The organism is Synechococcus sp. MIT2312 (assembly GCF_059772315.1).
The window spans coordinates 1,253,476-1,308,298 of sequence record NZ_CM186281.1 but is presented as its reverse complement, the minus strand read 5'-3'; the positions used below and the strand labels follow the sequence as shown (position 1 = coordinate 1,308,298).

Below are 54,823 nucleotides of genomic sequence, written 5' to 3'. Positions count from 1 at the left end.
CTGACTGCACAAAAGGATGGTCGTTCAAATGGTCGATCACTGTTTCGATTTTTTCATCGACTGACTTGTTCTCGAGCTCGCCGCGCCTGAGACACTCTTTCCAGGCGGGATCGAACACCATGGCGAATCCATCAGCGTTGTTGAACTGTCGATCGTCATTAACGGGGATTGGAATCAATGCGCGGTACTGCGAAGTGCCAGGACCAAATGCTGAGCTGTGGGTGATGCGACTATTCACCCGTTAGAACACTCAATTTGGTTGAGCAGTTTCAAAACAACGCTCTTTGGCTGATGCTTGTCTTGCTGCTCCCATACCGCTTCCTTACGCTTGGTTCGGCTTGGCGGTAGGTCCTTCGCCCTCCTGATCGTTGGCGTTGGTACGGGAACTCTATGTCTCGCGCTCTTCCCCAGAACTGGATCGACGGCACTCTGCACAGCCTGAATGTTTTGCGCGATCTGGGTTGGACAGGGGAGATTGTTCACCCCTCTCTATCGGTCTTCCGCCAGAAGCCAAGCGCCAAAAGCAGGAAGACCAAGAATCTTCAATGGCGGTTTCTTCCGGAAAAGGCTGATGATCCGCGTCCTTTCAAGGGAAGAACCAACCGAGGACAAGGCAAGCGTCTGTCGATCGAGGGGACCTGTGGAACCACTGACCCCTGGGAAGCCGCAACCATTGCTGTGGCTGCATCACAGGAGCGGTGGCAAACCCTGCATCAACAGCTGGAGCAGCACAAACGTGAGCAAAGCCAGGCTCTTTCGGTGTATTGGCAGCGCTGGTATTCCCGAGCAGAGCAGCAACGAAGGAACAGTCGTAATCGCTGGTTAAGTGATAAGCGGAACCTGTGGAATGGACCGATCGGTATTGGTCTCCAGCAGTGGGCAACAAGTCAGAGCATTGAGCGAATTTCCAGCAACGACTTTCTGGAGTTTTGGCTCATTGTTCGCAAGCACTGTGAAGCGAAAGGATTCTCTGTGGACGACACCAGGTGTCAATACAAAGTCCTGATCCGTCAACTCTTCAAAGAGGCAAGAGCAGATTTTCCTGCTCTCACTTGCCCGGAATTCCCTGTGATCAAGAAGCAGTCCAGGCAGAGTGGCACCTCTGATCACCTCTCAGCAGATACTTAGGGATTGAGCTAGCGGCCTTTGAAGGGATTGGCCGTCAGACGGCTTCAAGAAGTTTGTGCTGGTTGGGGTGCCGAAATCACACCTATTTTGATGCGTTCTTGGTGTTGTTCCTTTTAGAACCTATGTGCGGTTATTACGGCTGAAATGTACCTTCAGAGCATCGTCCCAGTCCATAACATTTTCATAGTTTTTCCTCGACCATGACTGAAGACAATGCTTCCCAAAACACGCCCACGAAGAAGAAGGGGAAGAAGGGGTGCGCTGGCAACAAGAAGGCGATGCTGGCCTACGGCGTGATTCAGATTTCTGCCACCGTCGTCTCTGCTATTTCACTGGCAGCAATCGCCTTGGGCCTCTGTGCTGTCAAGCAGGAAAGCAAGGCGTTCAATGGTTGTGTGGACGAGGTCATCGCTAATGGCGTGACCAACGCCGAAGCAGTTCGCTTCTGCAACGGCGGCTGATGACTTGGTTTTTGCCAAACGGCCCTCGACCCTGCACTGTGCCTTGACAATGTGATGTATCCCAGAGATACACAACTCTGTGTGCGTCCACGCAGGAGTCGCTGGCTGAATCGGGGTGACACCGAGAGTTGAGCCACGGGGTGGTGCGAGAACCACCTCATTTTTTTCTTCGATTCCCCTTAAAAGAACCGCGCATGGCTATCACCACGCTCGGACATGAAAGAGTTCCGAACGGTGCCACGCCAGGAACCATTCGGTGCTCTTTTGGCGCTTAAGAAAGGTGCCAGGACCCAGATTTGAACTGGGGACACGGCGATTTTCAGTCGCCTGCTCTACCAACTGAGCTATCCCGGCGCGTTGTCTACGCGACCTTTGAATCTTAAATCACGGGGTGGAACTCCCAAGGAGTTCTTGCCAGGCAAAGCACCCCTTGGATGGAGACTCCTGAAGCCTGAAGAGCCTGCTTCGCGGCCAGAACGGTTGCACCTGTTGTCACGATGTCATCCACAAGCCAGACCTGCTGCTGACGGCGCCTCTTCGTCCAGACATGGCTTGTCCACTGGGTGGATTCCTGGTTCAGCCTGAAGCTGCCGGACTGGTTGAGCACTCTCTGTCGACGGTTCAGCCGGTGCTGCCCCACCGTGGGGCGACAACGCTGCAGCAGCTGAAGTGTTGGTCGTTCCAGGCAGCTGCAGATCAGTTCCGGAAGCGGATTCAACCGGCTCTTCGCCTTCCAGCCAGGGATCGGTATCAGCAAACTGTCCTGTGGCAGCTCGCACTGAAGAATCGTGCAAATCGCTTGCAGAGAGCCAATCGTGTGATTCCTGCGCAACGACAGAATCAACTGGCGCATGGCGCCGCTGTACCAAGAGACTGCTCGCCAGGGCAGGGGGCTCTCGCCCTTCACCCCAGATTCTGCAAGCCCCAGGCGTTGTTGGCAGGTCCGGCAGAGACCTGACTGATCAGCTTCTGAAATGGACTGTCGCTTGCAGATCGCGCAACTGGATTCGATCAATAGCTGCGTCAAGCAGCTCTGGATGCAGGTCAGCAAGGCAATGATCTGCGATTGACTTCAGGATTCCCCTTTGTCAGCACCGGCAGGCATGGCTCTCAGCATGGCCACGAGCGTGCGATGTGCGTCCTCGCTGTCGGTGAGCATGTGATCGAAGGGAATGCTGACGGTCTCGCCATTCACCTCGAGAGTCATGGCTTCTGCGGATACTCCTGTCATTGAGGCTGCCGTTGCGGATGTCAGGCCTCCGTAGTGGTGGGCGTAGCGGAGCACAGCATCACTGTGGTCGTCATTCATATGACGACAGATGCGTTCGCTGATGGCTGGAGTAAGCGGTTCGGCGGCCATGGGAAAGATGCAAGGAGTGGAGGAACGAAGTCAGCTAATGCGCTGCCAGAGCAGCAGGGCCAGTCGAAAACCGCTGTACCCCACGTATCCGGCCAACACGACGAACAACCCGATGGCGAGCGCGTCACGGAGTTTGTTTGCCAAAGGCTCATGGAAGCTCAGTCGATTCTCTCCCGGAATGGCTGATTTAGTCATGCTGCTGTTGCAGAGCGCTGAGTGCGAGTCGCGCCACCCCCGCAGCAGGAGGGCTGTAACAACTGCGGATCGGAACACCGATCAATCGTTGCCTCAAACGCCGCCACTGGGGGTTTCTGGCGCCCCCCCCCAGGGTCACCAGGCGTTTGGGCGCGGGTGCTCCGAGTTCAGTGAGCTTGGTCCAGCCCTGGCGTTCAATCTGGCTCAGGCCTTCTAAAAGACCATGTAGATACAGCGCATCACTCACTGGTCGTGGAGTCAGGATTGGTGCAAGATCGGGATCATCCACAGGAAAACGCTCTCCTCGACCGATCAGGGGCAGCAGCTTCAGTCCACTCTCTTGATCAGGGTCGATCTGACGGCTCAGTTCATCGAGGTCGATCCCTGGAAAGCACTGGCGCAGCACTGCTCCTCCGCTGTTGGAGGCTCCCCCTGCAAGCCAGCGACCGCCCACGCGGTGGGTGGACGTCCCTGCACCATCTCGCAAAGGGATGGTGGTGAAGCGCTTGAGCACAAGAGTGCTTCCCAGCACGGTGATGCCTTCATCGTCGGCGGCATCGGCGGTGAGCACTGCCGCATTGGCATCGGTTGTGCCTGCGATCACGAGCATGTCCTTCGACAGCCCCAGCTGTCTGGCTCGGGCGGTGTTCATGATTCCGAGCCTTGAGCCGCTCGGCCGGATCTCCGGAAGTGCCTCTCGCCAGCCCTGTTGTTCAAAAGCATGCGGCCATCGCTGATCGCTGAGCGACCAGCCCAGGCGAAGGTTGTTGCCCTCTTCTCCAAACCTCCAGTCTCCGAGAAGCCAGCCGCTGATCCAGTCAGCCTGGTGACGAAGGATCAGCGGCTGCGAGTGCTGTTGCAGCAGCCTCAGTGCGCGGGCCAAGCTGCCACTGGCGCTCGCCGCTGGCTGGCCTGTCGGCACCAGCTCACGCACCTGATCCAGCTGTTCTGGACAGGCAACGTTGTAGGCCAAAGCCTTTCCCTGAGGTGAGCCTTGTGGATCGCAGGCCACCAAGGTCCCTGATGTTCCATCGACAGCCACAGCCCTCAGCTGGCTGCGCAGCTCGTGTGGAATGGCCTTGATCAGCAGGATGCAGCTTGTCAGCCAGTCATCTGGATTCGCCAGACCTCGGTCGTAGCCGCTGGAATTCGTGTAGAGCAGATCGCGGTGTTCATTCAGAACCGCAACCCGCGCTCCACTGGTGCCCAGATCAATTCCGAGCGCCAGTGCATCGTGCATCAACCGATCAGGCGTTGCGCAGTTCTGCCGCCTTGGCGTCAACGTTCTCCCAGGGAGCCTTCAGGTCATTGCGTCCGAAGTGTCCGTAGGCAGCAGTGTCCTGGTAGAAGCGTCCACCACGCTGCTGCGGCAGGCTGCGCAGTCCGAAGCTTTCAATGATGGCTCCCGGGCGCAGGTCAAAGTGCTCCTGAACCAGGCCTGTCAGCGCATCGTTGGCCAACTGGCTTGTTCCGAAGGATTCAACCAAAATCGACACCGGCTTGGCAACGCCGATGGCATAGCTCAGCTGTACCTCGGCCCTTTCGGCCAGACCAGCTGCAACAAGGCATTTCGCCACGTAACGAGCGGCATAGGCTGCCGAGCGATCCACTTTGGTGGGGTCCTTGCCTGAGAAGGCGCCGCCGCCATGACGGGCATAACCCCCGTAGGTATCCACGATGATCTTGCGACCGGTTAGCCCGGCATCGCCCTGGGGGCCACCGACAACAAACTTTCCGGTCGGGTTGACGAGATATTTGGTTGCTTCGCGACTGGGTTTCAGGGCCAGATCGGCAGTTGCCGGCTCCACGACGTGGGTCCAGAGATCCTCCGTGATGCGCTCTCGGATGCCCTGCTCCTCACTCATGCCTCCCACCTCAGCCGTGTGCTGGGTTGAGATCAGGATCGTGTCGATCGCAACCGGCTTGTCATTCTCATAAACCACACTCACCTGAGTTTTTCCGTCAGGCAAGAGGTAATCGAGAGTGCCGTTGTGACGCACTTCCGCCAGCCTTCTTGCCAGCCTGTGGGCAAGGCTGATGGGCAGCGGCATCAGCTCGGGTGTCTCATTGCACGCATAGCCGAACATGATCCCCTGATCGCCGGCGCCAACCAAATCCAGAGGATCACCAGCGTGGTCATCGGCTTCGTTCACACCCTGAGCGATGTCGGGCGACTGCTGGTCGAGGGCGACCAAGACAGCACAGCTGTTGGCATCAAAGCCACCGGCGCGGGCTCCGCTGTAACCGATCTCCTTGATGACGTTGCGAACAAGATGGATGAAGTCCACTTGTGCCTTGGATGTCACTTCGCCTGTGATCATGCAAAGGCCAGTGTTCACAACTGTTTCGCAGGCCACACGGCTGGTGGGATCCTGCGCGAGGAGGGCGTCGAGTACGGCATCACTGACCTGATCGCAGATTTTGTCGGGATGCCCCTCCGTCACGGATTCGGAGGTAAAAACGTATCGACTCATGGCCATCGGTAATTGCCGGCGACTTTACGAGGTCGACTCCTTAGGCCTTTGACATTGCGTCTGAGGTTGCGGTCAGTTCGCTCCAGTGACTGATCAGATGTTCATGGGCGGTGAGCGTTGGCTCGCGATGCCATCCGGCCACATACCCGATGGTCAGCCCGATCCCTGCCTGTCGTGCCATCAACAGATCGGTGTCGGCATCTCCGATGAGTGCGCAGTTCTCCACGCTCAGGTTCAGCTGTGAGCACAGTCCCTGAACAGCTCCAGGGTCTGGTTTGGCTGGGTGGTGATCAGCACTCCATAGCCCGCTGATGCAGTCGTTGAGTTGGTGCTGTTGGAGAAAGTTCTCAATGCCCTCTGTGGTGTCATTGCTGATCACGGCACAGGTGATTCCAGCTGCAGCCAGCTCTCTGAGAAGCCTTGCTGCATCGGGCAACAAGCCAATCGGGGATCCACCTGGATGCAGCGCTTGTCTGTGGTGATCCACCTGATCAAACACCTCCTGAGCCAGCACCAGTGATTGAGGCCAGCTCAGATTCATCTGACAGAACACCGTTGCGGTGCTCAGCAGGTTGTGATGTCGCGACGCTACGGCCAGCGTGCCGTCAGGGATGACCCCGGCACTGCAGCGTCCGTAGGTTCTCGCCAGCAGATCGCTCAGCTCCCGAAGCTCGCGAGCTGAGGAGCCCCGCGATCTGAATCGGTGCCCTGCTTCTTCAATCCTGGCGTCAGCCAGTTCGATTAAACGCGGCTCGCTATGGGAAAGGGTGCCGTCCTTATCGAACAGCACCCCCTGAACTGAACCGAGCTCGCGGTCCTTGAGTTTGAGATGAGCCATCGGCTCGGCTTCCTCAGATCATCATTGAACCCAGAGGCTCTTCGCCTTCCTCGGCTTGCTCAAGCAACATCTGCTTGTAGCGAGCGGCCATTTCTTCGGCCTTGTCAAACACCTTCTGCGGATCCGTGAGCATGTCACCAGGCTCCGGCTCAAGCGCCTTGGTGGAGAGTGAGATGCGGCCACGCTCGGCGTCGAGATCGATGATCATCACTTTCATCTGATCATTCACGTTGAGCACCGAGTGGGGCGTTTCGATGTGCTCGTGGCTGATTTCAGAGATGTGCAGCAGACCGCTGACACCGCCGATGTCGATGAAGGCGCCGTAAGGCTTGATTCCGCGCACGGTGCCCACAACAACCTCACCCACTTCGAGGCGATTCATCTTGCGTTCGACCAAAGCGCGCCTGTGACTCAGGACCAGACGATTGCGCTCTTCGTCAACCTCAAGGAACTTGAGGGGGAGGAAGTCGGCAACAAGTTCTTCCTTGGGTTTACGGGTGCTGATGTGGGATCCGGGGATGAATCCACGCAGACCTTCCACTCTCACCAGAGCTCCACCTCTGTTGGTGGCAAACACCTCTGAGTAGATGGTGGCGTCTTCCTTCTGCAGCTGGCGGACACGTTCCCAGGCTCGCTGGTATTCGATCCGGCGAATGGAGAGGGAGAGCTGTCCGTCTTCGTTCTCCTCGCTCATGATGAAGAACTCCCGGATTTCCCCGGGTTGCAGCACATCGCTGAGTCCTTCAACGCGATTGATCGACACCTCCTGAAGAGGCATGAATGCAGCGGTTTTTGCTCCGATATCGATCATTGCACCCTTGGATTCCAGGGCGAAAACCGTGCCGTTGACGATGTCTCCGGGCTTGAAGTTGTAGTCGTATTTACTCAGTAAGGCCGCGAATTCATCCAGGGTGAATCCAGCACTGTCCATGTCCCGACTGGTCGCCCGGCTGCTGGGATCGTCAGCAGTGGGGATGTCTTCGGGAATGCCGAGGTCTTCATCGGTCCCGAAGTCGGCTTGGTCAGCTGACCCTTCAGCCACGGCTTCGGTTTCGGATGCGACCGCTTCTGCGGTGTCCACTGCAGATTCCTGGGAAGGATCTGTGGGAGTGACAGTCATGGAACGTTGGCGGTCTGCCTCTAGGACAGAGCGATGGGATCTGAAACAGGCCCGCCGACCTGGCTCAGGCAATTGCCGAGTCTACAGATCGATGACCAAGCTCAGATCGCGGCTGTCAGCTCCGCCTTGGTTGCATTGATGCCTTCCAGGGTGGCTACAAAATCACTCACACCGCTGAACTGGCGATAAACGGATGCAAAGCGGATGTAGGCGACTTCGCTGAGATTTTTCAACTTTTCGAGCACCAGTTCACCGATGTCGCTGCTGGAAACTTCACGGCCGCTGCGCTGTTGAAGGCTGAGTTCCAGCTCTTCAACCATGGTTTCAAGGCGTTCTGGAGGAATTCCAGTTTTCTCGCAGGCTCGACTCAAGCCATGCAGCAATTTGCTCCGACTGAAAGTTTCACGATTGCCATTTCGCTTGATCACTGTGATCGGAACGGTTTCAACCCGTTCGTAGGTGGTGAAACGAAATTCGCAATTGAGGCACTCCCGGCGCCGACGCACACTTCTACCTCCGTCGGCGGCTCTTGATTCGAGCACCCGGCTATCGGTGTTCTGGCAGGAGGGGCACTGCACGCCCTGGTAATTACGTAGATGTATGAATTGTAAGGCTCGCGTCCACCCATGACATCTGTGGCGCGAATTCACGTTTTAGACATAAAAAAAGCCCCGCTCAAAGCGGGGCTGAAATGATCACTTGCCGATCTTCGGAGGATCGCGGAATGCGATCGCGAAGAACAGAGTTGCAATCGCGAGAGTGAGGATGAGGATGTAAGCAAAGCTTTCCATCGGTTAACTCCTAAGGGCTGATCAGCTGAGCGGTGTGCCTGCAGGGGGAACGTAACCCTCTGGCAGTCGGCGAGTGGAACGGTCTCCCAGTTTTTGGAAGAGGCCGAATTCAACTTGTTCGCCGAGGTCGGGATCGATTCCGGCGAACACATCGCGATACAACGTACGGGCTCCGTGCCAGATGTGGCCGAAGAAGAACAGCAGCGCGAATGTGGCATGCCCGAAGGTGAACCATCCACGCGGTGAGCTGCGGAAGGTGCCGTCGGAGCTGTAGGTCTCGCGGTCGAATTCGAATGCTTCTCCCAGCTGTGCTTTGCGGGCCAGTCTCTTCACGTCTGCGGGGTCAGTGAAGGTTTGACCGTCGAGTGCACCACCGAAGACGGATGCCGTAACGCCTTGCTGTTCGAAGGAGTACTTCGCCTCTGCACGACGGAAGGGAATATCAGCCCGGACAATGCCATCGGTGTCTTCAAGAATCACTGGGAAGTTCTCAAAGAAGTTCGGCAGGCGGCGAACTTGAAGTTCGCGCCCGTCCTTGTCGGTGAACGCGATATGGCCAAGCCAGCCTGTTGGCAGGCCATCGCCATTGACCATGGGGCCGACGCGGAACAGACCACCTTTGGCAGGGCTGTTGCCGACGTAGTCATAGAAGGCGAGCTTTTCGGGAATCGAGGCATAAGCCTCAGATTCAGATTGACCTTGATCCATCGCGGTTTGAACGCGACGGTTGATCTCGGTTTTGAAGTAGCTCTGGTCCCACTGATAACGCGTGGGTCCGAACAACTCAATCGGGGTTGCAGCAGCCCCGTACCACATGGTTCCTGCAACCACGAAGGCGGCAAAGAACACAGCAGCGATCGCGCTGGCCAAAACGGTTTCGATGTTGCCCATCCGGAGTGCCTTGTAGAGCCGTTCCGGCGGACGCGTTGTGATGTGGAAAATTCCAGCAATGATGCCGACGATTCCAGCTGCGATGTGGTGGGCAACGATTCCGCCAGGGTTGAATGGATTGAACCCTTCAGGGCCCCATGACGGTTGCACTGGCTCTAGGTGACCCGTGATGCCGTAAGCATCGGAGATCCACATCCCAGGACCGAAGACGCCTGTGAGGTGGAAAGCTCCGAATCCGAAGCAGCCGAGCCCTGCTAGGAGCAGGTGGATGCCGAAAATTTTGGGCAGATCCAGAGCTGGCTCCCCGGTGCGGGGGTCTTGCCAGATCTCAAGATCCCAGAAAGTCCAGTGCCAGATGGCGGCCAGCATGAGCAGGCCGCTGAACACGATGTGAGCAGCTGCGACACCTTCAAAGCTCCAGAAGCCAGGATCCACACCTGTGGCTCCGGTGATGCTCCAGCCACCCCAGCTGTCCGTCACGCCCAGGCGGGCCATGAAGGGCATCACGAACATGCCCTGACGCCACATCGGGTTCAGGACTGGATCGGAGGGGTCGAAGATGGCGAGTTCGTAAAGAGCCATCGAGCCGGCCCAGCCGGCGACGAGGGCAGTGTGCATGAGGTGCACGGCCAGAAGACGGCCTGGGTCGTTAATGACGACGGTGTGCACCCGATACCAGGGCAATCCCATGGGTCAGGTTCGGGGGAACGGAGCTGCCAATGCAGTCAGACTCAGTGATCGTAGGGCGTTCACTTCGATCTACGCGTCAGGCTGTCGTGAGCTGCAATGTGAATTGACAGCGTCGAGGTGATCGAAATTCACGATCCCGCCGCTTTCCTGGCTTCGCTTGTCGTTGCAGCAATCTCCAGCACGGGGTTACAAAACGCAACCTGGGGCTCGTAGTGTCTATGCCCTGGCGTGTCGCAGCGCCCTTCTTCTCAAGAGGTTCAATGCCTGTCATCCGTTTTGTGCGCGAGGGTCGGGATGTGGAGTGTTTCCCGGGTGAAAACCTGCGTGCTGTGGCCGTTCGTGAAGGGATTCAGCTTTACGGGCTGAAAGGGCAGCTCGGTAACTGTGGTGGCTGCGGACAGTGCAGTACCTGCTTTGTGAAGGTTGAAGGTGAGGTGTCCGCCGCCGCGATGAGTCCGAGAACAGCGGTGGAGGAGGCCAAGCTCAGGCGCAGGCCCGAGGAATGGCGACTGGCTTGTCAGTCTCTGGTTGAGCAGTCGGTGGTTGTGGTGACCAAGCCCCAGGCTTCGATGCCTGATCAGAACAAGCGGGTGGCTGCAGCCTTGGCGGCACCGCTGCCCCCCGGACCGTTGGAATGGCCTGGTGCATCCGCCGTTGATGAGGACACGGACGACGAGTTAGTCACTGACCTAACCACACAGACCTTGGAAGTCTCTGCTCAGGGTTCGCCTGCAACGCCCGGTGAAGAGCGCTGATCGGTTCGCGTCAAAGCTTTCCGGACGGTGATACGTTCCAGCAGGTTCTTTCACGTTCATGGAAACCAACGATCTCGGCTTCGTGGCCAGCCTGCTGTTTGTTCTGGTGCCGACCGTCTTCCTGATCATCCTGTTTATTCAGACCAACAGCCGCGAGGGCTGACTTCCCTCGAGGTTTTCAGTTCCCTGTGAATCACCGCTGTTCCGGTTCTCTCACGAGCAGTACCGGTGCAGGGGCATGAACTCGGATGTAGTCGCTCACTGAACCGCCAAGCAGTTTGTCGAGGTCGACCAGTCCTCTCGCCACCAGAGGACGGCGGTCCTGAGAGGCCAGCACGACCAAGTCAGCGTTGACCTTCTCGGCTGCCAGGCACACCCCTTTGCCGATGTCGGAATTGGTCACGTGCAAGGGCTTGAGTTCAACCCCCAGCTTGCGAGCTCTCTGTACGGCGTGGTCGAGGTACGTGTCGCTCTTGCTGGCTGCTCCTCGTGATGGTGTGGGGTCTTGGCGCGCCACATGAACGCCGGTCAGCTGTCCTCCTGGAATCTCGAGCACCATTTCGCAGGCCAGCTTGAGGGCGTCGTCGCCGACTCCCGTGCCATCGATGGTGACCAGAACCCTGTTGATATGGCGGATGTAAAGATCGTCGCGGACCAGCAACATCGGTCGCGTCGACAATTGAAAAACGTACTGACTCGCGCTGTTGGCCAGGATCGACCGGAGCCTGCCAAGACCTCGTGATCCCATCACGATCAGGTCCACATTCAGTTCATCCGCCACATTGAGAACGGTCTGCTTGGCGTCCCCCTGGCGGATGATCGAATTCACATCCTGTGGGTTGAGTCCCAGCCTCTCCACGGATTCAGCCAGAAGGCTGCCTGCGCTTTCCCAGTGCTGTTGCGTTGCTGCCATGGTCTGTTCCGGGACCACATGCAGCAGGTTGATCCTGGCTGCCTGGAAGGCCGGCAGGTCGCGCAGCATGCCGATCATTTCACCGACATGGCCTTTGCCTGAATCGGCGATCAGAAGGTTCTTGAACACGGCGAAGTCTCAGCCTATGCAGCAGCCTATGGCCGATTGGAGTTCCCAGTTCGGATGGTGAATGAGAGCGTTACCAGGCATCCCTGGCGGCTGGTCAAACGAGTGCTTCCGCAGCACACAGACCATGGCGGTGTGATGTGGCATGGCGCGTATGTGGGATGGCTTGAGGAGGCTCGGGTGGAGGCGCTATCCGCCACCGGCTACCCCTATGAAGCGATGGCCTCAGGTGGCCTGGAAATGCCCGTTGTTCAGCTTCAGATCCGCTATCGGGAGGCGCTGATGCTTGGGGATGAGGTGGAGCTGATCAGTGTCTCCTGTGCTCCCAGGGGTGTTCGCTGGCCCTGGTCAACACGTTTTATGAATGGTGGTCTCTGTGTGGCAGAAGCTTCGGTGGAGCTTGCTCTGGTGAGCGTGCATCCGGTCCGAAGGGTTTTGCGTCATCCCCCCGAGGCAGTCGCAGAAGCGTTCAAGGTTCTCGCTGACGGGCCGAAGCCAAGTCATTGATAGTATTTTTGTACTAGCAATAATGGCGTGTCAGAGCGCTCCTGGCGTTGGTTGTGGTTGCAGTGTCCTGGGATTGGTTCAGCTCGAATGCGCCAGCTCTGTTCTGCTGCCGCTAAGGCGCCTGGAGGTTTTCAGGAGCTCTGGAGTTGGTCTCTGCCGAAATTGCACAAGGAGTTCGCATGGCCGGCGTCAGTGCTTTCTTCGCTCGAGCGTTATCGAGCAAGCCTCGGGCTGCAGCCTTGCATCGAGGTCCCTGTCGAAGTTCTGTTGCCCTGTGATCCTGAGTGGCCCGCTGGCTTTGCGAGGCTGGAACGCCCGCCTTTGTCGATTCAGTGGCGTGGACGTCGAGGTCTTCTGTCCTCTCTCTCATTGCAGCAGGCGGTAGCGGTTGTCGGCACGAGAAGGCCTTCCAACCACGGCCTTCGGATGGCGGACAATCTGGGTCGAGCCCTTGCTCAGGCTCACTGGCCTGTGGTCAGCGGTCTTGCTGAGGGCATTGATGCAGCGGCTCACCGTGCTTGTCTTCAGGCTGGCGGCACTCCCATCGCGGTGCTCGGAACTCCGCTGCACCGTGTTTATCCGTCTGAGCATCGTGTTTTGCAGCTGGAGGTTGCGCAGGCTGGCTTGCTGATGACTGAGCTCCGTGATTCCGAAAGCGTCACGCGATCCGGTTTCGCTCTGCGCAACCGATTGCTCGTCGCAATGACCAAGGCTGTTGTGGTTGTGGAATGTCCAGAGACCAGTGGAGCGCTGCGGTCGGCAGCGGTGGCGCGTTCCTTGGGTATCCCCGTCTGGGTTGTTCCAGGTGATGCTCTGCGCGAATCGTCTCGGGGCAGTAATGCGTTGTTGCAATCGGGGGCTCTGCCGCTGATCAACGCTCAGGCTTTGATTGATCAACTTGGGGCAGGCCCTTGTGTCTCTTTGCTTGGGCAGAGTGACGACTCTGCACTGCAGTCAGAGAAGCCTCAACCTTCTGACCCTGTGCAAACCCATTTACTGAAGCTGGTGGATGACGATTCCAGCTTCGACGAGATGGTGCAAGCACTGCAATCCAATCCTGAACGTGTTGCTGCGGAGCTGCTGAAGCTTGAGCTGGAGGGGCTGGTGGTGGCGCAGCCAGGTCTGCGTTGGCGCTCGCTCTAGGTTGATTTCATGAAGTCCGCCTCGTGTTCAGGACAGGAGTTGCTGGCTTGGCGTCGCCGACAGTTGCTGCGTGGCGGGCGGGCTGTTGATCTCGATTGGCTTCTGGCCATGGAGGCCAACCTGAGCTGGGCTGAACTGCAGCGGCTGCGCATCCTGCCTGAGTCAACCGCTTCTCTGTCCAGGACTCTCCAGGACCTGGCGAAGCTCTGGGCAGTGCATCTTCAACATCATGTTCCGTTGCAGCATCTCGTCGGACGCTGTCCATGGCGCGATCTTGATCTTCAGATCAGCCCAGCCGCGCTGATCCCCCGTCAGGAGACCGAGCTCCTGATTGATTTTGCGCTTGATTGTCTGCAGGATCCACAAGCTGCAGGCTGTGCCTCTGCGGGTCGCTGGGCAGATCTGGGCACAGGCAGCGGAGCGCTGGCCGTTGCCCTCGCTCGTGCTCTGCCGGGATGGGACGGACATGCTGTGGATCTCAGCGCTGCTGCTCTCGAATTGGCACGGATCAACCTCAACGCCTTGACGACGTCTCTGACATGGCAGCTGCATCAAGGGTCTTGGTGGGATCCCCTGAATCGCTGGTGGGGGCAGTTCGATCTTGTTGTCGCCAATCCGCCCTATATCCCCTCTCAGGTTGTGGAGGCCCTCGATCCTCTCGTTCGCGACCATGAACCCAGGCAGGCTCTGTGCGGTGGTGAGGATGGTTTGGATTGCTGCAGAGCGATTCTGGAACGGGCTCCTAAGGCACTCTCTCCAGGCGGATGGCTACTGCTCGAGCATCATCACGATCAGAGTGATCAGGTGCTGGACCTGATGAGGTCTGCAGGACTGGTGTTGTCCAGAGCACGCTCAGATCTCAGCGGTGTCAAGCGTTTTGCCATCGCTAGACGCTCCCTTTGACTCGGATTCTGTTTCTCGGTCGTCCTCATGACCTACGACAAGTCTTCATTGATGTCCGCCAAGGAGTTGGCCCTACATCTCAGGGGCGGTGGAGCAGCTCTGCTGCCCACGGATACCTTGCCAGCGCTTGCCGCTGCTCCTGACCATGCGGCTCAGATCTGGACCCTCAAGCAGCGTCCGCAGGACAAACCTCTGATCCTGATGGCAGCTCAGGCTGATCAGTTACTGGCACTCACCTGTGAAGACGCCAGGGTTGACGCTGAACCTCTGGCCCGTCGCTTCTGGCCAGGCGCACTCACTCTGGTGCTTCCTGTGGAGGGGCGTCTGACGCAGAGCCTCAACCCTGGTCAAGCAACCCTGGGCATGCGCATTCCGGATTGTGATGTCACCCGAGCTCTGCTGATGCAGAGCGGTCCACTGGCCACAACAAGTGCCAATCCTTCCGGCGCACCGCCAACCCAGAGCGCGGAAGAAGCCGCTGTCGCTTTTCCAGATCTGCCGTTGCTGGCTCCTCTGCCCTGGCCCGATCCATCCGGGCTGGCGAGCACCGTGATTGCCTGGACGTCACCAGGATGCTGGCAACTCCTTCGCCAGGGCGCTGTGATGGTTGATGTGATTGAGAGATCTCCCCCATGCTCTGGCTGATCGCACTTGTGCTGGTGCTCCAGGCCCTCTTTCACTGGACGCTGGAGCCGGCGATCCGATGGTTCACCCCCTTGTTCGAACTGAGGGCGCTGCCTTTGCTTCTGGGCTTGGTGGGGATCTGGTTACTGGCTGGACGCACTGACTCAGATCGAGTGCCCTGAACAGGCGGGATGGAGTCCCGAGAAGCCGGCTGACGGATTTGAACCGACGACCTTCGCTTTACAAAAGCGCTGCTCTACCACTGAGCTAAGCCGGCAATCTCGGAACTCTACCGGCGCACATCCGCGGGTCCGAGCTGACCTGATGCATCCACCAGAGACTGAGCTGCAGTCGCGAACGACAGCCTGTTTTTCCGAGGCAACTGCTGATATGGCTTTCAACCGTGCGCACACTCAGAACCAGTGCTTCAGAGATGGCACGGTTGCTGCATCCCTGCAATAAGAAATTGAGCACCCCAATTTCGGCTGGTGTGAGCTGAAAGTTCGTCATGGATCGAGGGAAGTCCTGCTCCTGGGATTCCCCTCAATCGCAGTGTCGTCAATCTTGTGAGCTGGTCGCCATGGAACGGCGGATCGGCAGATTGGCCACAAGTGCTGTGACGCGATCTTCGGTCTCCAGACTCACATCGCCTTCCTCGAGATCAATGTCCACATATTTGGCCACGACTTCAAAGATTTCGCGGCGCATCTGATCGAGAGTTTCAGGGCTCAGGTCGCTGCGATCGTGAGCCAGAACCAGTTGCAAGCGTTCGCGTGCGGTGGTTGCACTGGCGGGTTGACGGCGCAGGATTTTGTCGATCAGGTCTTGCAAGGTCATGGCGTTCAGAAAATCTTGGTTTGCATCAGTTGGCGCACCCTGGCGCGAATTCCGCGTCGTCCGTCTTTCGCAGGGTCCATGAGAGGGATGTCCTCTCCTTGAAGTCGACGGGCGATGTTCCCGTAAGCCTTGGCAGCAGGAGACGCACTGCCATTGAGTGTCAGAGGTTCACCTCGGTTGGTGCTGACAATCACCTGCTCATCTTCAAGAACCAGGCCCAGCAGCGGTAGAGCCAGGATGTCGGTGACGTCATCGACCGCCAACATCTCCTGATTGGCCATCATCTTCGGTCTGACCCTATTCAGCACGAGCTGAACGGGTGAAACCCCATGGGTGTTGAGCAATCCGATCACTCGATCGGCATCTCTGACTGCGGACACTTCCGGGGTTGTGATCACGATCGCTTCCTTCGCGGCTGCCACGGCATTCTTGAATCCGTCTTCAATGCCTGCGGGGCAATCGATCAGCACATAGTCGAAACGTTCCGACAGCATTCCAGCAATGGTCTGCATGTCTTCAGGTTTCAACCACTCGAGCATGCGTGGATTCCCCGCAGGAAGCAGTGCAAGGTTCGGCTCCTGTTTGTGCTTCACAAGAGCCTGATCAAGGCGGCAGGTTTCTGCCAGCACTTCCTGAGCGGTGAAGACGATTCGATTCTCGAGTCCAAGCAACAGATCGAGATTTCTGAGGCCGAAGTCCGCATCGAGAACCACGGTCTTAGCCCCTTGCCCGGCTAGAGCAATGCCGAGGTTGGCAGTGAGGGTGGTCTTGCCGACGCCGCCCTTACCCGAGCAGATCAGGATCGTTCGCGAATTGGTCACGGGGTCCCGTTTTGATCGGGTCACCTTAATGGCATTAATCCGTCTCGTCCGCCGGAAATCGATCAGATTTGCTGAGGCGAGAAGGGCGGACTGGCTGGCTCGATCGCGATGGCACCATCGAGAATGCAAGCCTGCTCGGCGAGCCCAGGCTGGGGCCGATCCTCAGGGCCTCGCGCCACAAGCTCCGCGATCCGCAGCTGAAGCGGCCTCAGCTGCAAGGCCACGATCCTGGCGTTGCGGTTGCCCTTGCTGCCTGCGTGAGCTCGGCCTCGCAGTCGTCCCCAGACGTAGACATCCCCCTCGGCGGACGCTGACCCCCCTGGATTCACATCACCCACGATCAGCAAGTGACCCTGGGTTTCGATGTGATCACCGGACCGCAAGGTTCCCCGATGAACCATGAGGTCAACCTTGGTTTTGGTGGTATTCGGCTGATCATCACTGCTGGCCTCGCGAACAGGCAGACCCAGTGCTGCTGCGCTGATCAACGTGTCGCGGCAGCGCGTGATCAGCAGCTGAACGCCATGGCCAGCCTGATCTAAAGCAAGCAGCAGCTCGTCAAGATCGCGGCAGCTCAGGCTCCAGTCTCCGATGTCTAGATCGAGATCACCTGGAGGAAGAGATGGCAGCTGTGCCGGAAGCCATTGCTGCCAGGACACGGACCGGAACGCCGGTAGCCTGAGGCAGTGAGGCACCCGAGGTGTTGGTTCAGCGGTCATGGCGGGAGCGTAGGGAGATCATCCGCCTAGCGAATGCTGGCCATGGCCATATGCAATTCGGTTGCGATCTCTCCCGGGTGAATCAACCAGGCTGACGCCGCGGGAATCGCGAGGCTGTTGACCAGTGGCGAGCACTGTTCGAGAGCCTGAAGGCTTTGACCGTCCCAAAGGCGCAATCCACCTCGATAGGGGTGATATCCCCGGATCTGATGGTGTCGAAGTCCGCAACACATGTCAGGGTCGAGGCCTGCTGCAGCCGCATAAGTCTGCGCTTTAGCCAGCAGTTCCAGCTGCGTTGATGCATCCATCTGGCTGACGTCGAGAGCTTTGAACAGTCGGCGGTTGAGGAATCGATCGCAGAGATCGGCAAGCGGTTCCGGTGCTTCTTCTCTCCATCGCTGAAAGTGATAACCAGTGCGCAGGTCGTCATTGGCGAGATAACTGTGGAGGTCAAGCTCCTGGGACTGCCACAGCCAAGCCTGCATGGTTTGGTCAGCCCAGATGCGACCGGGGCCCAGCAGTCGCGCCTGGCGGATCAGCTGATCCAGTAACCAGTTGCAAACCACATTGAGGCGGTGGTTATAGACGCTGCGGTACATCAGGCTGCGGACCACCAGGTAATGCTCCACCGCCATCAGCCCCTTCGGATGGATGGCCAATTCTCCGTCGGGCGCCAGGGTGATCGCACCAAGGATGCGATCAAGATCCAGCTGGCCATATCGGGCCCCTGTGCTGTAACTGTCGCGCAAGAGGTAATCCAGACGATCGCAGTCAAGCTGGCTGCTCACCAGGGACTTGATCACGCCTCGTTCTGCACGTCCATGTTCGAGAAGATCGGCCACCGAGGCAGCGGTGCCTGGTGAAAACTGTTCGAGAGGGGCCTGAATGTCGGGGTGTTCCCGGATCACGCGTGCTGACCACTGCTCGTGGTGCGTGCCAAACATCTCCTCGCCTGAATGGCTGAGAGGTGCATGGCCAAGGTCATGGAGTAGAGCCGCGGCGTAAAGCACGCCCTTCTGTTTGTCCAGAGAGGGATCGAGCTCAATCAGGCGGCCCATCGCTCGTCGGGCAATGGCAAAGACACCCAGCGAGTGAGTGAATCGACTGGATTCCGCCCCGTGAAACGTGAGGAATGCCGGGCCGAGCTGGCGGATGCGCCTCAGTCGTTGAAAAGGAGCCGAGTCCACCAGCGCGAGCACCATGGCTTCGGCGGGTTGATCGGCGTCCAGGCTGATGCCGCGATGAAGTGGATCGTGATAGGTGCGGGAGCCCATTCAGCCTGTTGGCTCCGCTACGACTTCATCCGTGACCGGCATTGAATCTGGACTGGCCTGGCTGGCTTCCTGATCAATCATCGACTGGAGCACCAGTTCGGCGTCGCTGAGCCAGCGATCACCTTCTCCGCCGGGATTCAGTGGTTCCGGTCCGTCCAGGATCCTGTCCGGAGTGATCCCTTCGCCCTGGATGTCCCTTCCGCTGGGGGTGACATATCCCGCCACGGTCACGGCGAGTCCACTGCCATCACTGAGGTTGGTCAGAGTCTGAATCAGGCCTTTGCCGAAGGTGTTGCTGCCGAGCAGCAGCGATCGTTCATCGTCCTGAAGTGCGCCCGCAAGGATTTCGCTGGCGCTTGCCGTCCCTTCATTGACCAGCGTCACCATCGGACCGCTGTACAGCACTTCAGATCCTGCCTGGATTGGATCGGCGATGCCGCTGCGATTTCGGGTCTCCACGATCGGTTGCTGATCCAGAAATGCATCGGCTACCGCAAGCCCTGCGCTGACAAGTCCCCCCGAGTTGTTGCGTAGATCAAGCACCAGCCCCTCAACGCTCTTGTCGGATAGCTCATCAATGGCTGCACGAACCTGTTCGGGCACGCCCTCGCTGAACTGTGTGATCCGGATGTAACCGAGGGTGTGGGTGTCACTGCGCAGCCGCCTTGTCCGCACCGGCCGCAGATCGATGTTGCGTCGTTCCAGAGTGATTTCCTGCTGCTCGCCCTGCGGCGGCAGCAGGGTAAGCACCACCTGGGTACCCACTGCTCCTCGAAGACGTGCCGCGATCGTTTCGAGGCCGAGCATCTCGACAGCCTCTCCATTCACTGCCAACACCTCAGTTCCACTGACGATTCCGGCCTCAGCTGCTGGGGACCCCTCCAGTGGAGCAATCACCACGGTTGCGTTGCTGTCTTGGCGATGACCCAGCTGCAGACCAACGCCGCTGAGGTTGCCCTCGTTACTGGCCTTCATCACCTCATAGTCCGCAGGTCTCAGCAGGCGGGTGTAGGGGTCATTGAGCGGCAGCAGCATCGCCTCGATCGCGGCATAAGCCTCTTCGCTGCTTTCAATCGAGTTTTCAAGAGCCTTCTGGCGAAGGCGTTTCCAGCGGATCCGATCGAACTGTTCAGGGTCCAGATAACCCTGGTTCACAAGCCGCCAGCTTTCCACCACCAGCTGCTGCGCATCGTTCAGTGCCAGGGCCTGCGGGCTGGCAAGCAGAACGATGAGAATGGCACTTGCCAAACCAAAAGCCAGACGTCGCAGACGATCTGACCATCCGTTAACAGTCGACAACATTGGCTTCATCCATGCCCTCAACTGGGACGACATCGGTAGACTCTCGCAATCCAAGCCCACCTCTGCATGGCGAACTCCTCACCTGTCTACGACTGGTTCCAGGAACGTCTTGAAATTCAGGACATTGCTGATGACATCAGCAGCAAGTACGTGCCTCCACACGTCAACATTTTTTACTGCCTCGGTGGAATCACACTTGTGTGTTTCCTGATTCAGTTCGCGACAGGCTTCGCGATGACCTTCTACTACAAGCCCACGGTCGCTGAGGCTTACACATCCGTCCAGTATCTGATGACGGATGTGAGTTTTGGATGGTTGATCCGTTCGGTCCATCGCTGGAGCGCCTCGATGATGGTGCTGATGCTGATCCTCCACGTGTTCCGCGTCTATCTCACTGGCGGTTTCAAGCGCCCCCGTGAACTCACCTGGGTCACCGGCGTCACGATGGCTGTGATCACTGTCTCCTTCGGAGTGACGGGCTATTCCCTCCCTTGGGATCAGGTCGGCTACTGGGCTGTGAAGATCGTTTCAGGTGTTCCTGCTGCCATCCCAGTGGTTGGAGACTTCATGGTTGAACTGCTCCGTGGCGGTGAAAGTGTTGGCCAGTCCACACTGACGCGCTTCTACAGCCTTCACACCTTTGTGATGCCATGGCTTCTGGCGGTGTTCATGCTCATGCACTTCCTGATGATCCGGAAGCAAGGTATCTCTGGTCCCTTGTGATCCATTTCAGTCTCTGAGCGCTCTGTCGTTCAGCTCCCCTGGTCTGCTTAAGGTTCAAACATCACCCCCTGATCCATGCACATCCTCAAGAAGCCGGATCTGACTGATCCCAAAATGCGCGCCAAGCTCGCCAAAGGCATGGGCCATAACTATTACGGCGAACCTGCCTGGCCGAACGACCTGCTCTACATCTTCCCGGTCGTGATCCTGGGCACGATTGCCTGCATTGTCGGACTCGCCGTTCTGGATCCCGCCATGCTCGGAGATAAGGCTGACCCCTTCGCAACTCCTCTGGAAATTCTTCCTGAGTGGTATCTGTATCCCGTATTCCAGATCCTCAGAGTTGTTCCCAACAAGCTTCTTGGAATCGCTCTTCAGACTCTTGTTCCTCTCGGTCTGATGCTGGTTCCTTTCATCGAGAGCTTCAACAAGTTTCAGAACCCTTTCCGTCGCCCTGTCGCGATGGCCGTGTTCCTGTTCGGCACAGCAACCACCATCTACCTCGGTATCGGTGCAGCAATGCCCATCGACAAGTCTCTGACCCTGGGTCTTTTCTGAAGCTCCCTCTGATCGATGCCATAAGCCCAGCCCCATGGCTGGGCTTTTTTAATGGTGATCCCAGTCGTGATCATGCTCTTCAGAAAATTCATCCGCAGGGTCAGGAACAGCCCCTTCATCGAGGTCCAGAAGCAGGACATCATCTGGATTGACGCGCAGGAAGTGGTGGAGCAGCAGAAAACCAACAATCGTCCAGGTCTGGTAGGTCCTGGACTGTTGACCCACCCAGGTGCCTGTTGGGCCATCGAAGTACTCAGCCCACTGTTGCCTTGGTAACTGGTTGAGATGACTCCAGTAGCACTCCTCCAGCAATGCTTTCATCTGCCCCATCAGCAGAACATCGGCATGGGGATGGCGGCGCTCGTGCAGAAGGATGGAGCCACCGAAGAACCACAACAGGCTCGGCCAGTGCCCACCGTTGTGATAACTCCAGGGCCAGTTCTTCGGGTCCGACCCGGTCTTGTTCTGCCACTCAAGGCTTTCCATCGGAGGGTGGCAGATGCGCATGGGCATCTCGGCCATCAGGTGGTCGCGGTTGTGCAGCGTCAAGCGGAACAGCGCACGTTGCTGAGGGGCCGTCAGCAATCCGAACAGGCAGCCGAGTGAATTTCCGAGGCTGTAGAAACGGAAGTCAGGACGTCCCGTGCGCATGTTGCCGATCAGGTAGCCCCCACGGTTTTCGAGCCAGTCCTGCAGCCAGTCAGGAATGACCTGAGGCTGAACATTGAATTCGTTCTGGTGCTGGTTATCTCCGTACTGTTCGGTCGGTCTGCGACGCAGCACCTGCATGGTTTTGCTGGTGACCCAGTAGTGCTTGAGAAGAAATTGGCGAAGGTCGTGAACCCACTGCCGGGTCAGCACCAGTCGCTGGTCCAGCAGCCTGCTGTTGTGATGCTTGCGTCCCAGCTCCATAAGCTGAGTGCAGCATCGCAGAGATCCGTACAGCAGCACCTCCACTTCCAGTGGGGCTCCCCAGACGTCCATCGGACGATCAATCATGAAAGCGCAGTCCGGCACGAACAGCACCGGAGTTCCTTCAAAGGTGGGATGCAACACGAGGTCGAGCAGCAGCTGAACACCGCGCTGCACAGCCTGACTGGAGGCGAATTCCTCGTCTCCACTGGACTTCACATACATCCAGCACAGAACCGGCCACCAGAGACTTGCGTCGACTGACGTGATCCGTCCGATGGAGCGCTGGCCATAGTCCGCAATCAGATGTCCTTCCTCTTCCACGAAGCTGGTGGGGAAGACGCCTCGTGTCTGGTAAGTGGTGCTCTGCAGGTCAAGGCAGATGGTCAGAAACTGACGGACGATGTCGAATCGTTTCTGCGTCAGCAGGTAGACCATCACGGGAACGTTGTCCCTGAGAAAGATCTCGCCGTAGTTGAGAGCTTCGTCGTGACGGGGATGCTCCAGGGCGGCGACGCTGCCAGCCAGGTGTCCACGCAGGGGAATCAGCGTTCGTTCGAAGTGCTCGCGGGCCTTCTGGACTACCTGGTCTTCCTTCGAGCTCGGTCGGACACGCTGGTTCTGCTGGCTGAAGCGTCCTGCCATGATCCGTTGCGTGTAGCCAAAACGTAGTGCTGGCTTTCGTTTACGGCAGTGGAAGCAAGTCTTGAGATGCAATGAGTTGCGTAGAGGGGCATGAGTGAGTTATGTTTTTGGACTGCGCGGCAGGCGGAAGCCTGGAGTGCAGCCTTTGAGCATGAAGAGCGCGAGCTTGTAGTGTTTGGGGGTGCTTACAAGGCCAAGAGGGAGCGATCCCACGGTGTTGTAAATTTCACAAGCGGTCGCGAGACCGCACCGCCAACCGTTTCTGAGAAGGAACGCGACGGCAGAACCTGGACAATCGAAAAGTTTAGGAACTGACGCTTTCATCGCGTCGAGTTTCGATTGCTGAGCTGAAAGGTTTGGTGATTGAGCTTGATGGAAATGCGATGTAAGTGTGAGGTCCCGTCAACAATTTTTAGTTGCAAAGAAGCAACGTGCTTACAAGATTGAAAGTTTTCACGAGCTTTTGATGTTGTCGGTGTGCGCGTTGTGGAGCAACGACCGGATCTGAGATCCTGGAAAGTCACGAAGGAGAGATTCTAAGTGCACTCTTATGAACCCTTCTGTCAGAGGAAGGTGGTTTTAACTGCAATCAGTGCGCCAGTGCTGATGAGTGGGTAAAGCAAATCAAGTTGAAGAGGTGAAAGCCTTTAAGAGGACTTGATCTACAACGGAGAGTTTGATCCTGGCTCAGGATGAACGCTGGCGGCGTGCTTAACACATGCAAGTCGAACGAACCTTCGGGTTAGTGGCGGACGGGTGAGTAACGCGTGGGAATCTGCCCTCAGGAGGGGGATAACGGCTGGAAACGGCCGCTAATACCCCATATGCCGAGAGGTGAAATGAATTTCGCCTGAGGATGAGCCCGCGTCTGATTAGCTAGTTGGTGAGGTAAGAGCTCACCAAGGCATCGATCAGTAGCTGGTCTGAGAGGATGATCAGCCACACTGGGACTGAGACACGGCCCAGACTCCTACGGGAGGCAGCAGTGGGGAATTTTCCGCAATGGGCGAAAGCCTGACGGAGCAACGCCGCGTGAGGGATGAAGGCCTCTGGGCTGTAAACCTCTTTTCTCAAGGAAGAAGATCTGACGGTACTTGAGGAATAAGCCACGGCTAATTCCGTGCCAGCAGCCGCGGTAATACGGGAGTGGCAAGCGTTATCCGGAATTATTGGGCGTAAAGCGTCCGCAGGCGGCCTTTCAAGTCTGCTGTTAAAACGTGGAGCTTAACTCCATCATGGCAGTGGAAACTGTTGGGCTTGAGTGTGGTAGGGGCAGAGGGAATTCCCGGTGTAGCGGTGAAATGCGTAGATATCGGGAAGAACACCAGTGGCGAAGGCGCTCTGCTGGGCCATAACTGACGCTCATGGACGAAAGCCAGGGGAGCGAAAGGGATTAGATACCCCTGTAGTCCTGGCCGTAAACGATGAACACTAGGTGTCGGGGGAATCGACCCCCTCGGTGTCGTAGCCAACGCGTTAAGTGTTCCGCCTGGGGAGTACGCACGCAAGTGTGAAACTCAAAGGAATTGACGGGGGCCCGCACAAGCGGTGGAGTATGTGGTTTAATTCGATGCAACGCGAAGAACCTTACCAGGGTTTGACATCCTGCGAATCTCTTGGAAACGAGAGAGTGCCCTCGGGAACGCAGTGACAGGTGGTGCATGGCTGTCGTCAGCTCGTGTCGTGAGATGTTGGGTTAAGTCCCGCAACGAGCGCAACCCACGTCTTTAGTTGCCAGCATTTAGTTGGGCACTCTAGAGAGACCGCCGGTGATAAACCGGAGGAAGGTGTGGATGACGTCAAGTCATCATGCCCCTTACATCCTGGGCTACACACGTACTACAATGCTACGGACAAAGAGCAGCAAGTTCGCGAGGACAAGCAAATCTCATAAACCGTGGCTCAGTTCAGATCGTAGGCTGCAACTCGCCTACGTGAAGGAGGAATCGCTAGTAATCGCAGGTCAGCATACTGCGGTGAATACGTTCCCGGGCCTTGTACACACCGCCCGTCACACCATGGAAGTTGGCCACGCCCGAAGCCGTTACTCCAACCCTTGTGGAGGAGGACGTCGAAGGTGGGGCTGATGACTGGGGTGAAGTCGTAACAAGGTAGCCGTACCGGAAGGTGCGGCTGGATCACCTCCTAACAGGGAAGACAAACAACGATTTTGATGTCTGAGTATTTAATTCTTAGGCCGAAATCCTGTCACCTTAGGTCGATCGGTACCTCAATTTTGAAGTCAAGAATGCATAGCGATATGAATTGCTTGATGGAAATTTTCAGTTCCTAAACTTTGTCTAGGTCACATCCCACAAGGGTTGAGTCTTCCTGGGCCATTAGCTCAGGTGGTTAGAGCGCACCCCTGATAAGGGTGAGGTCCCTGGTTCAAGTCCAGGATGGCCCATTCGGTGTTGGGGGTTTAGCTCAGTTGGTAGAGCGCCTGCTTTGCAAGCAGGATGTCAGGAGTTCGAGTCTCCTAACCTCCACTGATCGAACTCAATCTCCATCTTCTGAATGATGGAAGGTGAACTCGAATGTGATGTGATTTAGATGTGTCCGCTGGCATGACCCCAGCTTCCTGTCATTCTGAAATGACGTGAATTATCACGATCTTTTAGTTGATAAGATGCTGGGCTCGAACTGTTTAAACAGTTTGATGTCTAGCAGAACCTTGACAACTGCATAGGAAAAAGTCTGTAAGAATAAGCATCTCTCATGGATGCATCATTCTTTTTTAGGATGATGTCAATTCTTGAGCAAGAGCCGAGACTCCATAACGTTCTTCTAATTGTGTCGAGCAATTGGGAGTTTGATGATTGATTCAGCAATGAATCGTTCAGAATCTGTTTCAACGACAGCAAGCGTTTTGGAGATTAATGGTCAAGCTACAAAGAGCTCACGGCGGATACCTTGGCACACAGAGGCGATGAAGGACGTGGTTACCTGCGATAAGTCTCGGGGAGCTGGAAACACGCTTTGATCCGGGAATTTCCGAATGGGGCAACCCTTAGAACGGCCAGCTGAATCCATAGGCTGGCACGAGCCAACCCAGCGAACTGAAACATCTTAGTAGCTGGAGGAAAGGAAAGTAAAAACGACTCCCTGAGTAGCGGCGAGCGAACGGGGAAGAGCCTAAACCGATGGTTTCGACCATCGGGGTTGTGGGACAGCAATGTGGAAAAGGGATGTTAGTGGAAGTGTTTGAAAGACACGCCAAAGAAGGTGAAAGCCCCGTACACGAAAACTGAACTGACCTAGCTGTATCCCGAGTAGCACGGAGCACGTGAAATTCCGTGTGAATCCGCGAGGACCACCTCGTAAGGCTAAGTACTACTGTGTGACCGATAGCGAAACAGTACCGCGAGGGAAAGGTGAAAAGAACCCCGGGAGGGGAGTGAAATAGAACATGAAACCGTGAGCTTACAAGCAATGGGAGCCCGACTTATCGGGTGACCGTGTGCCTGTTGAAGAATGAGCCGGCGACTTATAGGTACTGGCGGGTTAAACCGGAAATGGTGGAGCCATAGCGAAAGCGAGTCTGAATAGGGCGTTTGTCAGTATTTATAGACCCGAACCCGGGTGATCTAACCATGGCCAGGATGAAGCTTGGGTGATACCAAGTGGAGGTCCCAACCAACTGACGTTGAAAAGTCACTGGATGAGCTGTGGTTAGCGGTGAAATGCCAATCGAACCCGGAGCTAGCTGGTTCTCCCCGAAATACGTTGAGGCGTAGCGTCTCGTGCTCCAGCAGGGGGGTAAAGCCACCATTTCGGTGCGGGCTGCGAGAGCGGTACCAAATCGAGATGAACTCTGAATACCCTGTGTGTAGCGAGGCAGTCAGACTGTGGGGGATAAGCTCCATGGTCGAGAGGGAAACAGCCCAGACCGCCAGCTAAGGTCCCCAAATCAACGCTAAGTGATAAAGGAGGTGGGATTGCCCAGACAACCAGGAGGTTTGCCTAGAAGCAGCCATCCTCAAAGGAGTGCGTAATAGCTCACTGGTCGAGCGATCCTGCGCCGAAAATGAACGGGGCTAAGCGTTGTACCGAAGCTGCGGATTTATGGTAGGGGAGCGTTCTATGTGGGGCGAAGCGTTAGCGTGAGCGGGCGTGGACTGCATAGAAGTGAGAATGTCGGCTTGAGTAGCGAAAACATGGGTGAGAATCCCATGCACCGAAACCCTAAGGGTTCCTCCGGCAGGCTCGTCCGCGGAGGGTTAGTCTGGTCCTAAGGTCAGGCCGAAAGGCGTAGTCGATGGATAACAGGTCAACATTCCTGTACCGGTTATGTTTTGGGAAGAGGGACGGAGAAGGCTAGCCAAGCCAGATGTTGGTTACTGGTTCAAGCGTTCGAGGCTATGAGGAGCGGCGAAAACGTTCCGAGCTGAGGCGTGAGTACGAGCTGCTACGGCAGCGAAGTTGGTGATGTCATGCTTCCAAGAAAAGCTCTATACCCGTTAAGACATAACTGCCAGTACCCGAAACCGACACAGGTGGGGTGGTAGAGAATACCGAGGTGCGCGAGGTAACTCTCTCTAAGGAACTCGGCAAATTAGCCCCGTAACTTCGGGAGAAGGGGTGCCACCGCAAGGTGGTCGCAGTGAAAAGGCCCTGGCGACTGTTTACCAAAAACACAGGTCTCCGCTAAGTCGCAAGACGATGTATGGGGGCTGACGCCTGCCCAGTGCCGGAAGGTTAAGGAAGCCGGTCAGCGTAAGCGAAGCTGGCGACTGAAGCCCCGGTGAACGGCGGCCGTAACTATAACGGTCCTAAGGTAGCGAAATTCCTTGTCGGGTAAGTTCCGACCCGCACGAAAGGCGTAACGATCAGGGCGCTGTCTCGGAGAGAGGCTCGGCGAAATAGAATTGTCTGTGAAGATGCGGACTACATACACCCGGACAGAAAGACCCTATGAAGCTTTACTGTAGCTTGGTATTGTGCCCGGGCTCTGAATGCGCAGGATAGGTGGGAGACGTTGATCTAGTGCTCGTGGGTACTAGGGAGTCAATGGTGAGATACCACTCTTTCAGAGCTAGGGTTCTAACGTTCACCCGTTATCCGGGGAGCGGACAGTATCAGGTGGGCAGTTTGACTGGGGCGGTCGCCTCCTAAAAGGTAACGGAGGCGCACAAAGGTTTCCTCAGGCTGGTTGGAAATCAGCTGACGAGTGCAAAAGCAGAAGGAAGCTTGACTGTGAGACCTACAAGTCGAACAGGGACGAAAGTCGGTTTTAGTGATCCGACGGTTCTGAGTGGAAGGGCCGTCGCTCAACGGATAAAAGTTACTCTAGGGATAACAGGCTGATCTCCCCCAAGAGTTCACATCGACGGGGAGGTTTGGCACCTCGATGTCGGCTCATCGCAACCTGGGGCTGAAGTCGGTCCCAAGGGTTGGGCTGTTCGCCCATTAAAGCGGTACGCGAGCTGGGTTCAGAACGTCGTGAGACAGTTCGGTCCATATCCGGTGTATGCGTAGGAATATTGAGAGGATTTCTCCCTAGTACGAGAGGACCGGGAGGAACGCACCTCTGGTGTACCAGTTATCGTGCCAACGGTAAACGCTGGGTAGCCATGTGCGGAGTGGATAACCGCTGAAAGCATCTAAGTGGGAAGCCCACCTCAAGATGAGTATTCCCATGGGGTAACCCAGTAAGGTCACGGGAAGAACACCCGTTGATAGGCTCTACGTCGAAGTCCAGTAATGGATGCAGCGGAGGAGTACTAATAGACCGAGGGCTTGACCATGATTTGGTTCTTGCCTGAGGCGATGATTTATTCGATTCAGACGCATGATCAACAATGAAAGTTGTTGATCATGTCCTATGCAGTTCTCAGGGTTCAACCTTGGGAATGTTTTCTATCCTGGTGTCCATAGCGTTGTGGAACCACTCCGATCCATCTCGAACTCGGTTGTGAAACGCAGCAGCGGCGACGATATTTGGGGGGTAGCCCCCTGAGAAAATAGCTCGATGCCAGGTAAAACATTTCTATCACGCATGTGATGCGAAGAAAGCCACCCTTGATGGGGTGGCTTTTTTTGTACCTTGACGCGTATTGCTGTTGTCAGCTGTGATTCAGCGTTGATTGTGATTCGCTGTGTTGATCTTCTCGAGATCGATATCGCAAAGTTTTTGTACGACTGCATGGTCGCAGGGGTCTTGATGTGGATTGCCTTCGCGCAGGCAGAACCTCGTGTTCATGCCTGAGTGGCGGGCTGCATCGCATTCGCCTGGGTGATCGCTGATAAACAGCACCTCGTTAGACTGAATGCCCAGTTTTTTTGCGATGATTGTATAGCTTTGATGGGATAGTTTGGGGCCTGTACGTGTGTCAAACCAGTGGTTAAATCGATCGGTGATGTCTCCTTCATTGGTATGGGTGTAGAGGAGTTTCTGTGCCTGAATGCTGCCTGATGAGTACACCGCAAGCGTGATTCCCTTGTGTTTCCAGCTGTCGAGTTGTTTGCATACATCGCTGAACAGAGGTGATGTCAGTTCGCCCGATAGGTAGCCTTGCTTCCAGATCTTCCCCTGCAATTCCTTGAGGGCTGTCGACTTTCTGTCTGATTGAATCAGATGCTGTAGATAGTCTTCCACCTCCCTTGTTGATGGAGGTTGCTGAATGGTTCGGCTCAGCATTCTTTTGCTGATTGGATCCGAATCGTCCAGCCATTCACCGATGGCTTCTTGCACTAATGCATCGATCTCAGCATCGCTTGATCTGGTCATCAATGCTGCGTTCAGATTCTTCTGCGCGAATGGAAACAGCGTCTGGCTGACAAAGTCGACGGGACAGGTTGTTCCTTCGATGTCCAGAAGGATGGCCCGAATCATTGTTGGCTCCTGATGAGTGATTGTCTCCAGCTGAGTTCCAAGAGGAATTCGAGGATTTCGGTATGGCGACGAGCTTCGTTCAGGTTGTCGCCCCATGCATAAAGGCCATGACCCGAAACCAGCAGCCCATGGGGAGCTTCACTCAATCGTTCAGCTGCTGCTTCGCTCAGTGCCTGTAGATCCTGACTGTTGGCAATGATTGGCACGTTGATACGGGTGTCATGGGTGGTGACTCCCTTCAGGCCTTTCAGCATCTCCCAGCCCTCAAGAGTCACGCTGCCTTGCTTCAGCTCCGTTTTCGACAGCAGCGTTCCTGATAGGGAATGGGTATGCAGCACGGCCCCGGCTCCGCAACAGTGAATGATGCGCAGATGCAGCAGGGTTTCTGCACTCGCTTTGCCGGCTCCCCGGGTGACCTCGCCGTTGCTGTTCACCTCGATCAGTTCTTCGGGTTGGACGGATCCCTTGTCGACGCCGCTGGGGGCCATCAACAGTCGCAGTGGTTCATGCGCCACCACAACGCTGAAATTGCCTCCAGTGCCATCGCACCAACCCCGGCCATGCAGCAGTTTCATCGTGGCTGAGAGTTCTTCAGCAGCCTGAACCAACGCTTTCGCGCCTCCCGCGTTCCATCCTTCTCCGTCCTATCGCATCCGAGATTCAGGATTGACAGGTGGGGCACCAATGGGTGCTGCGACCGGCAAGTTTCACCCGTTCAATGGCAGTGCCACAGTTCAAGCACGGCTGCCCGGTGCGTCGATAAACCGCGGCTTGTCCTCCGTAATTGCCGTTGACGCCTTCAAGGTCTCGGAAATCGCTGAATGTTGTGCCACCAACGCCGATGCTGATCTCGAGCACATGCACAAGGCTGTCGCACACCTGCTCCAGTTGTCTGCGCTTGAGCCTGCCCGCTGGAGTTTGGGGCGCAATTCCTGCTGCAAACAAGCTCTCGTCGGCATAGATATTTCCGGCGCCTGCCACCAGTGATTGGTCCAGCAGGGCTGCTTTGATCGAGCGTGTTGATCCTTTCAGCTTCTTATGCAAGTAACCGGCATTGAACTCTTCACTGAAGGGTTCCGGTCCTAGTCGCTTCAATCCGGTGATGATGGAGTCGGTGGCTGTTCCCTGCGGAACCCACCACATCTCTCCAAAGCTGCGCACATCGACGAAACGCAGCTCCTGCTCCCTGGCATTCCAGAATCGCGCCCGTGTGTGCTGGCAAGGTTCTGTGGCTTCTTCATGCCACTGGAACTGGCCGGTCATGCGCAGATGCACACCCCAGCACCCACTGGGCTCGCCTGTGCTGGGATCCAAGAGCTGGGCAATCAAATATTTGCCGCGTCGCCGCCACTCCCCAACGGTACGGCCTGCAAGTCCACGACAAAACGCTGTTGCGCCCCCGGGGCTTGCCACAGCTCTCTCTCGGAGGATTTCGGCCTCTTGAATCACAAACGATTGAAGACGGTTCGCCAGTCCCCGACGAACCGTTTCAACTTCCGGAAGTTCCGGCAAGAGAGTTAGGCCGGCTCGAGTTCGTCGAGCGCGAAGTTGTTGGTGTTGATACCACCGTCCGAACCCTGCAGGCCGTTGTAGTTGACCTGTTCGAACCTGACCACGACCGGGTAGCGGATGCCAGAGGTGTCGATTGAGGCAACCTTGCCGACATCGTTGAACCAGAAGGATTCAGGGCGCTTGATCCGCACCATGTCACCGCGGGAGATCGCCATCGGTTCGTAGCAACTAAAAGCACATCGACCCTATCTCTGGGTCTTTCCCTGGCGTGCTGTTGCGTCACACAATGTCGCCCTGATCAGCTCTTTGCCGGTCCTGCGCCATGCCAGCATCCAGCCTCCGGACTGCTGCCTGCCTTGCTGCCAACGAACATGGAAACTCCAGTTCTGGAGCTGGATCTGCCAGATCCTGAGCAGGACGACATCAGCACGATGGAGTTTCTGGCTCGCTTGGAACAGGCCTGGGCTGTCTGTGACAAGTTCGATCTACAGACCGAAATCTGGCGTGGAAAGATCCTCAAGGCCGTTCGTGATCGCGAAAAGAGGGGTGGAGAAGGGCGTGGCGCCGGATTCCTGCAGTGGCTCAGGGAGCGGGAGATCAGCAAAACCCGGGCTTATGGATTGATCCAGCTCGCGGAGTCGGCGCAGGAGATGCTTGGCGAGGGGGTGCTCGAGGAGGCCAGCGTCAATCAGTTTTCCAAACGCGCCTTCATGGAAACCGCTCAGGCGGCTCCGGAGGTGCAGCTGATGATCTCTGAAGCTGCCAATGAAGGGCAGGAGATCACCCGCAAACAGGTCCGACGGCTCACGGATGAGTTCATGGCTGCCACCAGTCCTCTGCTGCCTGAGGAAATTCGGCAACGCACCCAGGAGAATCTGTTACCCCCCAAAGTGGTTGCCCCGCTGGTGCGAGAGCTGGCCAAGCTGCCGGAGCCACAGCAGGATGATCTGCGCAAGGTGCTGCGCGATGAGCCCGAGCTTGACCGCATCAAGGATGTGACTCACACCGCTCGCTGGATCACCAAGGCGACGGAATCCAGTGTCGCCGTCCGTGCCTTTCAGCAGGGTGAGCTTGATCTCGAGAAGGCCATGCAGGAAGCCCAGCGGCTGGATGCACTGGGATTGCTGGCGGATGCAGTCGGTCAGGCTCAGTCCCTGGAATCGGCAGTGCTCAAGCTGCATACGTCCTGGCGACGGCTGGGTGGTCTGCAGGAACGGCTTTGGGTGGAAAGTGGCAGCAGCACTCCGTATCTCCGGGATGTGCTCTCGGCGTTGCAGAGTCTCAGCGGAGCGACGCTTCGGGTGTCCTTGGGTGAGTTAGCCGGGGGCAAGCGGGTGCGACTCCAGTTGGTTGAAGAATCACCGGATCAGCTGGATCCTCCTCCTATCCCCTAGATCTGGGGCTCGGTATCCTGTGCACACCATCTGTGGAGTGCTTTGGACCTGCTGCTGGATGCGCTTCAGCGCCATTACGGCTGGTCCGAGTTCCGGCCAGGGCAGCGTGCCGTTGTGGAATGCCTGTTGCAAGGGCAGGACTGTCTGGCGGTGCTGCCGACTGGTGGTGGCAAGTCACTGTGTTTTCAGTTGCCTGCTCTGGTGAGATCAGGGCTAGTGGTGGTGATCTCGCCTCTGGTGGCTCTGATGGAGGATCAGGTCCTCCAGTTGAGACGTCGATGTATCGCAGCGGCCTGTCTTCATGGAGGAATTGATCCAGTTCAGCGGCGACAGACGCTTTCGCAGCTCAGCGACGGATCCTTGCGACTGTTGTATCTGGCACCGGAGCGTCTTCAGGGTGAAGCCACCCGTTCCGCTCTGCAGGAGCATGCCGCCACAGGACAGCTGGTGGCGCTCGCTGTCGATGAAGCCCACTGCATCAGCGCCTGGGGCCATGACTTCCGCCCTGATTACCGCCGGCTCGGAGAGCTGCGAGCGCTTTGTCCAGGTGTTCCTCTGGTGGCTCTGAGTGCCACTGCAGCTCCCCGGGTCAGGGCAGATATTCTTCGCTTACTGCATCTCAGGCGGCCGCTGATCCAGGTCGGATCGGCACGACGTCACAACCTCCACTACGCCATGCGCCGCCGGGTTGGGGATCCTTTGCAGGATGTGGTTGACGCGTTGGAGAGTGCCCGTGGCGCCTGTTTGATTTACGCACGCACCCGTGTTTCGGTGGAGCGCTGGACAGAGCGACTCTGTGCCAACGGGATTCAGGCCATCGCGTATCACGCCGGTCTTGAACCTGAAGTTCGACATCGAGCGCTGGAGCATTTCCTGGGAGCGCAGGATCCTGTGTTGGTGGCCACGGTCGCGTTCGGTATGGGAGTGGATCGGTCGGATGTCGGTCTGGTGTTGCATCTGGATCTCCCGAGCACTCCGGAGGGCTATCTGCAGGAATCAGGTCGTGCAGGGCGTGATGGCAAGCCAGCTCACTGCCTGGTGTTGTTCTCGCCGAGAGATCGAACCAGCCTGGGATGGGCGATGCAGAGCGCCCTGCGCCGGTCATCCGCCAGCGATGCCGTTGAAGAATCGCGTCGAATTGAACTGGCGCAGCAGCAGTTGCGCCGTATGGAGGCTGTGGCAGAGGGAGAAACCTGCAGAGAACAAGCTCTGCTGCTGTCCGTCGGTGAACTGGTTCCTCCCTGTGGCCGCTGTGACCGCTGTCTTTCCAGTGCCTCAAGGCAGGACTGGTCCGACCAGGCCACGGCTGTTCTGGAGTTACTGGCGGAGGTTCACGGCACTGATTCCCGCAGACTGAGTGAACGACTCAATGCTGAAGAAGGTCGTTCGGCGCACTGGGGATGGCTGACGCGGCGGCTGGTTCAGGAGGAGTTGATCCATGAAACCGATGACGGCAGCCAGCGTCTGTACCTGAAGGAGAGCGGCCGGCGTTTTTTGCGTCAGCCCTGGCCCCTGCATTACGCCGCTTAAACCGTGGTCAACTCTTTGCGGCCGTGCAGCGATCCTTCACGAGAGTTTTTTCGAATTCCGACTGGGGTGCAATCCAGTTTTTCCACTTCCCGTTGGCGCCAGTGGCATTGATTTTTTTGGCGGAGCAGTTCACCGCCACGTAGAGCGATTGTCCATCGCTGTTCAGTGTCGGAGCCACTTCGCTTCCACCCATCGACTGCCAGTTCCCCCAGTCGACCTGAAGGGGGCCGTAGTTCCGCCAGGAGGCTGGCTTCGGCTGCACGCTTGTCGTTGTTGTTTGGCTCGCTTTGGCCGTCGTCACAGGTTTGACAACTTTGGGCTTCACAGCCGTGGGCTTAACCGTCGCCGGTTTGGCAGCAGTCGGTTTGGCAGCAGACGGTTTGGCCGCAGACGATTTGATGCTGTCGGTTTTGGGTTGGACCTGTGCTGGCTCCTGCTTGTCGGGCTGGCTTTCGGTCAGCAAGGGTTGCCGTTCAACAGCTGATGTCGTCGAGGCTGTGGATGTGGCGCTGGTGCTTTCGGTGGAGCGCAGCATCAGCTGGGTGCCGATGTTGACCTGATTGGGGTTCTCAATGGCATTGATGCTGACTAATGACGTGAGCGGGATGTCATAGGCCTCAGCGATCTGGCTGAGGGTTTGGCCGCGGGCCACGGTGTGGGAGATGGCATTGGGCTTGGCCTGAATCGGCACCGGCTTGGCTGCGGGTTTGGGCTTGGCCTGAGGAAGCACCGCGTTGCTGGGCAGCTTCAGGGTCTGACCGATCTCAACATGGTCAGCACTCGAGAGTCCGTTCAGGGCCATTAACTGACGTTCACCGACTCTGTACTGCGCCGCAATGCCGCTGAGAGTGTCACCGGACTGCACGTTGTGACGCCCCTTGCCCGCTGAAACGCTTCCAGGCAGCCGTAGGGTCTGGCCGGCCTCCACATGGTCAGAGTTCCTGATTCCGTTGAGGCGCATCAGGCTGTTCATCGATACGCCGTAGCGCGCCGCAATATCCGAAAGGGTCTCCCCTGACTGAACCGTCACGTCGGCGGCATGACCAGCGAGTGGTGTCAGAGCCATCGCGGCGAGGACGGTCAGGAGAGTGTGGCGCATGCGTGAGCGTTGGCTGGGCGAAAGATAAGGTGCCTCCCGTTCAGCGCCAGTGCTGTTCTGAACTTGTTGTCGCGTCCTTCAGCTCAAGAGACGACGGAATGTTTCTGGCTTGAGGGTGTAAGGCGGATAGCGCTGAGGCAGATCCAGCCAAAATGGACGCTTCAGAACCGAGCGCTCGTGGGAAAAGGTTCTGAATCCGGCTTCGCCGTGATGGGCTCCCATCCCGCTGGCTCCTACGCCACCAAAGGGCAGATCAGGGACGCCACATTGCATCAACACGTCGTTGAAACACACACCACCGGAGTGGGTGCTGCGTAGGACAAGTCCCTGATCACGATCGTCACCGCCAAACAAATAAAGCGCGAGTGGTTTGTCCTGCTTTTGGATCCTCTGAATGGCTTCATCCAGGTTTTTGATCTCCAGCACGGGCAGCAGCGGTCCAAACAGCTCGTCAGCCATCAGTGGATCCTGTTCGTCTCGAACGGCGATCAACGTCGGTGCAATCCGGCGTCTGATGGGGTCGCACTCCCCACCGAGCAGCACGCGACCCTCATCTTTGGCTTGCTTCAACAAAGCCTCCAGTCGGCCGTAATGACGGTCGTGAATCAGACACGCCAGTGATTCGGATGCGAGTGGATCGCTGCCGTAGAGCTTCAGCCGTTCCTCGGCAATGGCTTGCAGCAGAGGCGTACGCAGATCTGATTGAACAAGCAGATGATCCGGCGCGATACAGGCCTGACCTGCATTGAATCCCTTTCCCCAGACCAGTCTGCGTGCCGTGATGGACAGATCGGCACCAGGCAGCACGATCGCAGGGTTTTTGCCGCCGAGCTCCAGAGTGACGGGCGTGAGATTGGCGGCGGCTCCCTCCAGCACCTTCGCTCCAATCCGCCCACCACCGGTGAAGAAGATGTGGTCGAAACGTTGCTGGACCAGTTGAGCGGCAACAGCTCCATCGCCATTGACGACCTGAACCACATGGTCTGGGAAGTGCTCGGGCACCAGCCTCTCGATGAGCTCGGCTGTTGCTGGGGCATGTTCGGAAGGTTTGATCACGGCGGTGTTGCCAGCTGCAAGAGCGCTGACAAGAGGCCACAGCGTGAGGCTGAAAGGCAGATTCCAGGGACCGATCAGCAGCACGCAACCGAGTGGTTCGCGGATCAGCTCGGCCCGGCCGGGCTGCTGCACAAGCGGCACACGGATTCGGCGTGGACGCATCCAGGTGCGAAGACGCCGATCAGCGAGTTTGAGTTCCTGCAGGAGGGTCACAACCTCGGCCATGGCCTCCAGGTCGGGTTTGGCAAGGTCTTGGCGAAGGGCCTCAAGAATCTCTGGCTCATGTTGTGTCACGAGCTCACGCAGGCGCTGAAGCTGTTCACGACGCCAAGCTTCCGGCCTGGTGGTTCCCTCCAGCACGGGTTGTCGCAGACGGTCCAGGTCGGATTCTGTAAAGGGGCATGCAGCGTTGGCCTGGACCATGACGAGTAGGAGCGTGCTGTCTGTACAGGTCATGCTCGCAGTTTCGTGAGCTCAACCGTTGGCGCAGGGATGACGCTGAGCACGATCGCCATTACACCGTGGTCAGAGGCAACGGCCTGATGAGTCAGCAGCAGCCGTGGTGGAACGGCGCCGTCATCTACCAGCTGATCGTGCGCAGTTACCGCGATGGCAACGGCGATGGGATCGGAGACCTGCAGGGCCTGTCCAGCCGTCTTCCTTACCTGCGTTGGCTGGGGGTGGAAGCCATCTGGCTCACGCCCATCTACCCCTCACCGTTGGATGACGGCGGGTATGACATCACCGACTTCAAGGCGATTCATCCCGATCTGGGCGATCTCGCAGCGTTCCATCGTTTCCTCACGGCCGCGCATGCGCAGGGGCTGAAGGTGGTGATGGATCTGGTGATGAATCACACCAGTACCCTCCATCCCTGGTTTCAGCGCGCTCGCTGGGCAGCCAAGGGCAGCCCTGAGCGTGAGATCTACGTGTGGAGTGATGATCCGCATCGTTATGCGGATGCCCCAGTGCTCTTCCGCCATTTCGAGTCGTCGAACTGGGAATGGGATGAGGTGGCTGGCCAGTACTTCCTCCACCGTTTCCTCCGCCATCAGCCCGATCTCAACTACGCCAATCCCTTTGTCCAGGAGGCGATGTTGGATGTGGTGGATTTCTGGATTGACCGTGGTGTCGATGGCTTCCGCCTGGATGCCGTGCCTTTCCTGTGTGAGGAGGAGGGATCGCGCTGTGAGGGTCTTCCGGAAACCCACGCTTTTCTCCAGCGACTGCGCCAGCGGGTGGATTCCCATGGCCGGGATGTTTTGTTGCTTGGAGAAGCGATCCAGCCCGTTGAAGAAATTGCTCCCTATTTATTAAACGATGAGCTCCACGGCGCCTACAACTTTGCGCTGACTGCTCACCTGTTTGCTGCGATCGCCAGCGGCAGTGTGGAAAATCTGCGCAATTGTCTGGAGGAGGCACAGCAAGTGGTCAGCGGCTGCCGCTGGGCATTGCCTCTGCGTAACCACGATGAGCTGTGGCTGGGTGATGGTCACCTGATCCCGGAGGAGGTGATCCAGACCATCCGTGCCGGCCTGCATCAAGGACAGGGCCATTGGCTCAACTGGGGCATCAACCGTCGCCTGGCGCCGTTGCTCAATGGCGATCCGGGCTCCAACCGCGTTCTTCACGCACTGCTTTACAGCCTGCCGGGGATGCCTTGCCTCTATTACGGCGATGAGCTCGGCATGGGCGATTGGCCCGGATTGCGTGACCGCGATCCCAACCGCACCCCGATGGCCTGGACTCCCGCGCGGAATGGGGGCTTCTCAACCGCACCTGATCCGCTGTTGGTGCTGCCGCCGATCACCGCTCCCGGCTACGACTACCGCGTGGTGAATGTTGAAGTGCAGAAGCAGCTGCCTGGTTCACTGCTGAACTGGCACCGTCGGATGCTCACCTGCAGGCGACTCCTGCCGGCGCTTCGACATGGCAACTTCGAGTTGTTGAAATGTGCTCACCCAGGTGTGATCAGCTACGTGCGCTGTGACGGCAGCATGACGGTGCTGGTGGCGGCCAACCTTTCAGCTGCAGGGGCTTCTCTGCACCTTGACCTCAGCCGTTGGAGCGGTGTGCGCACGCGTGAAGTGTTCTGGGGTTGTGAATATCCCCCTGCTTCAGAGGATTGGTTTGTCTACCTGCCGGCCCATGGATTCAGCTGGTGGCTGATCGGTGAAGTGGAGGACGTGAACGCTGATCAGTGAATTCTGATCAATGAATTCTGATCAATGAAATCTGATCAATGAATTCTGATCAGTGAAATCCGTTTAGTGATTCAGTTCCAGAGGTGCGCTGTTGCCATGGCCGCACTGCTCAAGCAGTTGATTCACCACAGGAGCCAACCGTTGCGCTTCGTCGCGGTCAACCATGGCCAGTCGCGTCCGCCGGGCCAGCACGTCCGTGACACTTCTGGCCTTTTCCGTCTCGATGGCATGCCGCATCTCTCCTGTGCAGATGGGCATCACCGGGCTGAGAGGTTCACGCTCTGCTGTTGACCAGCTGTTCACCAGGGCTTCCGCATTGAGGCCATGACTGCTTTCAAGATGTTCGATCTGTTCCGCTTGCTGCGTCGATTTCGGCAACAGATCCTGGAGGGTGGAGCGTTGTGCAATCAGACGGTTGGGGGTTTGCAGAGGATCGCTGTCTGAGCCGATGAGGGGCAGGTCCTTCGCCGGTGGCAGTGACTGTCCCAACTGCTTCGCAACGGCTGCGAGGGTGTCGAGAGCCATGGGACGGCAGGTGGTCCATTTGCCTCCCATCACGCTCACCAACCCGCTGGGCAGCGTCTCCACCTCGTGCTCGCGAACGACACGGCTGCTGTTCACGTCGGCATCGGCAGGCTTGAGCAGGGGTCTTCCTCCAGCCCAGCAACTGCCGATGTCAATGCTGTTGAGGTCTGGGAACCATCGCTTCACGTAGTCGAGGAGATAGCTCTGCTCCTCATCAGATGGCACAGCTGCCTGCGGCTGGCTGCAGGGCGTGTCGGTGGTCCCGACCAATGTGGCCCCGAAGAAGGGCAGCATGAACAGCACCCGGCCGTCATCGGTGGAGGGCAGCAGCAGGCCGATGCGTTGCGGACAGAGGCGCTGCTTCAGCACCAGATGCACTCCGCGACTGGTCAGCATGCGTTCCTGGCACTCGGGTTCGGCCATGCGCCTCAGCGCATCGGCATGAATGCCGGTGGCGTTGACCACCACGCGGGCTTGCCAGCGCTCTCTCTGGCCATTGGCGTTTTCGCTGATGGCTGCGCACAGCTTGCCGTGGCTGTCTTTCTCCAGCTCCACCACCGGTGTGCGCGTGCGCACGACCGCCCCGTGTTGCTCGGCGCTGAGCGCCATCAACAGGTTCAGCCTGGCGTCGTCAAACTGCCCATCGCTGTAGGCAACCCCACCGCTGACATCGCTGCGCAGCTCGGGCAACGCTTCGTGCAACAGCGCCCGAGACAGCAGCCGGCTGCTGCCGATCCCTGAACGGCCTGAGAGGGCGTCGTACATGCCGAGCCCGAGGCGGTAATAGAGCTGGCCGATCAGCCCCCCTGTGGGCAGAGCCAGTTCAAGGCGGTGGGCAAGAAACGGCGCCTGTTTCAGCCAGTGACCACGCTCCAGCAAAGCTTCTCTCACCAGTCGAAGCTGAGCGGTGTCCGCGGTTTTGAACGCCAGTTCGAGATAGCGAACACCTCCGTGCAAGAGCTTGGTGCTGCGTGAACTGGTGCCGCCACCAAGGTCATGGCCTTCGAGCAGGGCCACCTTGAAACCCCGGCAGACCGCTTCGTAGGCCACGCAGGCTCCACTGGCCCCGCCGCCAATCACCAGAAGGTCGAAGCAGTTGTCAGTCATGCCAGCGCAGGCTCCTTGAGATGGCGTCGCTCCACTGCTTCATCCAATGCTGGCGTTGTTCAGCACTGAGCGAGGGTTCAAACACGTCGGCCTGCTCACCCCGGAGGGATTCCAGATCCTGCAAATTGTTGATCAGTCCTGCCTGAACTCCTGCCAACAGTGCGACGCCACGGGCGGTGCTCTGCAGGTAAGCGGGACGTCTCACCTTCAGCCCCGTGCTGTCGGCCTGGGCCTGCAGCAGTGGATCCGATGCGGCAGCACCACCATCAACGGCCAGTTCGCCGAGTCCACGGCCGATGGACTGCTCCGCCAACTGCACCAGCCCTGCCACCGAGAGTGCAATGCCATCAAGGGCGGCACGGGCGATCTGGCCGCGACCGGTGTCGCGGGTCAATCCGATTAAAAGGCCCCTGGCGCCGGGATCCCAGTGCGGTGTTCCCCAGCCGGTAAAGGCGGGAACAAGCATGACGCCACCTGCATCGGCGACGCTGAGGGCCAGCTGGTTGATCTCTTCCGCTGTCTCGATGATTCCCAGTCCATCCCGCAGCCACTGCACCACTGTGCCGGCGTTGAACAAACTGCCCTCCAGGCAGTAGGTGGGCTGCCCCTGCTCGTCGGTCCAGCCGAGAGTGCTCAGCAAACCAGCATCACTGCGTTGAATGCTGCTGCCTGTATTCACCACCAGAAATGCACCTGTGCCGTAGGTGCATTTGGCTTCGCCTGGTTGAAGGCACAACTGGCCGAGTGTGGCGGCTTGCTGGTCGCCCAGCAGGGCATGGATCGGCACTCCTGCGAAGGGGAGTCCTGATGCGATTGCTCCGAAGTCGCCGCGACAGGGCACCAGCTCCGGCAATGCGCTCAACGGCAGCCCAGCCTGCTCGCAGAATGCGTCCACCCACTCGCGTTGTTTCAGGTCCATTAGCAAGGTGCGACTTGCATTGCTCATGTCGGAGCAGTGCCGCTTTTGTCCGCTGAGGTTCCACAGCAACCAGCTTTCGACGGTGCCGAAGCAGAGATCTTCAGCGGCGGCAGCGCTGGAAGCGCTTGCTTCATGCCGCATCAGCCAGCAAATCTTGCTGGCGCTGAAGTACGGATCGAGGAGCAGGCCGGTGCGAGCTCGCCATTCCTGCTCAAGGCCTTCTTCTTTCCACTGTTGACAGATGTCCGAGGTGCGGCCGTCCTGCCAGACCAAGGCGGGGCCGCAGGGTTGCCCATCGCTGCGTCGCCACAGGATCGTTGTTTCCCTCTGATTGGTGACTCCGCAGGCCACCACAGCGTCCCTCTGGTCTTGACTGATCGCCTTGTCCAAGCGCTCCATCGCCAGGCGCTGGCTATCCCAGATGTCCCTGGGGTTCTGTTCCACCCATCCGTCAGCTGGATAGCTGATGGCTAAGGGAGCGCTGGCGCTTGCAACAGGGAATCCACGCGGGTCAAACAGAGCGGCGCGTGAGCTGCTGGTGCCCTGATCCAGCGCAAGAAGGAGGGGCGTTGCTGCCATAGCCGAGACTTTTTTAAGTGCTAGCGGCACTTATCGGCTGTCGCCACTCGATGTTGAGGTCGCATCGCCAAGGCAGGTTGCTGCTTGGCACGTTTCGGCTATCGACCGCGCTCTTGCCGCCAGGACTGCGGAGCTGAGGCAACTCTGACCTCGAGGAGACGTCCAGAGAGGCAAGCCATCCTTAATTGCCTCTGGAATCAACACCCGGTGCCTGGGTGTTGACTGAAGCCCTTGTCGAGACTTGAACTCGAGACCTCTCCCTTACCAAGGGAGTGCTCTACCGCTGAGCTACAAGGGCTTGTGGTGGATGGGCCGGGTTGGATTTGAACCAACGTAGGCAGAGCCAGCGGATTTACAGTCCGCCCCCATTAACCACTCGGGCACCGACCCGAACCACCCGAAGAACTTACCAGTCGGCCTGGCGATCCCCGCAGCGATCTGTGCCTCTCGTTGGTTCTCGATACGATCGGCTTCTAGAGGAATTCTCGTGAGGCCATGCGCCTGCTGCTCCTGAATGGCCCCAATCTCAACCTGCTGGGGCAACGAGAGCCCGCTGTCTATGGACGGCAGACGCTCGAGCAGATTGAGCAAGACCTCCATCAGCGTGCAACGGCAGCAGGCGTGCAGCTGGACTGTTTTCAAAGCAATTTCGAAGGTGCGCTAGTGGAACGCGTCCATCAGTCCATGGGTGAGGTGGATGGAATTCTCGTGAATGCAGGCGCTTTCACCCACACCTCGATCGCTTTGCGTGACGCTTTGCTGGGAGTGGCCATTCCGTACGTGGAGCTTCATCTCAGCAACACGCATGCCCGCGAGCCCTTCCGGCATCACTCATTTCTGGCCGATCGTGCGGTTGGTGTGGTGAGTGGATTCGGCCCTTTCAGTTACGACCTGGCCTTCGATGGCCTGCTGAATCACCTGCGCAAGGCTGCCGTATGACCATCACCTCGTCGGTGACGAGCATCCGCTGGCTTGCAGCGCCCACCAGTCGTCGCTGGGTTGAACAGGCCATCGCCAGGCCCATGGAGGTGCTGATCGACCATGCCCATTGCGAACGCAAAGCGGCTGGGGCGGCGGTGCAGCTGATGTTCCGCTACCTGTGCGAACCGGGCCTGGGCGAGGCGCTCAGTCCGCTGGCACGGGAAGAGCTCGAACACTTTGAACGGGTGTTGAAGCTGCTCAAGGACCGGGGGCGCTATCTGGAGCCCCTGCGCTCTCCTGGTTACGGGGCATGGCTTGCCAAGCAGGTGCGCCGTGTAGAGCCCGAGCGCATGCTCGATTCTTTTCTGGTTGCAGGTCTGATCGAGGCCAGGAGCCATGAGCGCATGGCACTGCTGGCTGAGCACAGTCCGGATCCAGACCTGCGCTTGCTCTATGGCGATCTGCTGAAGAGCGAAGCCCGCCATTTCGGTCTCTACTGGGTGCTGTCTGCCGACCGCTATCCAAGAGATGAGATCGTGCTTCGACTGAAGGAGCTGGCCGCGGCTGAGGTGGACGCGCTGCGCGGAGAGCTGTCTGCACCGGAAGCTGTGCGCATGCATTCGGTCGGAGTTGACGCCTGATCAACGATTGCCTCGCGACCCCAGATTGAGACGAGGCTTCTCAGGTGGTCAGGAGTGGCGCCGGCACCAGGCGCAGGAAGTTCGTAACCGGAGTCCAAAAGAAGTCTGAAGAGACACGCCATGGAGTCTGGGTCACTTCTAGGATTGACCCAGTCACTTTGCGACGTCGATGCCCGACCCTGTGATCGCTGTTGCTGATTCGCTTCAGGCCCTGCGTAATGGCACCACTGACGAACAATGGGATGGTCTCAAATCCAACCCCCTGGTTCGTGATCTGATCGGACGTTGCGCCGACCTGGAGGCCGCGATGCTGCTGGACGATCAGACATTGGTGGCTGAAGTGCCCACCAGCCGGATCACATCGTTGAAATCTGCCGTCGACGCTCGGCTTTTGCTGGCAGCCTGAGTGTTTAAGGGGCACGGAGTCGGGGGTAGCGCTCGGCGATTGTGTCTCCAGTGAATTCAGCGACCCAGCCGTTGGGATTGTTGAAAAACCTCAGCGTGCAGAAATAAGGCGTTTCGCCCATGTCAAACCAGTGCGGTGTTCCGGCAGGAACGCTGATCCAGTCGTTTGTTTCACAGAGCACCTGCACAACTTCATCGCCGATGTGCAGGCAGAACAGACCGCAACCTTCCACAAAGAACCGCACTTCGTCCTCTGCGTGGACGTGCTCTTTCAGAAACTTGCGGCGCAGGGAGACGCGATCCGGATGATCAGGAAGCACCCTGATGGCATCAACGCTCGGGTAATGACCCCGAGCCTGTGTTCGTTCGATTTCGCTTTTGTAGCTCTCCAGGATCTGCGCGGGTGAGGCGTGGCGATCCGGCCGATGATGTGCTGCCCAGCGTTCGAAGCCAATGCCTCGTCGCTTAAGCACATCCTGGATCCGCCTGCCTTCCTGGGTCTTCAGCAGGATGGTATTGGACCGTGCTGAATACAGCGTCAGTTCGCTCATGGGTCAGAAGCAATCCTGAAGCAGTGCATCGAGGCTCCCGCCACCCTGTTCAGCATGCTGGATGGCTGGTTGGCTTGCATTGCCGTTGTCCATCACGTCCGAGTGTTCCCCAGATCAGCTGGTGCTGGTGGGCGTAGGTCCAGGGGATCCTGAGCTGCTCACCGTGGCTGCAGTTCGAGCTTTGGAGGCTGCTGATGTTGTTGCCCATCCCATCGCGAATGAGGGGGCTGAGGGCATGGCCCTGGCGATTGCATCCCGCTGGATTCGGCCTGATCAGCGTTGTCTGCCTTTGTTGTTCCCCATGGTGACTGAATCTCAGCCACGAATCGCAGCCTGGAGGCAGGCTGCTGATGTGTTGGCTGCAGAGGTCAGATCCGGCCACCGGGTGGTGCTGCTGTGCGAAGGGGACGTCTCACTGTTTGCAACCGGGAGTTACGTGCAACTGGCTCTGCGGCGTCATCACCCTGATGTGCCATTCGCCTTGATTCCAGGCATCACGTCGGTGAGTGCCGCAGCGGCGGCTGCGGCCAAAGACTCTCTCGATCTCCCTTTGGCGTTTCAGCAGGAGGGCTTGCTCATCCGCCCCTGTCCGGAAACGAATGCCGAGTTGATCGCCTTGCTGCAGAGTGCTCGCAAGACCTCCACGGTGCTGGGTTTGATCAAGCTGGGGCAGCGCTGGTCTTGGGTGCGAGCAGCTCTGGAGCAGGAACAGCTGCTTGATCGGGCCCTCTTTGCGCAACGGGTTGGTTGGCCGGATCAGTGGGTGGCATCGGCTCAGGCGGTGCCCGACGATGCGCGGCCTTACTTCTCAATGCTGCTGATCCGTCAGCAATGGCCTGAGGTGTTGCCTTGATCGCCGCTTTGCAACCGTTGACACCCCTGCAATGGCTTGCGCTGGTGCATCCGGTGTTGATCATTCTGTTTGTGTATCCGGTGATCGGCGCCACGATCCGCCTTGGAATTCTGGCCAGGGAGCGCCGTCTGGAGATCAACCCAATCGCTGCAACAGTGCCTGTTGAACATGTTGATCACGGCCGTTGGGCGACGGCTGGTCTGCTCCTGGCTGTGCTGTTTGCTTTGAGTCACGACCTGGCTACCGCCGGCGCAGGCTTCAGCAGCTGGGTCGTGGTCATCCTTCAGGCGTGCGGCGTTGTGCTGTCGTTCTTGGCTCTGCTGCGCACCCGACGACTGGCCCTGAGGCTGCTGTTCTCCTGGAGCTGTTGGCTGTTTCTGCTGCTGATCACGATTCAGCCCTCGCTGGTGAGTGAGCGTGCGCTGTTGGCTCCAGCCGTCTGGCAGTCGCACACCTGGGGCGGATTGTTGCTGCTTGCTTTTCTGCTGCTGACCATGGCCTGTCAGAGAGAGATCGCCGGGCGCCTGTGGATGCGGCGTCTGCATGTGTCTGTCAATCTTCTCGTGGCCCTTTTGCTGGCCACTCAGGCCATCACAGGGACACGTGATCTCTGGCTTGGCTGAGTGTCACTGCGGCGGGGTCTGTGGCATCAGGCAGCGGTGGAACGGGCGTCGTGACGGAACGATGAACAAACGGCTGATCAGGGCCATCAATGCTCGCCATTCCGGCGGTGCCTGACGGGCCGGCCAGCAGTCCGGCCGGCAGAACAGCCAGAGGATGAGCTGTTGTCGAGTCTGGTCGCTGAGATCCTGCCAGCGAAGCGCCAGTCGATTGCCTTGAGTGCGTTCCCTAGCCACTGGCAGTGGCGACAGGTCGTCTGTCCAGCGAAGCCGCTTGATCTTCAGCTCCGCTGGCGTTGACGTGGCCAGCTCCAGCTCAACGCCGCTTTCGCTGAGTGCCGTGATTCGACAGGCTCGCCGCTCCCCGTCGCTGTCTTCCAGCTCTGCTGGCAAGCAAGCGGCCTGCCATGGGGCGGGGTCGCGTGCGGGTGGATCCCAGCAGGCGCGCAGTGCAATCCAGAGGCTGAGCAGGTTGATCACCGCCCAGGTCAGGCCAAGCGGCCGCGAGTCGAGGATCTCGCTTTCCAGTGATGTTGCCGTCACCAGTCCAACCAGGTTGACGAGGTTCAGCAGCAGCAGTGCCAGCAGGGGGAGAACCAGAACGAGGCTGAAGCTGCCCCGATTGCGTTTCTGGTGTTTTGGCGTCACGCGAAACCCACCGATGTGTCCCATCAGATTGGTGAACACCGTCAGCGTCAGCGGCACCGTCAGCACCCAGCCGGTGAGTTCGCTCAACAAGGCTGTGCGGGAGCCGCGGTTGATCCAGCCGATGCTGAGCAGAAGTGTGGCCCAGAGCGGCAACAGCAGCCGGAGAGCTTCACTGCTGCTGATCAGTATGGGAACGGTGCCAAGCAGGCCGTAGCTGAGTGGCATCATCATCAGCACCAGCCGGGGCATGTTGTTGAACCAGTGCACAACGCCTTCGAGGTAGGCCATTCGCTCCCCGAAACGAAGCGTGCCTGGGCCCAGTGGTCCATCGGGCAGTCGCAGGCTTTGCAGCGTTCCATTGGCCCAGCGCTGGCGCTGACGCACAAAGTCGGCCATGGTTTCCGCTGCCAGGCCTGCACTGAGCTTCTGTTGGAGATACAGCAATTTCCAGCCCTTGCGCCGTAGCCGTAGCCCCGTCATGAAATCCTCGGAGATCGCCTGTTCCTTGAATCCTCCGACTGAATCAATGGCGCTGCGTCGAGCCAGAAAAGCGGTGCCGGCGCAAACCACTGCCCCCCAGCCATCGCGGACGGGTTCGATCCATCGATAGAAGCTCTCTTCGTCGGGCAATAACCAACGCTCCATGCCCAGGTTGCGCATCACTGGATCGGCATTGATGAAGGTTTGCGGGGTCTGAAGCAGCCCAACCGATGGGTCCTGGAGAAAGCCGATGCAGCACTCGAGAAAGTCTCTCTGCGGAATGAAATCAGCGTCGAACACGGCCAGCAGTTCTCCGCTGCAGTGCTGGAGGCCGTCATTGAGATTGCCGGCTTTGGCATGAGTTCGAATCGGTCGATGGCGGTAATGGCATCCGTGCTTCAGGGCCAGTTCTCTGACTTCGTCACGGCCGCTGTCATCCAGCACCCACACGCAACGGTTCGGATAATTCTGATGACAACAGGCAATCAGGCTGCGTTCCAGCACCTCAAGCGGTTCGCCGTAGGTGGGCACAAGAATGTCCACCACCGGTCGCCAGTCGCTGCTCTGCCATTCTTTTTTCAGTTGGTGCATCGTGCCTCGACGGTCGGGGAAGCGACGCCAGGCCAGCCATAGCGGCAACAAGCCCGACAGCAGCAGCCAGGCTTCCGCTGTCAACAACAACAGGCTCAGTGCTGTGCTCAGGTCCGTGCTCAGGTTGAGGCTGCTGCTGATTCGCCAGTGCAGATACCTGGCCGTCAGCAGGCTGATCAGCACAATCAGGCTGCGTCGCTTCCAGATGGGGCTCTGCTGCTCAGGCTGTTTTCTCAACCAAAGGGGCCACAGCAGCAGCATCAGTGGCAGCCAGTTCAAGCCAACTGCTCCTGCTGCTGTTGAAGCAGTGTCAGTGCCTGACCAGGGGTGGGCGCACGCATCAGTTTCTGGCGGAACTGCGATGCACCGGTGAATCCTGTGCAGGTCCAGCTCATGTGTTTCCGCGCGATCAGCAGGCCGTGATCTCCGCGCGAGTCAACGAGGGCCTGCAGTTGTTCAGATGCCAGCAGCAGGCGTTCCCGCGGACCTGGAGTGGGCGGAATGGCGCGACCGGTCAGCGCTGCATCGATCTGACCAACCAGCCAGGGCGCTCCCATGGTGCCTCTCCCCACCATCACCCCATCGGCACCGGTCTTGTCGAGGCAGCGCAAGGCGGCGTCAGGGCTGTTGACGTCGCCGTTGGCGATCACCGGAATGCTGAGTGACTGCTTGACCGATGCAATCGCTTCCCAATCCGCGGACCCGCTGAAGCGTTGTTCCCGCGTCCGACCGTGCACGGTCAGCAGTGTGGCGCCCGCATCCTCCAGCTGTCTGCACCAGGCCACTGCCGCGTGATGGGAGCCTTCGATTTGCTCTTGATTGCACCAACCCAGGCGCGTCTTCACCGTGACAGGCACGCCGACGGCTGAAGCCACGGATTCCACAATTCGGCAGGCCAGATCGGGATCGCGGATCAGACCGCTGCCGCCGCCTTTGCGGGCGATTTTGCGGACGGGACAGCCCATGTTGATGTCGATCAGGAAGGCACCGGCGTCCTCAGCTCGTCGGGCTGCATCGGCCATCGCCTCGGGTCTGTGATCGAACAGCTGAACGCCGATGGGGCCCGTTTCCTCGCTCAGCTCCTCGACTTTGCCTCTGCCGTGGCCGAGCTCAAGACTCGTGGCGTTCACCATTTCCGTGAACAGCAGCGCATCCGGCGCCCAGCGTCTCACCAGAGCCCGAAAAATTCTGTCGCTGACTCCTGCAAGCGGAGACTGCAACACGTTGCAGCTCAGAACGCGCTCAACGCTGTTTCCACTCAGCTGCAGACCCCTCACCATCGGGATTGGATTGAGTTCAGGCATCCTCGCGAACTGCTGGTTTCAAGCGGTTTCATGCCGCGGACTCATCCAGTCCGAGCCGGGTACGGGTCTCGCGAACCTGGGCTTCGATGGCGTTGCGTAGCCAGGCCTGGTTGGACCAGTCTTCGCACAGAGCCAGCCGCTCCACTTCCTGCATCAGATCCAGCGGCAGCTGAAGGTTCACGGTCTGAATGCTGTGGGGACTTGCCAGTCCCCCCTGATGGGGTGCGTCGAGATGCAGAACTTGCACTTTCAGGACCTGAAGCCGGGTGCCGGTCCGAGGCTGCCGGTGTCGCACCTGACGCACTGTCAAGCGCACCGGACAACCAGCACGAATCCTTTGCAGACCTCTGTTGCCGAGAGGAGCGTCACGACGGTCGGCGAACACCGGTGTGCTGATGCCGGTCTTGCCGCTGTAGCTGAAGCACACCCTGCCTTGCCCATCCCAGGGAGGGCGAGATGATTCGCCCCTTTCCGAGCTTTTGAGCAGACGTCGCCGATCGCGTCTGGCCGTTGCCATGACCTCGTGGGGAAGTCGAAAAATCAGACGCTGCAGGCGTGCATCACCAAGAAGCGACGTCTTCGGTTCCAGGACTGTGTCGAAGACGTACATGGCTCCGAAACTAATAGAGGTTCTGCAGGGGGTGTCGTGTCATCCCTTTCGCCTCAGCGGCTGTCGATGACAGCATGCGGCGATGTCCTCACACTCCTGGAGCCTGAGCCGGGCCCTACTCGTGGCGATCCTTGAAGATCGCCTCAGCGACCGATTTGTGGCGTCGCTGGTCTGGGAGCGATTGGGCTATCTCCCTAATAAGGATGGCGCAGGGCCATGGCTGGCAGGCCCCGCAACGCCCGCTGCCTGGGGAGAGGCCTTCCCGGAAGCTCCCCAGGTGATTGCTGTGCGGCCCGCCTCGGTGCGTCTGACCCGGTCGATTCCCAAGCAATCCAAACAGCTGCTGAAGCAACAGCTGCAGTTCGGCGGCTATCGAATCAATGAGCTCTATCCCAGGCGCACTCGCCGCGCCATGGCGGTGAACTGGTTGCTGGCCTGGTTGGTCTCAGCTGGTGAGCTGCTGCCAGAGGAAGGGGCACTGCCGCCCCTGCTCGATGCTCCGGCGGATCCGGTGCGGGGGCACCCCGGCGATCCGCCGGTGGAATGAGCCTCACACCTGAATGACCACCTTGGTGCCCTTGAGCGTGTTTTCAAACAGCCAGCGAGCCTGATGCGTCGGCATCCGTACACAGCCATGACTGCGGGGAACGCCGAAGGCCTGGCCGGCGTCTTCCTGCCAGGGAGCTCCGTGCATGCAGATCATCTCGTTGGCGGTGATGCACATCGCATAGGGCACGCCGGGTGCGACATAGCCACGGCCGCGCATGGTCACGGAGCGGTATTTGGTCAGCACCTTGGCTTCCCCGGTGGGGGTTGGCGTGGATGCCTTGCCGGTGCTTACGGGGATGACCCGCACAATCTCCTGGTTCTCGTCGTAGACGGTGAGCTGTTGATCCGAGAGGTCCACCACCAGGGTGGCGATCAGTTCGAGCATGATGGTGTGACAGCGGGTTCACTGATCCATCGCTAGCTGTCTCACCTGAGTCTTGTTGGTCTCACTCGGAAAGAATTCCCATTCCTGTTGGCGAAATGAAAAGTTGAGCGGCTTCCGTTTCGGGTCCTGATCTCGCAGGCAGGTGCCTCTGTACTGTCAAGACTGTTCTTGCTGTGGACCTTCTTGGCGCGTCCCGTCGTCGCGATCATCGGGCGCCCCAACGTTGGGAAATCCACGCTGGTCAATCGTCTCTGCCGGAGTCGAGAGGCGATCGTCCACGACCAGCCAGGTGTGACTCGTGATCGCACCTATCAGGATGGTTACTGGGGGGATCGCGAATTCAAGGTGGTCGACACCGGCGGACTGGTGTTCGATGACGACAGCGAGTTTCTGCCTGAAATCCGTGAGCAGGCTGCGCTGGCTCTCGAGGAGGCCAGTGTCGCTGTGGTGATTGTTGATGGTCAGCAGGGCCTCACGGCATCGGATGAGGCCATCGCGGAGTTCCTGCGCGGTCAGCGTTGTCCGACGCTGCTCGCGGTGAACAAGTGCGAGTCACCTGATCAAGGTCTGGCCATGGCTGCTGAGTTCTGGAGCCTTGGCCTGGGAGAGCCCTACCCCATTTCCGCAATCCACGGGGCTGGCACGGCAGAGGTTCTGGATCGGGTGCTCACATTCCTGCCTCCGAAAGATCAAGAGGGTGATCAGGAAGAGCCGATTCAGATGGCCATCATCGGTCGTCCCAACGTGGGTAAATCCAGCCTTCTGAATGCCATTTGCGGTGAACAGAGGGCCATCGTGAGTCCGATTCGGGGCACCACGCGCGACACGATCGACACCAGCATCGTGCGTGAAAACCGTCCCTGGCGCCTGGTGGACACCGCTGGGATTCGCCGGCGCCGCAGCGTCAATTACGGGCCTGAATTCTTCGGAATCAATCGCAGTTTCAAGGCGATTGAACGCAGTGATGTGTGCGTGCTGGTGATTGATGCACTGGACGGTGTGACCGAGCAGGATCAACGCCTTGCCGGTCGCATCGAAGAAGACGGTCGGGCCTGCGTGGTTGTTGTCAATAAATGGGATGCCGTGGAGAAGGACAGCCACACCATGACGGCCATGGAAAAAGAGCTGCGTTCCAAGCTGTATTTCCTCGACTGGGCCCCGATGCTGTTCACCTCGGCACTCACCGGCCAGCGTGTTGACAGCATTTTCGCTCTGGCTGTTCTGGCTGTGGAGCAGCACCGTCGTCGTGTCAGCACGTCTGTGGTCAACGAAGTGCTGAAGGAGGCCCTCAGCTGGAGAAGCCCGCCGACAACAAGAGGCGGACGTCAGGGCCGTTTGTACTACGGCACCCAGGTGGCGACCAGGCCACCGAGTTTCACTCTGTTTGTGAATGACCCCAAGCTGTTCGGTGACACCTATCGGCGCTATGTCGAACGTCAGATCCGGGAAGGACTTGGATTTGATGGCACTCCCTTGAAGTTGTTCTGGCGAGGGAAGCAGCAGCGTGATGCCGAAAAGGATCTGGCCAGGCAGCAGAACCATCAGGGCTGAGCAGCATGGATTGGCTGAGGCAGATTCCGATCGGGCAATACGTGGATGGTGCTGGTGGTTGGCTGCGCCAGCTGGATCCCCGCCTGAAGCTGTTGTGGGTTCTGGTGTTTCTGCTCACGCCAGTGCTGGCAGGCCCGTTGTGGCGCGTGGCGCTTGTGCTGGCCCTGCTGTTGATCACGTTGGTGAGTGGATTGCCGGCCCGGCTGTGGTGGCGCTCGCTGCTGCTGGTCAGTGTTCTTGGTTGCGCGGTCGGGTTGCTGGCCATGTTGCTGCCGACCGGTGATCCTGGAGCCAGTCTCAGCGTGCGGTCACCGGCGGAGATTCCAGGTCTCGCCTTGACGTCACCCTCCTGGGAGTTGATTCGCCTGGGGCCGCTGCAGTTGGGATCTCTAGAACTGGGCCCGCTTGTGGTCGATCGCCGCTCGGCTGAGCTGGGGTTGAACAGCGCCACCTTGATCGTGACCGTTGTCCACAGCGTCAATCTGATGTTGCTGTCCACCCCCAGTGAGGAGTTGATGTGGTCTCTGAGTTGGTGGCTGGCTCCCCTGGCTCGGCTTGGAGTGCCGATTGATCGACTGAGTTTTCAGTTGCTTCTGGCTCTTCGCTTTCTGCCGTTGGTCCAGGAAGAGCTCCAGAACCTGTTGCGCTCGCTCGCCAGTCGTGCCGTCAACCTGCGCCGGCTCGGCTTTAAAGCCTCCTTCGGGTTGGTGCTTTCAGTGGGAGAGCGCCTTCTGGCCAACATCCTGCTGCGTGCAGAACAGGGTGCTGAAGCGTTGCTTGCACGAGGTGGTACCTGGTTGCCTGCGGATGCGTTTCGTCCTGAGCAGGCTTCCAAGGGTGCTGCCCCCAGCATTCTGAATGGGGTTGCTGCAGTCGGGCTTGTCACCGTTCTTGTTCTGCGCGGAAGGTACGGTGCTCTCTGAATCCCCGTTTTCAGGTCTGTGAGCGCTGAGGGTTATCTCAACCACCCCACCTTTGGGATGCTCTACAGAGTGGCTCCTGCGGGGGAAGGTCGTGATGTGTACGCCACCCTGTACGCCCAGCGGATGTTCTTCCTTGTCACCCTGCAACCTCGAGGGGCTCAGTTCGAAGTGATTCCTTATCTGGATGCGCGCCACCACGCTGAATTGAATCTCGCCCGTCGTCGCCGTGATGCTTCAGAGGATTACGGCAGCTGGAAGCAGTTGTTCGATCAGACCTTCATCTGACCATGCAAGACGGACCGCTCGGGTGACGGACATTCAGGCCCGCTGGCAGCAACTCCAACAGCGTCTTCCGCAGGGAGTCAACCTGCTTGCTGTGAGCAAGACGCAGCCTGCGTCGGCAGTGCGAGAGCTTGCCGCTTGCGGTCAGATTGATTTCGGCGAAAGCCGCGTTCAGGAGGCATTGCCCAAGCAGGAGGCTCTCTCGGACCTCACCGATTTGCGCTGGCATTTCATTGGCCGCCTGCAGGCCAACAAGGTTCGCGCGGTGGTGAAGGCCTTCAGCTGGATTCATTCCATCGACTCGATGGCGCTGGCGGAGCGCTCATCCCGCATTGCCCTGGAGGAGGGGCGTTGCCCTTCCGTGTTGTTCCAGGTGAAGCTGAGGTCTGATCCCTCTAAGGGCGGCTGGGACCCTCAGTCACTCAAGGAGGCCTGGCCCGTGCTGCGCCAGTTGCCTGGTCTGAAGGCCTCCGGGCTGATGACCATGGCCCCGTTGGGACTGAACAGCATGGAGCGTCAGGGTCTTTTCAGGGATTGTCGTGATCTGGCGGATGAACTCGATCTGTCTCAATGTTCGATGGGGATGAGCGGCGACTGGCCGCAAGCGGCGGCAGCCGGTGCGACCTGGGTTCGTGTGGGATCAGCCCTGTTTGGTGCACGGCCGCCTGCCTCTGCTTGATCGGAATGATCAAATCAACGTTGCGAGATGGACATCAATTCATCTGGACACGCTTGCTCACAACTCCCTTGAGCGCTATTCAGGGTCAAGGTTCTGCAAATTTCCAGTGTCGTTGATTTCTCGTCTTCGTGCGGTCGTTGCTGGTGACGATTACCTGGATGGCGATTATGACGAGCTCGACTACGACACAGGCGAGCAAGACGACAACATGCAGGGCATGTCGTCGATGAACACCAGCGCCCTGGCGCCTCTGGATGCATCCAATCCGTTTGAGATGGATCAGAATTTCGCAGGCTCGAATGTGATCGGCATGCCTGGAATCAGTTCCGGCACGGCAGAGGTTTCTCTGATGGAGCCGCGCAGCTTTGATGAAATGCCAAGGGCGATTCAGGCTTTGCGCGAACGCAAGACCGTGATTCTCAACCTCACGATGATGGAGCCTGATCAGGCTCAAAGAGCGGTTGATTTCGTGGCCGGTGGAACGTTTGCCATCGATGGTCATCAAGAGCGCGTTGGCGAGAGCATCTTCCTGTTCGCTCCGAGTTGCGTCACGGTGACCAATGCCAGTCAGGACGAGAGCACCACTCCCACGGTTGTCACCAAGGACGTTGAGCAAGCTTCGGCTGAGAGCAGCGTTGCCCCCGCGCCGGCCTGGGCCGTTTCGGATGCTGCCGCTCTTTGAGTTTTCGCTTCGGTGACTGTGTCTGTTGGTGTGATTGGTCTGGGTCGGATGGCCCAGGCCCTGATCTTCCCTCTGATTGAACGAGGCAAGCTTCAGTCAGCCGATGTCGTCGGGGTGGTCGGCAGTCAAGCGTCCGTTTCCCGACTGACTCCGGATTTGCCCAAGGGGTTGAGCGTTGTTCAGGCGTCTGATCCCCGGGCGAGGGATGCCTGGAATGCTCCGGTTCAGTTGCTGGCCGTGAAGCCTCAGCAGCTTGATGCTGTGGCCGAAGGCGTCGGGCCAGCTCCATCAGGCCAGTCGCCTTTGTTGATCTCTGTGTTGGCGGGCGTCACTCTGGAGCGTCTCCAACGCCAATTTCCAGGACGTGCGTGCGTGCGTGCGGTCCCCAATACCCCTTGTTTGGTGGGTGAAGGGTTGTGCGGACTGGCATTCGGTGAAGGTGTCACGGCTCAGCAGCGTGAGTGGGTGAGGGAGGCCTTCGATCCGGTGAGCGAAGTGCTGGAACTGCCGGAGTCCAGGCTTGATGCGTTTCTGGCTTTGACCTCCTCAGGCCCTGCTTACGTGGCTCTGGTGGCCGAGGCCATGGCTGATGGAGCAGTGGCTGCTGGTTTGCCGCGCGATCAAGCCCACCGGCTCGCTCATCGAACCCTGGCCGGAACTGCTGCACTGCTGGATCAG

General features: G+C 58.4%; 58 protein-coding genes, 6 tRNA genes and 3 rRNA genes (2 of these 67 running past the window's edge). 31 read left to right on the top strand and 36 right to left on the bottom strand.

Annotated elements, in window-relative coordinates; genetic code table 11:
- Positions 1-121, bottom strand: the 5' portion of a protein-coding gene (locus AC6EI9_RS07655; RefSeq protein ID WP_498469872.1) for a hypothetical protein. 56 nt of this gene lie to the left of the window's left edge; the window shows 121 of its 177 coding nt (coding positions 1-121); the start codon lies at positions 119-121; its stop codon lies beyond the left edge, outside the window.
- A gap of 269 nt (positions 122-390) precedes the next feature.
- Here AC6EI9_RS07655 and AC6EI9_RS07650 point away from each other — a divergent pair, with 269 nt between their 5' ends.
- Both AC6EI9_RS07650 and AC6EI9_RS07645 read left to right on the top strand, forming a co-directional pair.
- On the top strand, positions 391-1,128 hold the full coding sequence (locus AC6EI9_RS07650; protein WP_498469870.1) for a hypothetical protein: 738 nt from the start codon (positions 391-393) through the stop codon (positions 1,126-1,128).
- A gap of 200 nt (positions 1,129-1,328) precedes the next feature.
- Entirely contained in the window at positions 1,329-1,589 is a 261-nt protein-coding gene (locus tag AC6EI9_RS07645; RefSeq protein WP_498469869.1) for a hypothetical protein, read from the top strand.
- 281 nt (positions 1,590-1,870) lie between these two features.
- On the opposite strand, the gene AC6EI9_RS07640 is transcribed toward AC6EI9_RS07645, so the two are convergent.
- From AC6EI9_RS07640 to psbB, 11 genes are all read right to left on the bottom strand, one after another.
- Positions 1,871-1,943, bottom strand: a tRNA-Phe gene (locus AC6EI9_RS07640).
- 25 nt (positions 1,944-1,968) lie between these two features.
- Entirely contained in the window at positions 1,969-2,616 is a 648-nt protein-coding gene (locus tag AC6EI9_RS07635) for a ComF family protein (RefSeq protein WP_498469867.1), read from the bottom strand.
- Positions 2,617-2,661: 45 nt separating this feature from the next.
- Positions 2,662-2,949: a DUF2470 domain-containing protein gene (locus AC6EI9_RS07630; protein WP_498469866.1), complete on the bottom strand. Its 288-nt coding sequence runs from the start codon at positions 2,947-2,949 to the stop codon at positions 2,662-2,664.
- A gap of 30 nt (positions 2,950-2,979) precedes the next feature.
- Positions 2,980-3,144 carry a hypothetical protein gene (locus AC6EI9_RS07625; RefSeq protein WP_498470162.1) on the bottom strand — a complete coding sequence of 55 codons (165 nt, stop codon included), beginning with the start codon at positions 3,142-3,144 and terminating at the stop codon, positions 2,980-2,982.
- Entirely contained in the window at positions 3,137-4,387 is a 1,251-nt protein-coding gene (locus tag AC6EI9_RS07620; protein ID WP_498469967.1) for an FGGY-family carbohydrate kinase, read from the bottom strand. The genes AC6EI9_RS07625 and AC6EI9_RS07620 overlap by 8 nt, the downstream gene beginning before the upstream one ends.
- 4 nt (positions 4,388-4,391) lie before the next feature.
- The gene (gene metK / locus AC6EI9_RS07615; RefSeq protein WP_498469966.1) at positions 4,392-5,618 is read right to left on the bottom strand and encodes a methionine adenosyltransferase; all 1,227 of its coding nucleotides are present in this window, start codon (positions 5,616-5,618) and stop codon (positions 4,392-4,394) included.
- 40 nt (positions 5,619-5,658) lie between these two features.
- Positions 5,659-6,456, bottom strand: a complete 798-nt coding sequence (locus tag AC6EI9_RS07610) for an HAD family hydrolase (RefSeq protein WP_498469865.1) — start codon at positions 6,454-6,456, stop codon at positions 5,659-5,661.
- A gap of 13 nt (positions 6,457-6,469) precedes the next feature.
- Positions 6,470-7,576, bottom strand: a complete 1,107-nt coding sequence (locus AC6EI9_RS07605; protein ID WP_186539534.1) for a 30S ribosomal protein S1 — start codon at positions 7,574-7,576, stop codon at positions 6,470-6,472.
- A gap of 101 nt (positions 7,577-7,677) precedes the next feature.
- Complete coding sequence (gene nrdR, locus AC6EI9_RS07600; RefSeq protein ID WP_498469863.1) at positions 7,678-8,154, bottom strand: transcriptional regulator NrdR; 477 nt, start codon at positions 8,152-8,154, stop codon at positions 7,678-7,680.
- A gap of 117 nt (positions 8,155-8,271) precedes the next feature.
- The gene (locus AC6EI9_RS07595) at positions 8,272-8,367 is read right to left on the bottom strand and encodes a photosystem II reaction center protein T (RefSeq protein ID WP_006042122.1); all 96 of its coding nucleotides are present in this window, start codon (positions 8,365-8,367) and stop codon (positions 8,272-8,274) included.
- 21 nt (positions 8,368-8,388) lie between these two features.
- The gene (gene psbB / locus AC6EI9_RS07590; RefSeq protein ID WP_498469860.1) at positions 8,389-9,948 is read right to left on the bottom strand and encodes a photosystem II chlorophyll-binding protein CP47; all 1,560 of its coding nucleotides are present in this window, start codon (positions 9,946-9,948) and stop codon (positions 8,389-8,391) included.
- Between the two features lie 260 nt (positions 9,949-10,208).
- On the opposite strand from psbB, the gene AC6EI9_RS07585 reads away from it, so the two are divergent.
- Both AC6EI9_RS07585 and psbM read left to right on the top strand, forming a co-directional pair.
- Positions 10,209-10,703: a 2Fe-2S iron-sulfur cluster-binding protein gene (locus AC6EI9_RS07585; protein WP_498469859.1), complete on the top strand. Its 495-nt coding sequence runs from the start codon at positions 10,209-10,211 to the stop codon at positions 10,701-10,703.
- Positions 10,704-10,761: 58 nt separating this feature from the next.
- Positions 10,762-10,866: a photosystem II reaction center protein PsbM gene (psbM, locus tag AC6EI9_RS07580; protein WP_006042119.1), complete on the top strand. Its 105-nt coding sequence runs from the start codon at positions 10,762-10,764 to the stop codon at positions 10,864-10,866.
- Between the two features lie 30 nt (positions 10,867-10,896).
- Here the strand turns inward: psbM and AC6EI9_RS07575 are convergent, their stop codons facing one another.
- A complete protein-coding gene (locus tag AC6EI9_RS07575) occupies positions 10,897-11,745 on the bottom strand; it encodes a universal stress protein (protein WP_498469857.1) in 849 nt (282 codons plus the stop codon).
- Between the two features lie 54 nt (positions 11,746-11,799).
- Between AC6EI9_RS07575 and AC6EI9_RS07570 the strand changes: the two genes are divergently transcribed.
- The 5 genes from AC6EI9_RS07570 to AC6EI9_RS07550 are packed head-to-tail and all read left to right on the top strand — an operon-like array spanning position 11,800 to position 15,101.
- Positions 11,800-12,249 (top strand): acyl-CoA thioesterase, encoded by a 450-nt coding sequence (locus AC6EI9_RS07570; RefSeq protein ID WP_498469856.1) that lies wholly within the window; start codon positions 11,800-11,802, stop codon positions 12,247-12,249.
- A 27-nt stretch (positions 12,250-12,276) separates the two neighbouring features.
- Entirely contained in the window at positions 12,277-13,392 is a 1,116-nt protein-coding gene (locus tag AC6EI9_RS07565) for a DNA-processing protein DprA (RefSeq protein ID WP_498469855.1), read from the top strand.
- Positions 13,393-13,401: 9 nt separating this feature from the next.
- Entirely contained in the window at positions 13,402-14,295 is an 894-nt protein-coding gene (gene prmC / locus AC6EI9_RS07560; protein WP_498469854.1) for a peptide chain release factor N(5)-glutamine methyltransferase, read from the top strand.
- 27 nt (positions 14,296-14,322) lie between these two features.
- Positions 14,323-14,940: an L-threonylcarbamoyladenylate synthase gene (locus AC6EI9_RS07555; RefSeq protein ID WP_498469853.1), complete on the top strand. Its 618-nt coding sequence runs from the start codon at positions 14,323-14,325 to the stop codon at positions 14,938-14,940.
- Positions 14,928-15,101, top strand: coding sequence for a hypothetical protein (locus tag AC6EI9_RS07550; protein WP_498469852.1), 174 nt, complete (start codon positions 14,928-14,930; stop codon positions 15,099-15,101). Before AC6EI9_RS07555 ends, AC6EI9_RS07550 begins: the two co-directional genes overlap by 13 nt.
- Positions 15,102-15,124: 23 nt before the next feature.
- On the opposite strand, the gene AC6EI9_RS07545 is transcribed toward AC6EI9_RS07550, so the two are convergent.
- The 7 genes from AC6EI9_RS07545 to ctpZ form a co-directional block, all read right to left on the bottom strand.
- Positions 15,125-15,196, bottom strand: a tRNA-Thr gene (locus tag AC6EI9_RS07545).
- On the bottom strand, positions 15,187-15,429 hold the full coding sequence (locus AC6EI9_RS07540; RefSeq protein ID WP_498469851.1) for a response regulator transcription factor: 243 nt from the start codon (positions 15,427-15,429) through the stop codon (positions 15,187-15,189). The genes AC6EI9_RS07545 and AC6EI9_RS07540 overlap by 10 nt, the downstream gene beginning before the upstream one ends.
- 48 nt (positions 15,430-15,477) lie before the next feature.
- Positions 15,478-15,756, bottom strand: coding sequence for a cell division topological specificity factor MinE (gene minE / locus AC6EI9_RS07535; protein WP_067095546.1), 279 nt, complete (start codon positions 15,754-15,756; stop codon positions 15,478-15,480).
- Positions 15,757-15,761: 5 nt separating this feature from the next.
- Entirely contained in the window at positions 15,762-16,577 is an 816-nt protein-coding gene (gene minD / locus AC6EI9_RS07530; RefSeq protein WP_498469850.1) for a septum site-determining protein MinD, read from the bottom strand.
- Positions 16,578-16,639: 62 nt separating this feature from the next.
- The gene (locus AC6EI9_RS07525; RefSeq protein ID WP_498469849.1) at positions 16,640-17,296 is read right to left on the bottom strand and encodes a septum site-determining protein MinC; all 657 of its coding nucleotides are present in this window, start codon (positions 17,294-17,296) and stop codon (positions 16,640-16,642) included.
- Positions 17,297-17,322: 26 nt separating this feature from the next.
- Positions 17,323-18,570, bottom strand: a complete 1,248-nt coding sequence (locus AC6EI9_RS07520) for an HD domain-containing protein (protein WP_498469848.1) — start codon at positions 18,568-18,570, stop codon at positions 17,323-17,325.
- On the bottom strand, positions 18,571-19,872 hold the full coding sequence (ctpZ, locus tag AC6EI9_RS07515; RefSeq protein ID WP_498469965.1) for a carboxyl-terminal processing protease CtpZ: 1,302 nt from the start codon (positions 19,870-19,872) through the stop codon (positions 18,571-18,573). It abuts the gene before it with no gap.
- A 66-nt stretch (positions 19,873-19,938) separates the two neighbouring features.
- Here ctpZ and petB point away from each other — a divergent pair, with 66 nt between their 5' ends.
- A complete protein-coding gene (gene petB, locus AC6EI9_RS07510; protein WP_007100534.1) occupies positions 19,939-20,595 on the top strand; it encodes a cytochrome b6 in 657 nt (218 codons plus the stop codon).
- 75 nt (positions 20,596-20,670) lie between these two features.
- The gene (gene petD / locus AC6EI9_RS07505) at positions 20,671-21,153 is read left to right on the top strand and encodes a cytochrome b6-f complex subunit IV (RefSeq protein WP_066904183.1); all 483 of its coding nucleotides are present in this window, start codon (positions 20,671-20,673) and stop codon (positions 21,151-21,153) included.
- Between the two features lie 48 nt (positions 21,154-21,201).
- Here the strand turns inward: petD and AC6EI9_RS07500 are convergent, their stop codons facing one another.
- Positions 21,202-22,710 (bottom strand): glycoside hydrolase 100 family protein, encoded by a 1,509-nt coding sequence (locus AC6EI9_RS07500; RefSeq protein WP_498469847.1) that lies wholly within the window; start codon positions 22,708-22,710, stop codon positions 21,202-21,204.
- Between the two features lie 664 nt (positions 22,711-23,374).
- On the opposite strand from AC6EI9_RS07500, the gene AC6EI9_RS07495 reads away from it, so the two are divergent.
- The 5 genes from AC6EI9_RS07495 to rrf all read left to right on the top strand — a co-directional run bounded on the left by AC6EI9_RS07495 (position 23,375) and on the right by rrf (position 28,690).
- A 16S ribosomal RNA gene (locus tag AC6EI9_RS07495) occupies positions 23,375-24,859 on the top strand.
- A gap of 184 nt (positions 24,860-25,043) precedes the next feature.
- A tRNA-Ile gene (locus AC6EI9_RS07490) sits at positions 25,044-25,117 on the top strand.
- A 9-nt stretch (positions 25,118-25,126) separates the two neighbouring features.
- Positions 25,127-25,199: transfer RNA gene (locus AC6EI9_RS07485), tRNA-Ala, on the top strand.
- Between the two features lie 392 nt (positions 25,200-25,591).
- Positions 25,592-28,457, top strand: a 23S ribosomal RNA gene (locus tag AC6EI9_RS07480).
- A 116-nt stretch (positions 28,458-28,573) separates the two neighbouring features.
- Positions 28,574-28,690 (top strand): 5S ribosomal RNA (gene rrf, locus AC6EI9_RS07475).
- The 16S, 23S and 5S rRNA genes sit together here with 2 tRNA genes alongside, the layout of an rRNA operon.
- A 96-nt stretch (positions 28,691-28,786) precedes the next feature.
- Here rrf and mtnC read toward each other — a convergent pair.
- The 4 genes from mtnC to AC6EI9_RS07455 all read right to left on the bottom strand — a co-directional run bounded on the left by mtnC (position 28,787) and on the right by AC6EI9_RS07455 (position 31,272).
- Positions 28,787-29,545 carry an acireductone synthase gene (gene mtnC, locus AC6EI9_RS07470; RefSeq protein WP_498469846.1) on the bottom strand — a complete coding sequence of 253 codons (759 nt, stop codon included), beginning with the start codon at positions 29,543-29,545 and terminating at the stop codon, positions 28,787-28,789.
- A complete protein-coding gene (gene mtnB, locus AC6EI9_RS07465; RefSeq protein ID WP_498469964.1) occupies positions 29,542-30,120 on the bottom strand; it encodes a methylthioribulose 1-phosphate dehydratase in 579 nt (192 codons plus the stop codon). The genes mtnC and mtnB overlap by 4 nt, the downstream gene beginning before the upstream one ends.
- An 85-nt stretch (positions 30,121-30,205) precedes the next feature.
- Positions 30,206-31,057, bottom strand: a complete 852-nt coding sequence (locus AC6EI9_RS07460; RefSeq protein WP_498469845.1) for a DNA-formamidopyrimidine glycosylase — start codon at positions 31,055-31,057, stop codon at positions 30,206-30,208.
- 5 nt (positions 31,058-31,062) lie between these two features.
- Positions 31,063-31,272: a photosystem I reaction center subunit IV gene (locus AC6EI9_RS07455; protein ID WP_066912053.1), complete on the bottom strand. Its 210-nt coding sequence runs from the start codon at positions 31,270-31,272 to the stop codon at positions 31,063-31,065.
- 156 nt (positions 31,273-31,428) lie between these two features.
- On the opposite strand from AC6EI9_RS07455, the gene AC6EI9_RS07450 reads away from it, so the two are divergent.
- Positions 31,429-32,451, top strand: a complete 1,023-nt coding sequence (locus tag AC6EI9_RS07450) for a hypothetical protein (protein ID WP_498469844.1) — start codon at positions 31,429-31,431, stop codon at positions 32,449-32,451.
- A gap of 42 nt (positions 32,452-32,493) precedes the next feature.
- Positions 32,494-33,981: a RecQ family ATP-dependent DNA helicase gene (locus AC6EI9_RS07445; protein ID WP_498469843.1), complete on the top strand. Its 1,488-nt coding sequence runs from the start codon at positions 32,494-32,496 to the stop codon at positions 33,979-33,981.
- Positions 33,982-33,988: 7 nt separating this feature from the next.
- On the opposite strand, the gene AC6EI9_RS07440 is transcribed toward AC6EI9_RS07445, so the two are convergent.
- Together AC6EI9_RS07440 and AC6EI9_RS07435 are read right to left on the bottom strand one after the other, a co-directional pair.
- On the bottom strand, positions 33,989-35,080 hold the full coding sequence (locus AC6EI9_RS07440; RefSeq protein WP_498469842.1) for a LysM peptidoglycan-binding domain-containing protein: 1,092 nt from the start codon (positions 35,078-35,080) through the stop codon (positions 33,989-33,991).
- 78 nt (positions 35,081-35,158) lie between these two features.
- Positions 35,159-36,559 carry an aldehyde dehydrogenase family protein gene (locus tag AC6EI9_RS07435; protein WP_498469841.1) on the bottom strand — a complete coding sequence of 467 codons (1,401 nt, stop codon included), beginning with the start codon at positions 36,557-36,559 and terminating at the stop codon, positions 35,159-35,161.
- A gap of 119 nt (positions 36,560-36,678) precedes the next feature.
- On the opposite strand from AC6EI9_RS07435, the gene AC6EI9_RS07430 reads away from it, so the two are divergent.
- Positions 36,679-38,340, top strand: coding sequence for an alpha-amylase family protein (locus tag AC6EI9_RS07430; protein ID WP_498469840.1), 1,662 nt, complete (start codon positions 36,679-36,681; stop codon positions 38,338-38,340).
- A gap of 63 nt (positions 38,341-38,403) precedes the next feature.
- On the opposite strand, the gene AC6EI9_RS07425 is transcribed toward AC6EI9_RS07430, so the two are convergent.
- From AC6EI9_RS07425 to AC6EI9_RS07410, 4 genes are all read right to left on the bottom strand, one after another.
- Complete coding sequence (locus tag AC6EI9_RS07425) at positions 38,404-39,972, bottom strand: glycerol-3-phosphate dehydrogenase/oxidase (protein ID WP_498469839.1); 1,569 nt, start codon at positions 39,970-39,972, stop codon at positions 38,404-38,406.
- Positions 39,965-41,470, bottom strand: coding sequence for a glycerol kinase GlpK (gene glpK, locus AC6EI9_RS07420; RefSeq protein WP_498469838.1), 1,506 nt, complete (start codon positions 41,468-41,470; stop codon positions 39,965-39,967). Before glpK ends, AC6EI9_RS07425 begins: the two co-directional genes overlap by 8 nt.
- A gap of 226 nt (positions 41,471-41,696) precedes the next feature.
- Positions 41,697-41,768, bottom strand: a tRNA-Thr gene (locus tag AC6EI9_RS07415).
- 10 nt (positions 41,769-41,778) lie between these two features.
- A tRNA-Tyr gene (locus tag AC6EI9_RS07410) sits at positions 41,779-41,860 on the bottom strand.
- Between the two features lie 105 nt (positions 41,861-41,965).
- Between AC6EI9_RS07410 and aroQ the strand changes: the two genes are divergently transcribed.
- The 3 genes from aroQ (at position 41,966) to AC6EI9_RS07395 (ending at position 43,438) form a co-directional block, all read left to right on the top strand.
- Positions 41,966-42,409, top strand: a complete 444-nt coding sequence (gene aroQ, locus AC6EI9_RS07405; protein WP_498469837.1) for a type II 3-dehydroquinate dehydratase — start codon at positions 41,966-41,968, stop codon at positions 42,407-42,409.
- A complete protein-coding gene (locus tag AC6EI9_RS07400) occupies positions 42,406-43,032 on the top strand; it encodes a MiaE family protein (protein WP_498469836.1) in 627 nt (208 codons plus the stop codon). The genes aroQ and AC6EI9_RS07400 overlap by 4 nt, the downstream gene beginning before the upstream one ends.
- A 169-nt stretch (positions 43,033-43,201) precedes the next feature.
- Positions 43,202-43,438 carry a hypothetical protein gene (locus AC6EI9_RS07395; RefSeq protein WP_498469835.1) on the top strand — a complete coding sequence of 79 codons (237 nt, stop codon included), beginning with the start codon at positions 43,202-43,204 and terminating at the stop codon, positions 43,436-43,438.
- 4 nt (positions 43,439-43,442) lie between these two features.
- Here the strand turns inward: AC6EI9_RS07395 and AC6EI9_RS07390 are convergent, their stop codons facing one another.
- Entirely contained in the window at positions 43,443-43,988 is a 546-nt protein-coding gene (locus tag AC6EI9_RS07390; protein ID WP_498469834.1) for a 1,2-dihydroxy-3-keto-5-methylthiopentene dioxygenase, read from the bottom strand.
- Between the two features lie 61 nt (positions 43,989-44,049).
- Between AC6EI9_RS07390 and cobI the strand changes: the two genes are divergently transcribed.
- The gene (gene cobI, locus AC6EI9_RS07385) at positions 44,050-44,841 is read left to right on the top strand and encodes a precorrin-2 C(20)-methyltransferase (protein ID WP_498469833.1); all 792 of its coding nucleotides are present in this window, start codon (positions 44,050-44,052) and stop codon (positions 44,839-44,841) included.
- On the top strand, positions 44,838-45,464 hold the full coding sequence (locus tag AC6EI9_RS07380) for a DUF4079 family protein (RefSeq protein WP_498469832.1): 627 nt from the start codon (positions 44,838-44,840) through the stop codon (positions 45,462-45,464). Before cobI ends, AC6EI9_RS07380 begins: the two co-directional genes overlap by 4 nt.
- 3 nt (positions 45,465-45,467) lie before the next feature.
- Here the strand turns inward: AC6EI9_RS07380 and AC6EI9_RS07375 are convergent, their stop codons facing one another.
- From AC6EI9_RS07375 to AC6EI9_RS07365, 3 genes are read right to left on the bottom strand one after another with little or no spacing between them, the layout of a single operon-like run.
- On the bottom strand, positions 45,468-47,459 hold the full coding sequence (locus AC6EI9_RS07375) for a glycosyltransferase family 2 protein (RefSeq protein WP_498469831.1): 1,992 nt from the start codon (positions 47,457-47,459) through the stop codon (positions 45,468-45,470).
- Positions 47,456-48,484: a tRNA dihydrouridine synthase DusB gene (gene dusB, locus AC6EI9_RS07370; RefSeq protein ID WP_498469830.1), complete on the bottom strand. Its 1,029-nt coding sequence runs from the start codon at positions 48,482-48,484 to the stop codon at positions 47,456-47,458. The genes AC6EI9_RS07375 and dusB overlap by 4 nt, the downstream gene beginning before the upstream one ends.
- 28 nt (positions 48,485-48,512) lie before the next feature.
- Positions 48,513-49,094 carry a hypothetical protein gene (locus tag AC6EI9_RS07365; protein WP_498469829.1) on the bottom strand — a complete coding sequence of 194 codons (582 nt, stop codon included), beginning with the start codon at positions 49,092-49,094 and terminating at the stop codon, positions 48,513-48,515.
- A gap of 82 nt (positions 49,095-49,176) precedes the next feature.
- Between AC6EI9_RS07365 and AC6EI9_RS07360 the strand changes: the two genes are divergently transcribed.
- Positions 49,177-49,641, top strand: a complete 465-nt coding sequence (locus AC6EI9_RS07360; protein WP_498469828.1) for a DUF1823 family protein — start codon at positions 49,177-49,179, stop codon at positions 49,639-49,641.
- Positions 49,642-49,644: 3 nt separating this feature from the next.
- Here AC6EI9_RS07360 and AC6EI9_RS07355 read toward each other — a convergent pair whose 3' ends face one another.
- On the bottom strand, positions 49,645-50,028 hold the full coding sequence (locus AC6EI9_RS07355; RefSeq protein ID WP_498469827.1) for a L,D-transpeptidase: 384 nt from the start codon (positions 50,026-50,028) through the stop codon (positions 49,645-49,647).
- A gap of 183 nt (positions 50,029-50,211) precedes the next feature.
- Here AC6EI9_RS07355 and der point away from each other — a divergent pair, with 183 nt between their 5' ends.
- The 6 genes from der to proC all read left to right on the top strand — a co-directional run.
- Complete coding sequence (gene der / locus AC6EI9_RS07350; protein ID WP_186539558.1) at positions 50,212-51,579, top strand: ribosome biogenesis GTPase Der; 1,368 nt, start codon at positions 50,212-50,214, stop codon at positions 51,577-51,579.
- 5 nt (positions 51,580-51,584) lie between these two features.
- On the top strand, positions 51,585-52,502 hold the full coding sequence (locus AC6EI9_RS07345) for an energy-coupling factor transporter transmembrane component T family protein (protein ID WP_498469826.1): 918 nt from the start codon (positions 51,585-51,587) through the stop codon (positions 52,500-52,502).
- An 18-nt stretch (positions 52,503-52,520) separates the two neighbouring features.
- Positions 52,521-52,787 (top strand): PipX family protein, encoded by a 267-nt coding sequence (locus tag AC6EI9_RS07340; protein WP_067093917.1) that lies wholly within the window; start codon positions 52,521-52,523, stop codon positions 52,785-52,787.
- A gap of 22 nt (positions 52,788-52,809) precedes the next feature.
- Positions 52,810-53,463, top strand: coding sequence for a YggS family pyridoxal phosphate-dependent enzyme (locus tag AC6EI9_RS07335; protein ID WP_498469825.1), 654 nt, complete (start codon positions 52,810-52,812; stop codon positions 53,461-53,463).
- Positions 53,464-53,569: 106 nt separating this feature from the next.
- Complete coding sequence (locus AC6EI9_RS07330) at positions 53,570-54,145, top strand: cell division protein SepF (protein WP_498469824.1); 576 nt, start codon at positions 53,570-53,572, stop codon at positions 54,143-54,145.
- A 48-nt stretch (positions 54,146-54,193) separates the two neighbouring features.
- A protein-coding gene (gene proC, locus AC6EI9_RS07325; protein WP_498469963.1) for a pyrroline-5-carboxylate reductase crosses the window boundary here: on the top strand, positions 54,194-54,823 show its 5' portion. The gene runs 153 nt beyond the window's last position; the window shows 630 of its 783 coding nt (coding positions 1-630); the start codon lies at positions 54,194-54,196; the stop codon falls past the right edge of the window.

Coding starts and splice junctions, on each gene's coding strand:
- AC6EI9_RS07645 (WP_498469869.1), top strand. CDS start 1,329: ATGACTGAAGACAATGCTTCCCAAAACACGCCCACGAAGAAGAAGGGG.
- AC6EI9_RS07585 (WP_498469859.1), top strand. CDS start 10,209: ATGCCTGTCATCCGTTTTGTGCGCGAGGGTCGGGATGTGGAGTGTTTC.
- AC6EI9_RS07525 (WP_498469849.1), bottom strand. CDS start 17,296: ATGACCGCTGAACCAACACCTCGGGTGCCTCACTGCCTCAGGCTACCG.
- AC6EI9_RS07555 (WP_498469853.1), top strand. CDS start 14,323: ATGACCTACGACAAGTCTTCATTGATGTCCGCCAAGGAGTTGGCCCTA.
- AC6EI9_RS07625 (WP_498470162.1), bottom strand. CDS start 3,144: ATGACTAAATCAGCCATTCCGGGAGAGAATCGACTGAGCTTCCATGAG.
- mtnB (WP_498469964.1), bottom strand. CDS start 30,120: ATGAAACTGCTGCATGGCCGGGGTTGGTGCGATGGCACTGGAGGCAAT.
- AC6EI9_RS07440 (WP_498469842.1), bottom strand. CDS start 35,080: ATGCGCCACACTCTCCTGACCGTCCTCGCCGCGATGGCTCTGACACCA.
- AC6EI9_RS07395 (WP_498469835.1), top strand. CDS start 43,202: ATGCCCGACCCTGTGATCGCTGTTGCTGATTCGCTTCAGGCCCTGCGT.
- AC6EI9_RS07355 (WP_498469827.1), bottom strand. CDS start 50,028: ATGCTCGAACTGATCGCCACCCTGGTGGTGGACCTCTCGGATCAACAG.
- AC6EI9_RS07365 (WP_498469829.1), bottom strand. CDS start 49,094: ATGTACGTCTTCGACACAGTCCTGGAACCGAAGACGTCGCTTCTTGGT.
- petB (WP_007100534.1), top strand. CDS start 19,939: ATGGCGAACTCCTCACCTGTCTACGACTGGTTCCAGGAACGTCTTGAA.
- ctpZ (WP_498469965.1), bottom strand. CDS start 19,872: ATGTTGTCGACTGTTAACGGATGGTCAGATCGTCTGCGACGTCTGGCT.
- AC6EI9_RS07360 (WP_498469828.1), top strand. CDS start 49,177: ATGTCCTCACACTCCTGGAGCCTGAGCCGGGCCCTACTCGTGGCGATC.
- glpK (WP_498469838.1), bottom strand. CDS start 41,470: ATGGCAGCAACGCCCCTCCTTCTTGCGCTGGATCAGGGCACCAGCAGC.
- AC6EI9_RS07425 (WP_498469839.1), bottom strand. CDS start 39,972: ATGACTGACAACTGCTTCGACCTTCTGGTGATTGGCGGCGGGGCCAGT.
- AC6EI9_RS07605 (WP_186539534.1), bottom strand. CDS start 7,576: ATGACTGTCACTCCCACAGATCCTTCCCAGGAATCTGCAGTGGACACC.
- petD (WP_066904183.1), top strand. CDS start 20,671: ATGCACATCCTCAAGAAGCCGGATCTGACTGATCCCAAAATGCGCGCC.
- AC6EI9_RS07500 (WP_498469847.1), bottom strand. CDS start 22,710: ATGGCAGGACGCTTCAGCCAGCAGAACCAGCGTGTCCGACCGAGCTCG.
- AC6EI9_RS07570 (WP_498469856.1), top strand. CDS start 11,800: ATGGTGAATGAGAGCGTTACCAGGCATCCCTGGCGGCTGGTCAAACGA.
- AC6EI9_RS07650 (WP_498469870.1), top strand. CDS start 391: ATGTCTCGCGCTCTTCCCCAGAACTGGATCGACGGCACTCTGCACAGC.
- AC6EI9_RS07630 (WP_498469866.1), bottom strand. CDS start 2,949: ATGGCCGCCGAACCGCTTACTCCAGCCATCAGCGAACGCATCTGTCGT.
- AC6EI9_RS07435 (WP_498469841.1), bottom strand. CDS start 36,559: ATGGTCCAGGCCAACGCTGCATGCCCCTTTACAGAATCCGACCTGGAC.
- AC6EI9_RS07595 (WP_006042122.1), bottom strand. CDS start 8,367: ATGGAAAGCTTTGCTTACATCCTCATCCTCACTCTCGCGATTGCAACT.
- AC6EI9_RS07550 (WP_498469852.1), top strand. CDS start 14,928: ATGCTCTGGCTGATCGCACTTGTGCTGGTGCTCCAGGCCCTCTTTCAC.
- AC6EI9_RS07455 (WP_066912053.1), bottom strand. CDS start 31,272: ATGGCGATCTCCCGCGGTGACATGGTGCGGATCAAGCGCCCTGAATCC.
- mtnC (WP_498469846.1), bottom strand. CDS start 29,545: ATGATTCGGGCCATCCTTCTGGACATCGAAGGAACAACCTGTCCCGTC.
- dusB (WP_498469830.1), bottom strand. CDS start 48,484: ATGCCTGAACTCAATCCAATCCCGATGGTGAGGGGTCTGCAGCTGAGT.
- AC6EI9_RS07450 (WP_498469844.1), top strand. CDS start 31,429: ATGGAAACTCCAGTTCTGGAGCTGGATCTGCCAGATCCTGAGCAGGAC.
- AC6EI9_RS07540 (WP_498469851.1), bottom strand. CDS start 15,429: ATGACGAACTTTCAGCTCACACCAGCCGAAATTGGGGTGCTCAATTTC.
- AC6EI9_RS07520 (WP_498469848.1), bottom strand. CDS start 18,570: ATGGGCTCCCGCACCTATCACGATCCACTTCATCGCGGCATCAGCCTG.
- AC6EI9_RS07345 (WP_498469826.1), top strand. CDS start 51,585: ATGGATTGGCTGAGGCAGATTCCGATCGGGCAATACGTGGATGGTGCT.
- minE (WP_067095546.1), bottom strand. CDS start 15,756: ATGACCTTGCAAGACCTGATCGACAAAATCCTGCGCCGTCAACCCGCC.
- metK (WP_498469966.1), bottom strand. CDS start 5,618: ATGAGTCGATACGTTTTTACCTCCGAATCCGTGACGGAGGGGCATCCC.
- AC6EI9_RS07430 (WP_498469840.1), top strand. CDS start 36,679: ATGAGTCAGCAGCAGCCGTGGTGGAACGGCGCCGTCATCTACCAGCTG.
- prmC (WP_498469854.1), top strand. CDS start 13,402: ATGAAGTCCGCCTCGTGTTCAGGACAGGAGTTGCTGGCTTGGCGTCGC.
- aroQ (WP_498469837.1), top strand. CDS start 41,966: ATGCGCCTGCTGCTCCTGAATGGCCCCAATCTCAACCTGCTGGGGCAA.
- AC6EI9_RS07400 (WP_498469836.1), top strand. CDS start 42,406: ATGACCATCACCTCGTCGGTGACGAGCATCCGCTGGCTTGCAGCGCCC.
- cobI (WP_498469833.1), top strand. CDS start 44,050: ATGGCTGGTTGGCTTGCATTGCCGTTGTCCATCACGTCCGAGTGTTCC.
- psbM (WP_006042119.1), top strand. CDS start 10,762: ATGGAAACCAACGATCTCGGCTTCGTGGCCAGCCTGCTGTTTGTTCTG.
- AC6EI9_RS07390 (WP_498469834.1), bottom strand. CDS start 43,988: ATGAGCGAACTGACGCTGTATTCAGCACGGTCCAATACCATCCTGCTG.
- psbB (WP_498469860.1), bottom strand. CDS start 9,948: ATGGGATTGCCCTGGTATCGGGTGCACACCGTCGTCATTAACGACCCA.
- AC6EI9_RS07610 (WP_498469865.1), bottom strand. CDS start 6,456: ATGGCTCATCTCAAACTCAAGGACCGCGAGCTCGGTTCAGTTCAGGGG.